Origin of the sequence: Staphylococcus piscifermentans (assembly GCF_900186985.1) — a bacterium.
GTDB classification, from domain to species: Bacteria; Bacillota; Bacilli; order Staphylococcales; family Staphylococcaceae; genus Staphylococcus; species Staphylococcus piscifermentans.
The window spans coordinates 461,371-519,041 of sequence record NZ_LT906447.1 but is presented as its reverse complement, the minus strand read 5'-3'; the positions used below and the strand labels follow the sequence as shown (position 1 = coordinate 519,041).

The 57,671-nt window shown below is 37.9% G+C and carries 50 protein-coding genes and 1 pseudogene (2 of these 51 only partly in view); 10 read left to right on the top strand and 41 right to left on the bottom strand.

The window, feature by feature from the left end; all coding sequences use genetic code 11:
* From galU to dhaK, 4 genes are all read right to left on the bottom strand, one after another.
* Positions 1-799: the 5' portion of a UTP--glucose-1-phosphate uridylyltransferase GalU gene (gene galU / locus CKV71_RS02075; protein ID WP_095103305.1), read on the bottom strand. The gene continues 65 nt to the left of window position 1, outside the view; 799 of the gene's 864 nt are visible here — the first part of the coding sequence; it begins with the start codon at positions 797-799; its stop codon lies off the left edge, out of view.
* Between the two features lie 328 nt (positions 800-1,127).
* Positions 1,128-1,490 (bottom strand): dihydroxyacetone kinase phosphoryl donor subunit DhaM, encoded by a 363-nt coding sequence (gene dhaM / locus CKV71_RS02070; RefSeq protein ID WP_095103303.1) that lies wholly within the window; start codon positions 1,488-1,490, stop codon positions 1,128-1,130.
* Between the two features lie 2 nt (positions 1,491-1,492).
* On the bottom strand, positions 1,493-2,071 hold the full coding sequence (gene dhaL / locus CKV71_RS02065; RefSeq protein ID WP_095103301.1) for a dihydroxyacetone kinase subunit DhaL: 579 nt from the start codon (positions 2,069-2,071) through the stop codon (positions 1,493-1,495).
* 21 nt (positions 2,072-2,092) lie between these two features.
* Positions 2,093-3,058 carry a dihydroxyacetone kinase subunit DhaK gene (dhaK, locus tag CKV71_RS02060; RefSeq protein WP_095103299.1) on the bottom strand — a complete coding sequence of 322 codons (966 nt, stop codon included), beginning with the start codon at positions 3,056-3,058 and terminating at the stop codon, positions 2,093-2,095.
* A 221-nt stretch (positions 3,059-3,279) separates the two neighbouring features.
* On the opposite strand from dhaK, the gene CKV71_RS02055 reads away from it, so the two are divergent.
* Entirely contained in the window at positions 3,280-3,534 is a 255-nt protein-coding gene (locus tag CKV71_RS02055) for a hypothetical protein (RefSeq protein WP_095103297.1), read from the top strand.
* 48 nt (positions 3,535-3,582) lie between these two features.
* On the opposite strand, the gene CKV71_RS02050 is transcribed toward CKV71_RS02055, so the two are convergent.
* Positions 3,583-3,933 carry a zinc ribbon domain-containing protein YjdM gene (locus tag CKV71_RS02050; protein WP_095103295.1) on the bottom strand — a complete coding sequence of 117 codons (351 nt, stop codon included), beginning with the start codon at positions 3,931-3,933 and terminating at the stop codon, positions 3,583-3,585.
* Between the two features lie 126 nt (positions 3,934-4,059).
* Complete coding sequence (locus CKV71_RS02045) at positions 4,060-4,698, bottom strand: NDxxF motif lipoprotein (RefSeq protein WP_095103293.1); 639 nt, start codon at positions 4,696-4,698, stop codon at positions 4,060-4,062.
* A 307-nt stretch (positions 4,699-5,005) separates the two neighbouring features.
* On the opposite strand from CKV71_RS02045, the gene CKV71_RS02040 reads away from it, so the two are divergent.
* Entirely contained in the window at positions 5,006-6,370 is a 1,365-nt protein-coding gene (locus tag CKV71_RS02040; RefSeq protein ID WP_095103291.1) for an amino acid permease, read from the top strand.
* A gap of 99 nt (positions 6,371-6,469) precedes the next feature.
* On the opposite strand, the gene CKV71_RS02035 is transcribed toward CKV71_RS02040, so the two are convergent.
* The 10 genes from CKV71_RS02035 to CKV71_RS01990 form a co-directional block, all read right to left on the bottom strand.
* Positions 6,470-7,462, bottom strand: a complete 993-nt coding sequence (locus CKV71_RS02035) for a D-lactate dehydrogenase (protein ID WP_095103289.1) — start codon at positions 7,460-7,462, stop codon at positions 6,470-6,472.
* A 274-nt stretch (positions 7,463-7,736) separates the two neighbouring features.
* Positions 7,737-8,030, bottom strand: a complete 294-nt coding sequence (locus CKV71_RS02030; RefSeq protein WP_095103287.1) for a DUF2316 family protein — start codon at positions 8,028-8,030, stop codon at positions 7,737-7,739.
* Between the two features lie 34 nt (positions 8,031-8,064).
* The gene (locus CKV71_RS02025) at positions 8,065-8,541 is read right to left on the bottom strand and encodes a Na+/H+ antiporter subunit G (RefSeq protein WP_095103285.1); all 477 of its coding nucleotides are present in this window, start codon (positions 8,539-8,541) and stop codon (positions 8,065-8,067) included.
* Positions 8,519-8,815, bottom strand: a complete 297-nt coding sequence (locus tag CKV71_RS02020) for a monovalent cation/H+ antiporter complex subunit F (protein ID WP_095103284.1) — start codon at positions 8,813-8,815, stop codon at positions 8,519-8,521. The genes CKV71_RS02025 and CKV71_RS02020 overlap by 23 nt, the downstream gene beginning before the upstream one ends.
* Positions 8,812-9,300, bottom strand: coding sequence for a Na+/H+ antiporter subunit E (locus tag CKV71_RS02015; RefSeq protein ID WP_095103282.1), 489 nt, complete (start codon positions 9,298-9,300; stop codon positions 8,812-8,814). The genes CKV71_RS02020 and CKV71_RS02015 overlap by 4 nt, the downstream gene beginning before the upstream one ends.
* Complete coding sequence (locus CKV71_RS02010) at positions 9,300-10,796, bottom strand: Na+/H+ antiporter subunit D (RefSeq protein ID WP_095103280.1); 1,497 nt, start codon at positions 10,794-10,796, stop codon at positions 9,300-9,302. The genes CKV71_RS02015 and CKV71_RS02010 overlap by 1 nt, the downstream gene beginning before the upstream one ends.
* On the bottom strand, positions 10,789-11,136 hold the full coding sequence (locus tag CKV71_RS02005; RefSeq protein ID WP_095103278.1) for a Na(+)/H(+) antiporter subunit C: 348 nt from the start codon (positions 11,134-11,136) through the stop codon (positions 10,789-10,791). Before CKV71_RS02005 ends, CKV71_RS02010 begins: the two co-directional genes overlap by 8 nt.
* Positions 11,133-11,558 (bottom strand): monovalent cation/H+ antiporter subunit B, encoded by a 426-nt coding sequence (locus CKV71_RS02000; RefSeq protein WP_095103276.1) that lies wholly within the window; start codon positions 11,556-11,558, stop codon positions 11,133-11,135. The genes CKV71_RS02005 and CKV71_RS02000 overlap by 4 nt, the downstream gene beginning before the upstream one ends.
* On the bottom strand, positions 11,545-14,031 hold the full coding sequence (locus CKV71_RS01995) for a DUF4040 family protein (RefSeq protein ID WP_095103274.1): 2,487 nt from the start codon (positions 14,029-14,031) through the stop codon (positions 11,545-11,547). Before CKV71_RS01995 ends, CKV71_RS02000 begins: the two co-directional genes overlap by 14 nt.
* 62 nt (positions 14,032-14,093) lie before the next feature.
* Entirely contained in the window at positions 14,094-14,687 is a 594-nt protein-coding gene (locus CKV71_RS01990; protein ID WP_095103272.1) for a tyrosine-type recombinase/integrase, read from the bottom strand.
* A 331-nt stretch (positions 14,688-15,018) separates the two neighbouring features.
* On the opposite strand from CKV71_RS01990, the gene CKV71_RS01985 reads away from it, so the two are divergent.
* Positions 15,019-16,227, top strand: a complete 1,209-nt coding sequence (locus CKV71_RS01985) for a hypothetical protein (RefSeq protein ID WP_095103271.1) — start codon at positions 15,019-15,021, stop codon at positions 16,225-16,227.
* Positions 16,228-16,230: 3 nt separating this feature from the next.
* Entirely contained in the window at positions 16,231-17,364 is a 1,134-nt protein-coding gene (locus CKV71_RS01980; RefSeq protein WP_095103269.1) for a 5,10-methylene-tetrahydrofolate dehydrogenase, read from the top strand.
* Between the two features lie 41 nt (positions 17,365-17,405).
* Here CKV71_RS01980 and CKV71_RS01975 read toward each other — a convergent pair whose 3' ends face one another.
* Positions 17,406-17,591: a hypothetical protein gene (locus CKV71_RS01975; protein WP_095103267.1), complete on the bottom strand. Its 186-nt coding sequence runs from the start codon at positions 17,589-17,591 to the stop codon at positions 17,406-17,408.
* 767 nt (positions 17,592-18,358) lie between these two features.
* Between CKV71_RS01975 and CKV71_RS01970 the strand changes: the two genes are divergently transcribed.
* Complete coding sequence (locus CKV71_RS01970) at positions 18,359-19,390, top strand: NAD-dependent formate dehydrogenase (protein ID WP_095103265.1); 1,032 nt, start codon at positions 18,359-18,361, stop codon at positions 19,388-19,390.
* A 532-nt stretch (positions 19,391-19,922) separates the two neighbouring features.
* Here the strand turns inward: CKV71_RS01970 and CKV71_RS01965 are convergent.
* The 7 genes from CKV71_RS01965 to CKV71_RS01935 all read right to left on the bottom strand — a co-directional run bounded on the left by CKV71_RS01965 (position 19,923) and on the right by CKV71_RS01935 (position 29,124).
* Positions 19,923-20,777 (bottom strand): alpha/beta hydrolase, encoded by an 855-nt coding sequence (locus CKV71_RS01965; protein WP_170168041.1) that lies wholly within the window; start codon positions 20,775-20,777, stop codon positions 19,923-19,925.
* Positions 20,778-20,808: 31 nt separating this feature from the next.
* Positions 20,809-21,672 (bottom strand): MurR/RpiR family transcriptional regulator, encoded by an 864-nt coding sequence (locus CKV71_RS01960; RefSeq protein ID WP_095103263.1) that lies wholly within the window; start codon positions 21,670-21,672, stop codon positions 20,809-20,811.
* A gap of 12 nt (positions 21,673-21,684) precedes the next feature.
* Positions 21,685-23,151, bottom strand: coding sequence for a PTS transporter subunit EIIC (locus CKV71_RS01955; RefSeq protein ID WP_095103261.1), 1,467 nt, complete (start codon positions 23,149-23,151; stop codon positions 21,685-21,687).
* A gap of 15 nt (positions 23,152-23,166) precedes the next feature.
* Positions 23,167-24,051, bottom strand: coding sequence for an N-acetylmuramic acid 6-phosphate etherase (gene murQ / locus CKV71_RS01950; protein WP_095103259.1), 885 nt, complete (start codon positions 24,049-24,051; stop codon positions 23,167-23,169).
* Between the two features lies 1 nt (position 24,052).
* Complete coding sequence (locus CKV71_RS01945) at positions 24,053-25,105, bottom strand: MupG family TIM beta-alpha barrel fold protein (RefSeq protein WP_095103255.1); 1,053 nt, start codon at positions 25,103-25,105, stop codon at positions 24,053-24,055.
* A 628-nt stretch (positions 25,106-25,733) separates the two neighbouring features.
* Positions 25,734-28,391: a bifunctional acetaldehyde-CoA/alcohol dehydrogenase gene (gene adhE, locus CKV71_RS01940; RefSeq protein WP_095103250.1), complete on the bottom strand. Its 2,658-nt coding sequence runs from the start codon at positions 28,389-28,391 to the stop codon at positions 25,734-25,736.
* Between the two features lie 379 nt (positions 28,392-28,770).
* Positions 28,771-29,124: a DoxX family protein gene (locus tag CKV71_RS01935; protein ID WP_331712166.1), complete on the bottom strand. Its 354-nt coding sequence runs from the start codon at positions 29,122-29,124 to the stop codon at positions 28,771-28,773.
* Positions 29,125-29,317: 193 nt separating this feature from the next.
* Here CKV71_RS01935 and fmdA point away from each other — a divergent pair, with 193 nt between their 5' ends.
* Positions 29,318-30,511: a formamidase gene (fmdA, locus tag CKV71_RS01930; RefSeq protein WP_095103246.1), complete on the top strand. Its 1,194-nt coding sequence runs from the start codon at positions 29,318-29,320 to the stop codon at positions 30,509-30,511.
* Complete coding sequence (locus CKV71_RS01925) at positions 30,511-30,768, top strand: zinc ribbon domain-containing protein (protein ID WP_095103242.1); 258 nt, start codon at positions 30,511-30,513, stop codon at positions 30,766-30,768. The genes fmdA and CKV71_RS01925 overlap by 1 nt, the downstream gene beginning before the upstream one ends.
* 508 nt (positions 30,769-31,276) lie before the next feature.
* Here the strand turns inward: CKV71_RS01925 and CKV71_RS01920 are convergent.
* The gene (locus CKV71_RS01920; protein ID WP_095103240.1) at positions 31,277-31,984 is read right to left on the bottom strand and encodes an MOSC domain-containing protein; all 708 of its coding nucleotides are present in this window, start codon (positions 31,982-31,984) and stop codon (positions 31,277-31,279) included.
* Positions 31,985-32,152: 168 nt separating this feature from the next.
* Here CKV71_RS01920 and CKV71_RS01915 point away from each other — a divergent pair, with 168 nt between their 5' ends.
* Positions 32,153-33,043 (top strand): fructose bisphosphate aldolase, encoded by an 891-nt coding sequence (locus CKV71_RS01915; protein ID WP_095103238.1) that lies wholly within the window; start codon positions 32,153-32,155, stop codon positions 33,041-33,043.
* Positions 33,044-33,303: 260 nt separating this feature from the next.
* Here CKV71_RS01915 and CKV71_RS12390 read toward each other — a convergent pair whose 3' ends face one another.
* The 12 genes and pseudogenes from CKV71_RS12390 to CKV71_RS01860 form a co-directional block, all read right to left on the bottom strand.
* The gene (locus tag CKV71_RS12390) at positions 33,304-33,399 is read right to left on the bottom strand and encodes a type I toxin-antitoxin system Fst family toxin (protein ID WP_126557852.1); all 96 of its coding nucleotides are present in this window, start codon (positions 33,397-33,399) and stop codon (positions 33,304-33,306) included.
* 172 nt (positions 33,400-33,571) lie between these two features.
* Entirely contained in the window at positions 33,572-35,299 is a 1,728-nt protein-coding gene (locus tag CKV71_RS01910; RefSeq protein WP_095103236.1) for an ABC transporter ATP-binding protein, read from the bottom strand.
* The gene (locus CKV71_RS01905; protein WP_167376358.1) at positions 35,299-37,041 is read right to left on the bottom strand and encodes an ABC transporter ATP-binding protein; all 1,743 of its coding nucleotides are present in this window, start codon (positions 37,039-37,041) and stop codon (positions 35,299-35,301) included. The genes CKV71_RS01910 and CKV71_RS01905 overlap by 1 nt, the downstream gene beginning before the upstream one ends.
* Positions 37,034-38,509, bottom strand: coding sequence for an ABC transporter ATP-binding protein (locus CKV71_RS01900; protein WP_095103232.1), 1,476 nt, complete (start codon positions 38,507-38,509; stop codon positions 37,034-37,036). The genes CKV71_RS01905 and CKV71_RS01900 overlap by 8 nt, the downstream gene beginning before the upstream one ends.
* 9 nt (positions 38,510-38,518) lie before the next feature.
* Positions 38,519-39,223 carry an energy-coupling factor transporter transmembrane component T gene (locus CKV71_RS01895; protein ID WP_095103230.1) on the bottom strand — a complete coding sequence of 235 codons (705 nt, stop codon included), beginning with the start codon at positions 39,221-39,223 and terminating at the stop codon, positions 38,519-38,521.
* A 1-nt stretch (position 39,224) separates the two neighbouring features.
* On the bottom strand, positions 39,225-39,806 hold the full coding sequence (locus CKV71_RS01890; protein ID WP_095103228.1) for an MptD family putative ECF transporter S component: 582 nt from the start codon (positions 39,804-39,806) through the stop codon (positions 39,225-39,227).
* A gap of 122 nt (positions 39,807-39,928) precedes the next feature.
* Positions 39,929-40,558, bottom strand: coding sequence for a TetR/AcrR family transcriptional regulator (locus CKV71_RS01885; protein WP_095103227.1), 630 nt, complete (start codon positions 40,556-40,558; stop codon positions 39,929-39,931).
* A gap of 95 nt (positions 40,559-40,653) precedes the next feature.
* Positions 40,654-43,524, bottom strand: a pseudogene (locus tag CKV71_RS01880) (DUF3427 domain-containing protein).
* A gap of 6 nt (positions 43,525-43,530) precedes the next feature.
* Positions 43,531-43,923 (bottom strand): (deoxy)nucleoside triphosphate pyrophosphohydrolase, encoded by a 393-nt coding sequence (locus tag CKV71_RS01875; protein WP_095103225.1) that lies wholly within the window; start codon positions 43,921-43,923, stop codon positions 43,531-43,533.
* Positions 43,924-44,060: 137 nt separating this feature from the next.
* Positions 44,061-44,627, bottom strand: coding sequence for a DUF488 domain-containing protein (locus tag CKV71_RS01870; RefSeq protein WP_095103223.1), 567 nt, complete (start codon positions 44,625-44,627; stop codon positions 44,061-44,063).
* A gap of 94 nt (positions 44,628-44,721) precedes the next feature.
* Entirely contained in the window at positions 44,722-46,890 is a 2,169-nt protein-coding gene (locus tag CKV71_RS01865) for a bifunctional glycosyltransferase/CDP-glycerol:glycerophosphate glycerophosphotransferase (protein ID WP_095103221.1), read from the bottom strand.
* Positions 46,891-47,165: 275 nt separating this feature from the next.
* A complete protein-coding gene (locus tag CKV71_RS01860) occupies positions 47,166-49,796 on the bottom strand; it encodes an MMPL family transporter (RefSeq protein ID WP_095103219.1) in 2,631 nt (876 codons plus the stop codon).
* A gap of 150 nt (positions 49,797-49,946) precedes the next feature.
* On the opposite strand from CKV71_RS01860, the gene CKV71_RS01855 reads away from it, so the two are divergent.
* Together CKV71_RS01855 and CKV71_RS01850 are read left to right on the top strand one after the other, a co-directional pair.
* Entirely contained in the window at positions 49,947-50,525 is a 579-nt protein-coding gene (locus tag CKV71_RS01855; protein WP_095103217.1) for a TetR/AcrR family transcriptional regulator, read from the top strand.
* A gap of 308 nt (positions 50,526-50,833) precedes the next feature.
* Positions 50,834-52,657 (top strand): sulfatase-like hydrolase/transferase, encoded by a 1,824-nt coding sequence (locus CKV71_RS01850; RefSeq protein WP_095103215.1) that lies wholly within the window; start codon positions 50,834-50,836, stop codon positions 52,655-52,657.
* Positions 52,658-52,734: 77 nt separating this feature from the next.
* Here CKV71_RS01850 and CKV71_RS01845 read toward each other — a convergent pair whose 3' ends face one another.
* From CKV71_RS01845 to CKV71_RS01830, 4 genes are all read right to left on the bottom strand, one after another.
* Entirely contained in the window at positions 52,735-54,282 is a 1,548-nt protein-coding gene (locus CKV71_RS01845; RefSeq protein WP_095103213.1) for an oligosaccharide flippase family protein, read from the bottom strand.
* A 15-nt stretch (positions 54,283-54,297) separates the two neighbouring features.
* The gene (locus CKV71_RS01840; RefSeq protein WP_231917556.1) at positions 54,298-55,707 is read right to left on the bottom strand and encodes an O-antigen polysaccharide polymerase Wzy family protein; all 1,410 of its coding nucleotides are present in this window, start codon (positions 55,705-55,707) and stop codon (positions 54,298-54,300) included.
* Between the two features lie 306 nt (positions 55,708-56,013).
* Positions 56,014-57,285 carry a glycosyltransferase gene (locus CKV71_RS01835; protein WP_095103211.1) on the bottom strand — a complete coding sequence of 424 codons (1,272 nt, stop codon included), beginning with the start codon at positions 57,283-57,285 and terminating at the stop codon, positions 56,014-56,016.
* 17 nt (positions 57,286-57,302) lie between these two features.
* Positions 57,303-57,671: the 3' portion of a sugar transferase gene (locus CKV71_RS01830; protein ID WP_095103209.1), read on the bottom strand. 222 nt of this gene lie beyond the right edge of the window; only the last 369 of its 591 coding nucleotides appear in the window; the start codon falls outside the window, past its right edge; the stop codon is at positions 57,303-57,305.

The window sequence follows — 57,671 nt, the reverse complement described above, 5'->3', positions numbered from 1 at the left end:
CAAAATCAATTGTCGTTTTTATAAAACCAATTTTTTCTCCTACATCATATCTTTGACCATCAAAGTCGTACGCATAGACAGATTCTTCAGTATTCATACGTTCAATGGCATCAGTTAATTGAATTTCTCCGCCTGCACCACGTTCTTGACTTTCCAAGTATTCAAAAATAGATGGAGATAAAACATAACGTCCCATTATAGCTAAATTCAACGGTGCTTTACCGAGTTCGGGTTTTTCCACAAATTGTTTTACTTTATATAAATTGTTTTCTTGAGAAACAGGATTTACAATACCGTATCTATACGTTTGACTTTCTGGAACTGTCTGCACGCCTACAATCGACTTTCCTGTTTTTTCATATTGCTCCATTAATTGTTTTATAGCAGGTTTCTCTGCTTGAACAATATCATCACCTAACAAGACAGCAAACGGCTCGTTGCCAATAAATTGTTTGGCACATAATATTGCATCTCCCAATCCTTTTTGTTCTTTTTGACGAACATAAAATAAATTGACTAACTTTGTGGGGTATTGCGTCTTCTTTAATTTCTCGATTTTCCCTTTGATTTCTAAATTTATTTCTAATTCTTTTTGGTTATCAAAATGATCTTCTATCGCTCTTTTATGTTTACCAGTAATAATAATTACATCTTCTATACCTGCTGCAGATGCCTCTTCCACAATGTATTGAATAGTCGGTTTATCTAATATCGGCAACATTTCTTTTGGCATTGCTTTTGTAGCGGGTAAAAAACGCGTACCTAAACCTGCTGCAGGAATAATTGCTTTTTTTATCATGTTGTTCCCTCCAAGTTATAGTAATTGTGTCGTTGATTTAAACGGTATTATTTATAGTATTTCTAGTTGTTATGACTACCATCTAATTTGGCAGGATAACAAGAATTTTCTAGAACACTAAAACCTTATAATTAATATACTACATTAACTTTTTAAATAAAAGATTAACTTTCTTACCATCGATAAATCATTTTCATTTAATAAAATATAAATATTTTTTATAAATAAACGCATTCCTTTTATTTGCAGATAGCAAATAAACGTAAAAATATCCAATAAAAAAACGCACTCGCTCTCGCAAGTACGTCTCCTCTATATTCATCTTTTTTTATCTGAATTCGCTCTCGACCGCTTCCACTACTTCTCCAAAGTCTTTCCCAGTCGAAATATTGACGCTTGCCAAGAAACTGCCTTCTACTATCGGTGCTTCAACTTTTTCAACACGGTAGTCGCCTTCATACATTTCAATTGCCATATCCAAGTTCATTTCTGCTGAGCCTAAATCATAGAAGCACAAGGCATCATCTTTCAATCCTTCAATAGCTTGTTGTATCGGCTCAAATGAAGTTCCAATTGTACCGTCACTGCCACCGACTGGAATCACTTCAACACCTTCTGTCATTTGCGCAATCAGCTTCTGTATACCTTCCGCAATTTCTTCACTATGACTTACGACAATAATAGAGGTCATGGCTATTCATCTCCAATCAGAGCATTTAAAATATAGACACTGCTTTGTGCACCTGGATCGGTATGTTCACGAGATGCTTCTTTATAGTAAGCAGCACGGCCTTTCGTTGCTACCATATGATACGTTTCATCTGCTAGTTGTTGTAGATACGATATGTCAACGGTTTCTCCTGAGGCCACCGCTTCTCTTGCAGGTTCAATCACATCATACATCGTTTTTTCATTCAGCTTTACTTTTCCACGCTGAGCTACAGCATCTGAAAATGCTTGCAGCAGCTGAGGTAAGTTTTCTTCTGTAATTTCATCTTCAGCCACTTGTGCCATTTTGACAAATCCAAAGCCGTATAATGGGCCAGAAGCGCCTCCAACTTTAGACATCAATGTCATGCCTGTCGTTTTCAATACATCTGGCACGCTCTCTACATTTTCAAGTGCATCGGCCAAAGCATTGAAGCCTCTTACCATATTGACCCCATGATCACCGTCTCCTATTTCACGGTCTAACTCTGTTAAAGTATCTTCTCTTTCTTCAAAAGTTTCTTGTAAATTCAATAATCGTTTTTTCAGTGTTAAGCCATCCATCACGATTTCCCCCTTGTGTCATTATCCAAAATACTTACTCGCTGTCGGTGCTTCAAGTGCTTTAAATATTTCTGCATCATTCGGTACGAGCGTTAATGAAAATCCTTGCATATCTAAGGAAGTCATATAATCTCCAACAAACCAATCTACCACTGCAATATCATGATCGGCTAAGGTTTTGTTGATGTATTTCGCCGCAATATTCAACTCAGAAAGCGGTGTGCCTCCCATGCCGTTGACCATTGCAATCACTTCAGAAGCTGAAACTTCTTTTTGTAAAGTCTGTACTAATTCTTCTGCGATTTTAGCAACTGGTTTAATAATTTCGCGCTTCAATCCGCGCTCCCCATGAATTCCGATGCCGACTTCAATTTCATCTCCTGCCAAATCAAAGCCTAATTGTCCTGTAGAAGGTACAAGCGGCGGTGTCAAAGCCATTCCGATAGTGCGCATACCATCAAGCAGATGTTCCACCTTTTCTACAATCTGTTCTAAATCTATCCCTTGTTCTGATAAATAACCGGCATATTTATGGACAAAGACGGTACCTGCTACGCCACGACGTAATTCTTCATCTTCAACTGCAATATCATCGCGTACAATAACTTTGCCGACTTTAATGTCTTCCATTTCCGCCATCTCTTGTGCCATCTCAAAATTCATGACATCTCCGGAATAATTCTTAATAATCAACAATACGCCGTCACCTGTATCGACTGCTTTAATGGCTTCTAGAATCTTATCAGGTGTAGGCGAAGTGAAAATTTCACCACAGACGGCCGCATCTAACATACCTTGGGCCACATAACCTGCATGTGCAGGCTCATGACCGCTTCCACCTCCGGAAACCAGCGCTACCCCTTTCTCTTTCTTATTCTTTCTTACCACCACTGACTCCGCAATGATGTCAGTTTCTGGATTAGCTAATACAAAACCATCTAACATATCCGATAAAATTGTCGTCTTTTCTTGTATCAATTTCTTCATTTCTCTCACCCTTTGTATGAAGTTATCTCGAATACTGCTGATTTACTGCTTATTTATTCTTTACACTTCTATTATATCTTTTGTATTCGTTGAATTCATGTCATAGCTGAGATTTCAAATCAATTTGGTCGTTCAATCAAAGAGAACCGCTGTCAAAAACTTCATATTTTATATGATATAATGAGAGTAAGATATAAATTTATTAAATACGGAGGTGCGCAATGATTAATACTCAATTGAAACATCCACGTATTAAGTTAGCTTGCGATTTAATTGCGATTGCTTGTATCATCGGTGTCCTTGCCATTTTAGCATTTGGATTCTATGCGAATTTCCAAAGTACTGGCGAATTTAAACTAGGTATCACTATCGAAAGCACACCGCAAATTTTGACCCTTTCAGCTTTAATTATTATTTGTATTGCTTGTGATATTCTGAGTTACTTTTTGAAAAAGCAAAAGAAATCTATGATATAAAAAATAGGAGCTTGGACATTATTGTCTCGGCTCCTATTTCTGTTCTGCTCACTTTATCTTCTTTACATACATAGACTTCAAGCCGATTTGGCCAAAGCCCGGAATCTTGCAATCAATATCATGTCCATCTTCAGGATCTACTAAACGAATCCCTTTGACTTTCGTGCCTTGCTTAATCACAGATGAGGCACCTTTAACTTTCAAATCTTTAATCACCGTAACCGTGTCGCCATCAGCCAATTCCTGACCGTTGGCATCGCGTACCTTTAATGCTTCTTCCGCTTCCTCAACTGAATCTTGTGTCCATTCATGCGCACACATCGGGCACACAAATAATGCGCCGTCCAAATACGTATACTCCGAACCGCAGCTCGGGCAATTAGGTAAAGTTTGTTCCATTGTCTCCTCCTGATGCTTAATAACCTACTCAATTTACCATGCTTTGATGGAAAAAGAAAGCTTGGGAAAGCTGCTAGATTTGAAAGATTCCTAGAACTGAAAGTAGATATTGAAATAGATGTCTTGTTATTTGGTAAATGCACGTGTCTGAATTCCTTTTTCATCTAACCAATCTTCAATTTGCTTTTGTTGTTTGCCGTTTACCACGTCACTATCTGACCCTATATCACCGATTTCTTTGATAGAAACTTTTCCGTCTTTAGAATTTTCCATAACTGTATCAATCTTCTCTTCCATATCTCTTAAATACTGATTAGAAGTGGTAATATAACGACTGATTTTGTGAGTATTTCTATCATAGCCCTTTGGCAATTTGTTTTGATTAATGTAATCTGCAAAATTATTGTCATTTTTATCTGTCAGTTTTCCAGCTTGTTTGATATGGTTTGCTTCTTCTTTGCTTAACCCTTTTTCTGAATACATGGCATCTTGATAATGCTCAGAAATCTTAGTTAAGTCATGATCTGCATTGAGATATTGTTGAATATCTCGCTTCATTTCTGCTTCACTGATAGTTTTATTCTTAGCTTTTTTAGCAAAGATTTCGGGATGTAAATTAATTTTAGACGCGTCTTTTTCAGTCGGCTGCTTTTGTGTTACTTTTTTCTCTGGCTTATCTTTATGCTCCGCTTCTTTATCTCCAGACATAGAGCATGCTGATAATATACACCCGCAAGCCAATAACATAATCATGATGCGTTTCATCTCTGTTTCTCCCTCTCCCAATTAATGTATTCTTTCTTCCCATACCCTGTTTAATTCTTTTGAAAATCAATTTCACATATTCATCAAAATTTAGCTTAATCGTTGTGAAGTAATATTTAAAACGCTTTCATTTTCAATATATTAAGAAAATTTAAAAATCAGACTACTCAATGAATAAATTTAGTGTATAATACTTCATTATATACATTCTATTCCGTGCAATATAAATGGGGATTTGATGAAATATAGCATATATTAATAAGATTGTATGCCATCTTTTTCCATCAACATCGAGAGGAGACATATTATGGAAAACAACGATTTAAAACGCAGTATGAGTAACCGACACATTCAATTGATTGCCATTGGGGGCGCAATCGGTACTGGATTATTCTTGGGGGCAGGGAAAAGTATTGCGTTAGCCGGGCCTTCCATTTTACTTGCCTATATCATCATCGGTTTCTTTTTATTCATCATGATGCGCGCATTAGGCGAATTATTACTGTCTAACAGCAACTACAATTCATTTATCGATATCGCTGATGATTATCTTGGACATATGGCCGGCTTCTTTACAGGATGGACATATTGGTTCTGTTGGGTGGCTACAGGGATTGCTGATATCACGGCTGTAACGAAGTATATCAACTTCTGGTGGCCGAGCGTACCGCCTTATCTGACAGCGATTATCACAGTTATCTTACTTTTAGGTCTGAACTTAATGACAGTCAAAGCATATGGTGAAATTGAATTCTGGTTTGCGATTATTAAAGTTATTGCGATTTTATTCTTAATTGTGATTGGTTTATGGATGATTTTCACCGGCTTTACTTCTGCTAACCATATTAAGAGCGGTTTCAGCAATCTTTATTCACATGGAGGATTTTTCCCGAACGGTATGATGGGCTTCTTACTCGCCTTTCAAATGGCCGTCTTCAGCTTTGTAGGAATTGAACTCGTCGGTGTAACCGCACGTGAAACAAAGGATCCTGAAAAGAACTTGCCGAAAGCAATTAATAGCGTCGGAATTCGTATCATCATTTTCTATGTTATTAGTTTGATGGTGATTATGAGTATTACACCTTGGAATAAACTGGATCCGAATGAAAGTCCATTTGTTAATTTATTCGTACTTGCAGGTATTCCAGCAGCTGCCGGTATTGTTAACTTTGTTGTACTGACTTCAGCATCCAGTGCAGCGAACAGCGGCTTGTTCAGTAACAGCCGTATGGTTTATGGCCTTGCTGTTTCTAAGAGTGCACCAAGTTCACTCGGTAAAGCCAATCGTCACGGCGTACCGTACAATGCCTTAATATTCTCAGGGGTCGTTTTATTCTTGGCAGCACTTCTGAACTATATTATTCCAGATACAGTATTTACGGTGGTTACTACTGTAGCAACAATATTCTTCATCTTTATTTGGACTATTATCTTAGTCTGCTACATTAAATATCGTAAGCAACATCCAGAGTTGCATGCACAATCTAAGTTTAAAAACTTCTTCGGAGTTATCGGTTCTTATAGCACGCTTGTATTCTTCGCAATCGTGATTGTGATTCTGTTCTTAGCTGAAGATACGCGTGTAGCGTTGTACTTTTCACCATTCTGGTTGCTCTTACTTTATGTTGCATATCGATTTGGCGGCTTTAAAAACCGTGCTTTGAAAAAGTAAAGAATTAGAGATAAAAGCTTTCTTTTTTCCATTAGAAAAGCCGGAGCAGTTCAATACTGTTCCGGCTTCTTTATGATTTAAAACTTCGACTCAACAAGTTTAGTTCAAGCGAGTTGGTGTGTCGCCTGTGTTAATTACGTTCAATGCAGCGTTTAAGCCGCCTTCAACCAAGTTACGTACCGCTTCATCTGAGAAGAATGCGATATGTGGTGTCAATTGAATTCTTTCATTTTCGATTAAGCGTTTGAATGTGTCGTCTTCTAATTCTTTACCAGACCAATCGAAAGTGAAGTATGGCATTTCAAATTCATACGTATCCACTGCAGCACCTAGTAATTTACCGCTGTCTACAGCATCAATCATTGCTTCAGTATCAACCATTGCACCACGTGCAGCATTAACTAATACAGCACCGTCTTTGAATTTATCAAACAATTCTTTATTGAATGCATGATGGTTTTCTTTAGTAGCTGGCATATGCAATGATACGATATCTGCGTCTTTAACCGCTTCTTCAATTGAATCTTTATATTCTAAGAAATCTAATGAATCATTAGGATATAAGTCATAACCTACAACTTTCGCACCGAAACCTGCAAATAATTCACCAGTCAAAGCACCGATACGGCCTGTTCCGATGATAGCAACTGTCATATTTTTCACTGGTTTAGACATAATTGGTGCTTCCCATGTGAAGTTGTAATCTTGAACACGTTTTTCAATTTGTGGGAAGTGACGTACAAGGTTCAATGCAGCCGCTACTGCGTATTCAGCAATTGTTTCTGGAGAGTAGCTAGGAACATTTGATACGATGATGCCGTGTTTCTTAGCTAAATCTAAGTCGTACATATCAAATCCTGCAGTACGTTGCGCGATTTGTTTGATTCCCATTTCTTCTAACTTAGGATAAGCTTCAGGTTCAAGTTTGCCGAATTGCATTGTTGTAACCCCGTCAAATCCTTCAAGTTGATCTAAAGTGTCATAGCTTAAAAAGTCGTCTGAAAATGAAACTTCCACATCATTTTCCTTAGCCCAATTTAAAGCCATGTCTTTTTCATAATCGCGTGTACCAAAAAACTTAATTCTTGTCATAATTACTCCCTCGATTCTAAAAAATTAATGTAATTGAATAAATCTTATCTCACTTGTTATTTTATGTGAATATATTCACATAGTCAAGAGGATAAGCTTAATTCTGAATTCTCTGTTATTTCATTATAGCGCTTTCTAAAGCGTTTTACTATAATATTATCTTGTATTTTAATATCCTCTTCATATCCTACTATAAGTATAGTATTGTCGAATAGATAAAGACGGCTTTAAAACAAGTGTTTCCCCACCTGTTTCAAAGCCGTCTGAGCTTTACTTATTGCAAGAACCAGTAATCTTCTTTCTCACCTTTTAAATAGGTATAGGGCGCTGGTTCTTTACCATGTTTGCGAATGTCATGATTAATTTCGTCGCGTACATCCCACACGAGATGGATAAATCTTTGTAACTTTGCACCGAATTTAGGTGCTTTCATTGCTAGAATGTGATCAATGTCTTCAACTGAAACATTTAAAGTATCTGCTAAATCTGCTTTGCTTAATGTTGATTTTTCAAAGTGTGCTTTGAGTTCCTCACTGGTTATTGCGCGTTGTTCTTTATTTAATGACACCTGGCATCACTCCTTCAATTCTCTATTATAGTTGTTATTTTTTCTTTTTATAGGGTTTATAACTGATAGTCGGTTCTCTTTCCCCTTTTCTAAAGGCTTCTGTAATTTCTTTTCTTCTGGCTGCCCGCAACTTACGGTTCTTAAGTGCCACTTTACGATTATAGGCGATGTTCAAGGAAGTACCTTTTCTCTGAGAGTCTTTCATATACATATAAGAACCTATGTTATAGGCTGCTCGTACAATCATCTGTCCTGCTACTGGAGAGGTCAGATATAAGAAAAGTATCGTAAGTAACGTGCGGACGCTGAAGTAATCGCGCAACATCAAAAAGTAGATAAAGACGCCGGTCAAGGAGAGCAGTACGGATAGTGTTGAGCTCTTAGTCGCTGCGTGTGCGCGTAGGAAGACGTCTTTGAATTTGACGATACCGATAGCACTAATCAAGGCAACGATGGAACCTAGGAGAATCAGAACTGCTGCGAATAAACTAACGATCTCGTTTAGATTCAAAGATACGTCCTCCTTCCACAAATCTTGAAATTCCGATCGTACTCAAGAAGGCTAAGATAGCGATAATTAGGCTGGCATCTAAAAAGCTCAATGTGTCTAGCACAATGCTTAAGAGTCCTACGATTGAAATGACCATGGCACCGATTGAATCGAAAGCAACGACTCTATTAGGTGTGGTCGGTCCTTTGACGACGCGGTACAGTGCAACGATGACAGCGATTCCGTAAATCACGAGTGCTGCGTGTATCATCCACATAATAATAGTTTCGATCATTTGAGCACCTCCCAGATTAAGCGTTCATACTTTTTAATTTGTTTCGTTAAAATGGCTTTGTCTCTTTCTGATACATCGATTGCGTGTATAAAGAAACGGCTGCCGTCTGGTGATATCCGCAATACTAATGACCCAGGCGTCAACATAATCAGTAAGGTCAATAAGGTAATTGCCCAATCTCTCTTTAAAGAAGTTTCATAAATTAATAAACCTGGATTCATATCATGGGATTTAAAGAGAATATAATTAATAGTTGAGAAACTAGAAATAATCAATTGAACATTATAGACGATAATAAATTTAAATATAACCCAAACTTTCTTTAAATAGAATACACGTTTAAAGAAGAAACGATGTATTAAATAAACAATGACAATACCAATCAAATAACCGGCAATGAAAGTGGACAAATGAAATTTATCTTCATCTTGAAATAAAGTCCACAAGAATGCGATTAAAATATTCAACGTTAATTGTGCTAACATCAGTCCACCTCCACTTTCACATTTGGAATAATTGCCTTAATGTACTCGCTTGGATGCAGATTCAATTCTGCTGCTTGGCGTGCGAAATCTAAGAACCATTCGCCGCAGATTCCCATTAATACAGTCGCTGCAGTCAGTAGAAACATGGCGATAATCTTGTGCAGCGGCAAAGGCACAGGCTGCACTCTCGGAACATCTTCTCTACCGAAATACATCACGAAGAAGATACGCAATAAGCTGTACATGGCAATAATACTTGTGAGTACTAAGACTACGACTCCTGTGATATAACCTTTTTCCAAAGCGCCTTGAATAATCAAGACTTTGCCAGGGAAGCCGCTGAAGGGCGGTACACCGCCAATCGATAGTGTCAGTATAAAGAAGACAATGCCAAGGCTCGGATGTACATGAATCAAGCCGCCCATGTTCTTGTAACTGCGTGAGTTGCATTGGACCACGAAAACGCCTAAGACTAAGAAAAGCAAGGTTTTAATGATGATATCGTGACCTGCGTAATAAATGGCCCCGGTAATCCCCGCTTCATTCAAGGCACTGATGCCCAGTACTGAAAAACCGATGGATAATATCACTTGGTAGGCTGCAATTTTCTTCACATCTTCATAACCTAAGACACCGACTGCACCGATAATCATGGTAATAATCGCCATATAATACATTAATTGATGCGTAATATCCGGCTGGTGATTAAAGAGCAGAGTCATAACGCGAATCAATGCGTAGACACCGACTTTCGTCATCAAACCTGCAAAGAGGGCTGCGAGTTCTGTATTCAATGCCGCATACGCTTTCGGCAGCCACATAAACATGACAAGTGCTGCCTTGCCGCCGAAGACAAAGATCATCATAATCGCTACCATCGTCATGGCAGGTGGTTGACCGCTTTCAGCTAAACGCATCGCTAAATGTCCGAAGTTCAATGTACCGAGTGTCCCATATAAATACGCAATGCCGATCAAGAAGAACCATGAACTGACCACGTTCATAACGACATAAATCACACTAGCCCGCAGTTGTTCCAAGGTTTGGCCTAAGGTTAAAAGTACAAACGAGGAAATCAGCATAATTTCGAACATGACATATAAATTAAAGATATCAGCGGTTAAGAAACTGCCATTCACTCCGGTTAACATAAACAATATGAAAGACGGTAAGAAATAGCGGTTGGCCAAGTGTTCCTTTTTTCCGAAACCGAAATAAATAATGACTGTGACGACAAAGTTAGCGATAGTGACGAAAAAGAGTGCCAAGGTATCGCCGACAAATTGAATTCCGAATGGCGGCTGCCAATCTCCGAAGTTAATAACGAGTGGTTTCGTATTAAAGACATGGATTAACAAGTAGATTGACACAGCTGTCGTCACCATCAACATCGTAATCGCAATACGACGTGTGACCATCAAACGTTCCTTGAAGAAGAATAAGACGAGTCCGGTAATCAGCGGAACTAATAAGGGAACGAGCAATAAGTTATTCATCGACGTCATCATCCTCTCCGCTCAAGGCTTCAATACGATTCACACGTGTGACTTTATAAGTTCTATAAACTAATACCAATAAGAATGCTGTGACCGCAAAACCGATGACAATCGCTGTTAAAATCAAGGCTTGAGGCAACGGGTCTACAAAGTTGCGTCCTTCACCATTGATAATCGGTACATTTTTACCGTTAAAGCCGCTCATAGCTAAGATCACTAAATTGGCGACATGTGTGTAGATGGCTGTCCCTAAGACAATACGGATTAAATTTTTAGATAGAATCATATACGTTCCTGCAAAGGTTAAAATTCCTATAATAATAATGAGTATGACATTCAACTTTTATCACCACTTATCGCTAACATAATGGTTGTGACGGCACCTACTACAGTCAGCAAAATACCGAATTCAAATATCGTGACACTTGAAAGGTGTATCTTTTCCAGCAAGGGTAACGTGACGTACACATCTTCGTGAGAAAGCAGCGGGTGCCCAAAGAAAATCGGGGTGACGGCTGTAGCTATAGACAGCAGACAACCTGAAATAGTTACGGCACGAAAGTCTATCGGAAGCGATCTCACTACTTTCTGTACATCAAAGGCTAAGAACATCAGAATAAAGGCTGAGCTGAAAACCAAGCCGCCGATAAAACCGCCACCTGGGTTATCGTGTCCTGCAAGAAATATATACGCACCGAAAGTCAAAATAATAAAGACCGCTACTTTCGAGATAGTTTCCAGAACAATATCATTTTCTTTCATTCGACTCACCCTTTCTGATCTTGAATTTGACTAACGCGAAGATTCCGAGTCCGACAATCATAATTACGATACCTTCCAGCATCGTATCGAGTGCACGGAAATCTCCGAGAATTGCATTGACAATATTTTTCGAGCCAGCTAAATCATAGCTGTTCTCATAGAACTGCGAAATTTTTTGGAATGGCGGATCTTGCAATGCAATGACGACAAAGGTCATGACGAAAACTGCCATCATAAATGCAATGATTAACTTCACCGCTTCTCTCCCCCACTGCACCTTATCACGCTGCACGTTCGGCAAGTGATAGAATACCAGCAAGAAGAGAATCGTCGTAATGGTTTCAATAACTAATTGAGTCATCGCTAAATCCGGTGCTTTCATTAAAATAAACACAATGGCAATCGAATAACCGATCACTCCATTCAAAATGACCATGGCCATCCGTTCACGAATGTATAGTAAAGCGGCTGAAAGAATAGCGATATTTACTAAGACTAAGATTTCGAACCAAGTGAACGGGGTTATCTCAAATCCTTTAATCGGAATCCATCCTACTTTAATAAACCCATAGACCAGCATGCCGAAGAACATCAGATAAATCACATGCAAGTATTGATTTAATTTGTTATTCATCATGGTCTGCATATTACGGCGACTGAAAGCTTCGCTCCATTTCAACATCGCATTATACAGCGTATTGATACTCAAGATAGAAGGCAGCTTGTTGTACACTTCCATCCAGCGCGAACGCCATAACAGCAAGATACCGATTGTATAAATGACTAAAGTAATGAGTAATTCCGTAGTAAACCCATGCCACGCTTCCACATGCGGAATATATTTCACTACGGCTGCAGTATGGTTAATATCGCGTAATGCCGGAGTGATCAGATATTTTCCTAAGATATTCGGAATGATGAAAAATAACGGGAGACCGCACACAATAATGACAGGTGCAAGATACATCGATGCCGGTTCATGACCAGGTATCTGCGGCAACTTATCTTTTTTCAAAGGTCCGAAAAACGTATCTTTCACCATTCTCAAACTATAAACAAAGGTTAAAACACTTGCACCGACTGCAATGACCAACATTACACTCATAAAGATTTGATCATCAATCGGCAACTTTCCAGCATTGACTAAAGTGGTAAAGAACATTTCTTTTGATAAGAAGCCATTGAAGAACGGCAAACCTGCCATGGCCATCGCACTGATAGTCATGATTGTTGCTGTTACCGGCAATACTTTTCTCAAACCACCTAAGTTGGCAAGATTTCTCGTGCCCGTTTCATGGTCGATAATACCGACGCCCATGAACAACACACTCTTAAACAGTGCATGATTGATAAGATGGAAGAGACCCGCAAAGAGACTGATGACGAAAAATTCTACAAAAGATTGGTGCAGACTGTATGTCAACATGCCGAAGCCGACCATGGACATGATCATGCCGAGTTGACTGATAGTGGAATAGGCTAATAACCCTTTCAAATCCCGTTGTCCAACTGCGACAAACGAACCGACTGCTAAAGTGACGATGCCGACTGTGATAACAATATAACCGACCCATGGGGCATAACTTAAAATCGGCGTGAAGCGGAATAAGAGATACAATCCAGCTTTAACCATCGTGGCAGAATGCAGATAGGCACTGACCGGTGTCGGTGCTTCCATTGCATCCGGCAGCCAAATATGAAAAGGAAACTGAGCAGATTTAGTAAAGGCACCGATTAAAATACAGATAACCGCAAAGGGATACCACGGCGATTGGCTCAACGTTTCAGTTTGTGTTACCAATTCAGAAATCGTATTGGTTCCGGAAATACTATAAATAATAATGAAACCGATCAACATGAACATACCGCCGAACACGGTAATCAAGAAGGACTTCAACGCCCCGTCCTGACTCGCTTGGCGATTATACCAATAAGAAATTAATAAAAATGAGGCAATACTCGTTAATTCCCAAAATACATACAGCAATATAGTATTATCTGCTAACACTACACCGAGCATGGCGAACATAAATAAAATTAAATAAAAATAGAATCTTGGCAAGTCGTCATGTTCTTTCGATAAATACGCATTGGCATATAATACTACACCTGTTCCTATCAAGGTGATTAACAAAGCAAATATCATCGATAACCCGTCCAGTCGAAACGCTAAATCTAAATCAATGGCGGGCATCCAAGGCAGTGAAATTGTAGTTAAACGGCCGTCAGCTGTCCGTGAAATCGCAAATATAAAATATACGGCACTGACGACAGGGGCAATGAGGGCAATCCAACCTGAGAAACGTGCAAACGGCCGCTTACTAGACAGCTGTGTCTGTTGAACAGTTGCGTCTGCACCAGTCTCAGTGGGAATATCAGGTTCTAATGTTCGAGAAGGATACACTTTCATATTCGTCAACAAAATGACCAACATGATGACCATCACAAAAACAAACAACCATAAGAGGCTCATATTAGGGAAAACTCCTTTCTATCTATTGAGTTCTACAAATGAAAATACGCAGCAACATAAAATTAAATATCCAAATGAATCTCAATCACCTTCGATACATCCGGCACATCCATAAACTTAATCGTTTCAGCCAGCGACTGATGCCCCAGATACTTCTGAATCACCGTAACCGGAGTACCCGCCTGATAAGCATGATACGCAAACGTCTTGCGCAACGACTGCAAACCAATATGCGCCAGCTCAACCTCCTCAGCAGCCTGATGAATAATACGGTACGCCTGCTGACGCGACAACTGCTTCTTCGTTCTGCTCGACTGGAAAAGAAAACTCTGAAGAGTGCAGTCTCCTTGTGAGATGTACGCAGCCAAAGCTTGACGCAATGAAGATGGAAGCGGTACTACAATTTCAGGGAATTGCGGATTTGACCATGATTGGATAATGTCTTGGGTATGGAGCGTGTGTAGCGTTTGATCATCCGCTTCATTTCGGTGATGTTCTACGACATCTGCAACACGCAGACTAAGCAGTGTACTCAATTTCACTCCCGTATGTATCGCAAAGCTTAACAATAAATAGTCACGTTGGCTGTGCTGCTGTAGCACTTGATACATCGCTTCGATGTGCGTTTTATCTTTAATCGGCACCACACATTCCATTATTATCATTCCCTTCCAGATTATATTGAGATGTTATTTTATGTTACATAATAATGATAATACATATTTGAGTAACATTAAAGAATGATGCTCGAATTTTTCAAAAAATTTATTTCAACTTAATTGCTGAAACAATCTTAAGGCGAAATCAATAATTAAGTCATACAATATTTTACTTTTATTAAAAAACCTTATTGACGATTCAAGCGTTTTTTCACCCTGCATTCAGGGAAATTAATACATGTGCAATTTGACTTATTCGTAAATTAAATTTAAATTATAAATTACGAATTTTTTGCTGAAAAGAAAGCTTTAGAAAGGAGGTTGCAGAATGACAACGTTTAACGTGGGTATTATCGCTGCTCCCGGATTTCCAGAACGCTTATCCAACAAAGTAATTGAAGAATTACCTACTATTTTAAATCGAGAACTGAACACCGATGCTGAATGGGATTTTCATGTGGCCGTCGATCCACTTATCGGTTCAGCCGAAGATGTAAATAAAAGTTTGGATGCAGCCCAGAATGTTAAACAAGAACATAACTGGGATTACGGCATTGTGGTTACTGACCTTCCTATCGTCTCAAATCGTCGTGTTATCATCGGTAATCTGGATGAAACACATGCCACTGCACTGATTTCCTTGCCTGCTTTAGGTTGGATCGGTTTGCGGAAAAAATTAAAACAATCCTTGCTGTATTTTGCTGAAAGTATTTATCGTTCTCAACATGATGATGAAGCGAATCAACAACATAAATTGAATTTATCTTGGATTACACGCATCAAGCCTGAAACCGCATCTTTAGACCAAAAGCAAGATAACGATATGGAGACAGCGACAGAACAAGAAGATGGAGATGAAACTTCCAAATCTCATACTACGACGCGCTTTATACTTAAACCATTAATTATCAGTTGGATTTTCTTATTATTCGGTATGACTCGAGCTAATGAACCTTGGAAAGAGATACCGAATTTCAAGAAGATTATTTCACTATCATTTGCCACAGCTACGTATTTAACCATTTTCTCTACACCTTGGCAGATGAGTATCGAATTCTCTAATTTACGCTTTATACTGATGACCATTCTTGCAGTCGGCGGTATGGCGTTATGGATTATGTACGCACATCGATTATGGGAGCCCCCGTCCTCTTTGACGACGCGAACCTATCGGACGGTCTACAATATTACCACTGTCATGACCTTGCTGATTATTATTGCACTCAGCTATGTCATCTTATTTGTACTGCTCATGGTCAGTGTCGCTTTATTCGTACCGAATGACTTATATAATATGATGACTTCCAATCAAGGCATAAGAACTTGGGGACAATTCTTATACCTTACGTGGTTTATCACGTCTCTCGGTTTCTTGGCAGGTGCTTTAGGCGCTTCTGTTGAAAATGAAGAAAAAATTAGAGATATGACTTATTCTTATCGTCAACGCGCGCGCTATAGAGAAGCTAAAGAATGGGAATCCAGCAAATATTATTCCTCTGATTCCGAGAAAAATATAAAAGAACAGAAAGGAGGCTAAAATGTGGAACAGTTAGTAGTAGGTATCGTGGCTGCGCCTGGTATTGCCAATAAACTCTCGCATAAAATGGTAGATGCATTGCCTGACTTGCTTTCAAAATATATTTCGTCTCAATATAAATGGAAAATCGAAGTCATAGTCAACGCATTAACCGGCTCAGCTGAAGAAGCTGATAAAGCCTATCAAAAAACAGAAGACTACTTAGACCGCTACAATTGGAATTATATTATCAGTTTAACCGATTTACCTTTGTTTCATGATAATGAGGCAGTTATCGCAGTAGATATCAACGAAGAAAACGGAGCCAGTATGATTTCGATTCCGGCATATGGCTGGCGTCCTCTCACCAAACGTTTAGAAAAAACTATTATCACTGTTATCCATGAGATCAACCTTCAATTCAGTGATCATGCCAAAGATGACAATGAAAAAGACGATGAAGAACGCCAGAAAGAATATCGCAATATCTTTCCTTTTTCTAACTTAAGAAAAATACGGACCTATGCAGACGAAACACATACCATGCATATCCGGTATATTGTAGCTTCGAAAATCAGCGGCAATTTACGTTTGTTAAGCGGAATGACTTTCGCCAATAACCCGCTGCGTCTGATGCAAAGTATGAACAGTGTCATCGCTATTGCATTTACAACCGGTGCGTCAGGTATGATTTTCTCAACGATGTGGCAACTCGGCAATACTTTTACAGCAGAAAGATTAACTGTACTTTCCCTCTTTGCCATTATCGGCATGATTGCTTGGATTATCTTGGCACATAACTTATGGGAATCCACTCGTTATAGTCAAAACCGTAAGATTACGCGTTTATATAACATGACGACGTTGATGACGTTGGGAACATCCGTGTTGATTTATTACATTGTCTTAATGCTACTCTACATTATTGCAGCATTAATCTTACTGCCATCCGGCTTCTTAGGACGACAACTCGAATTAAAACACGCGGCACCGTTCTCACTGTATATCTTCATTGCCTGGTTTGCAGCCTCTATTTCAACTATAGCAGGTGCTATCGGAGCAGGTATGCGTAATGAGAAACTCGTGCGTGAAAGTACGTATGGCTCACGTCAGCAAATGCGTAAAGCTTTGAGTAAAGAAAAAAGTAAAGATCAATAATTAAAAAAATCTTCGCTCGTTATATGTCGAGTGAAGATTTTTTAGCGTTGCTTATATTTCCATATGCGGTATCCAGCTGGAATAATAATTATCATCGCAAATATAAAACCAAGCCATAAATAATCTTTGTTAAACATTAGGTAAATGGCGAATAAAATTATTCCTAAGATAATCGCTACAAGATTAAACCATAATTTTTGTCCAATTTCCTGAAAATAGCGTTTCATAGCGGCGACTTCCTTTCTCTATAGTTCGAAGTCAAAAGTGCGGTTATTATAATTCAATCTATATGCTATCACACGCTATTTCGGATACCAATTTATTCTAAGTGCGGTAAGTCTCCGGGTTGTCTGAAGGAAGACACCCTGCCCTCTATTAAGTTGCTTAGCTGCTCGCAATTATGAGAATTGCTACTGTATGAGAGAATATATTAAGATATAAATCAAAAACTTCCGATTGCCCTAAATATTACTGCTGAAAATCAGCCCTCTCAAACTTATTTTTCTTTCTATGATAAAAATTTTTCGCAACTCATCTCATCCCAACAAATCGCATCATATCAGCATTTAATTATAATTTCATTTGTCACAATTACGACAAATATGTCTAAAAAATAAATAGTTTGTTACAAAAGTTTGACAAACAAAACGATGCGTATTAGAATTGAGACATCAAGTAGTTGAGAAACATTCTCAACACTTTCTCGATAGTTTTTCAAAATTGGTACGCTGTACTAATGTGCAGTTGGCTAATCTCTAACTATTGAGCTATCCATCGTAACTAAGGCAAAAGCGAACTGACTGTTGCCTTCATATATATATTCTTTTCTGCGGATTGGTATTAAGTACAGACCGTGCCGATTACTACTCCCATCTCCACTGCACATTTATGTGCAAAGTGGCGCGATGGGAGTTTTTTGTTTGCCCGCACTTTTTTCCAAAAACAGAGAAGAAGACAGCAGCCAATAATCATTTAAAAAGGAGAATGATTTTTAATGAAAATTGTAGCATTATTCCCAGAAGCAACAAAATCTACTCAATTATTATCTAAACAAGAAGCTTTAGGTTTACCTGAATTCTTGAAAGGTACTGACAACGAACTTATCTTGGTATCAAGCAATGAGGAAGTTGAACAATATGTTGAGGATATGGACGTTGTAATTTCTTCTCCATTCTTACCTGCTTATATTACTAAAGAAAGAATTGAAAAAGCTAAAAATCTTAAATATGCTATTACAGCTGGTATCGGTTCTGACCATGTAGATATTGAAGCAGCTGCAGAACATGGTATTGTTGTTGCAGAAGTAACAGGTAGTAACAATGAAAGTGTTGCTGAACAAAATGTTCTAGAAACATTATTATTGCTTAGAAACTATGAAGAAGGCCATAGACAAGCAATTGAAGGCGAATGGGACTTACCATTAGTAGGTTCTGGCGCATTTGAATTACAAGAGAAAAAAATTGGTATCTTCGGCTTTGGACGTATCGGCCAATTAACTGCTCAACGCTTAAAAGCTTTCGGTGTGGACTTACGTTATAATGATCCATTCCGCAAAGAAGATGTAGAAAAAGAAATGGGTATCCAATATCTACCATTTGATGAATTAGTGGAAACTTCTGATGTTATCATTATTCAATCTCCACTTACTCCTGATACAAAAGGTAAATTTGATAAATCTGTTATCGATAAAATGCAAAAAGGTACAGTATTAGTAAACTGTGCACGTGGTTCAATTGTGGATAAAGATGCTGTAACTGAAGCAGTTAATGATGGCCACATCAGATATGGTGGCGACGTTTGGTTCCCACAACCAGCACCAAAAGATCATCCTTGGCGTTCACTTAAAAATTCAGGCATGACTGTGCACTATTCAGGTATGACTGTAGAAGCACAAAAACGTATTCAAAAAGGTGTCGAAGAAATGTTGACTAATGCAATGGAAGGCACTTCTATACGTTCTGACTATGTAATTGTGGACAATAATAAAGTAGCTAGTCAAAGTTACCAAACTAAAAAAGATAAATAAGTTCTTTAAAGAGACTTTGTCATAAAAAGAAATCCCCTTTGATTTCAGAAACTTAATGTAATGGAATAAACTATCTCAAGACCGCTATCTGGTGTTAAAACTGGATGGCGGTTTTTTTATGTGGGGTGCGGGGGAAGTGTATAGGCGCGACTCCTCTGCTTATACAGTTCAAGGCCAAAGTGTATAGGCACGACCCCTCTGCTTATACAGTTCAGGGCTAAAGTGTATAGGCGCGACTCCTCTGCTTATACAGTTTAGGGCCAAAGTGTATAGGCACGACCCCTCTGCTTATACAGTTTAGGGCCAAAGTGTATAGGCACGACCCCTCTGCTTATACAGTTCAGGGCTAAAGTGTATAGGCGCGACTCTCCAGCTTATACACTTTGCCCCCTTCCCCCTCGCTCACCCACAAATTTTCATACTAATTTGCCCGCTTTTTACAAAACAATGTCCAAATATGTTAAACACACCGAATATCTACCAAAAAAGAGTCGAGACCCCACCAGAAGTCCCAACTCTATACAATATCTGTCTACTTTTTCAATATTTTAATTAAGTTTTGTGCAAATGCTTCTGGTTCTTGTACATAACCGAAATGACCGCCTGCCGCTTCTATCGCTTGTCGATCCATCTCTCTCGCAAATAAATGTGAGGCTTGATAAGCTAAGGAGCCTTTAGACTTTGTGCCTTGCAGCCAAAAAATTTTATCGGCTGATTGGCGTAAAGTTTCTAAATTCACTAGGTAATCCATGTATTGACGCAATTCATATTGCATCCAGATTTTCGTAGATTCAGCACTGTTCGATTCCATGGTATCTGGTGAACATACCGCGCATGGTGCGATGGTATTTTCTACTAAGACTTCCATATCTAACTGCGAAGGCTGCATGACATGTTCGAAGATGCGCATGGCTGCAGGAATGCCCTCAATTTCGGCTGCTTCAGAGATTTTTGTGGTTTCTTTTTCTAAATCTGAGCGATTCGAGAAAACAGTAGCATTCAAAGGTTCATGCAGCGCTGCACCGGCGATTAATTCCGGAGATTGCTCTAAAAGATGCATGCCGACGACAGCACCTGTATCTGTACCCATAATATAAACAGGATTATTACTTAAATGTTGTGCGAGTGCGATGACATCTTGTGTATCTTTCTCCAGTTTAAAGGTGCTGTGCGTTTGATTAATTGAAGCGGGCATAGGTTCAGTCAATTCGCTGTAACCATAACCTCGGCGATCAGGCAAGATGACCGTAAAATCAGCTTTCAACGTTTCTGCAGCATCTTTATAACTGTCGTGTACTCCGCTGGCTCCTGGAATCATAATCAATAAGGGACCTTCTCCTAATTGTTCGTAACGGACAATAGCGCCATTAGTCTCAAGTGAATGCATGTGATTTCCCCTTTCTCTTTTTTTATAATTATTATTGCAAATCTTTATATAAATCAACGGCTGCTTTCGTTTGACTCAAATGCGCCACATGATTTTGGTAATCTTTAGATAAATAGGTATAGAATAATATATCTACAGTCATCAATTGTGCGATGAGAGAACTCGTTGCTGCAAGGCGCAAGCTTTGTTCAGAACTCGCATCGTGCAAGAGCACTATATCCGCTTCATCTGCTAACTGCGATTCGCTGTTGCTGGTAATCGCTGCTACTTCTGCACCATAATGATGGGCGACTTGTGCTAAACGCACCGTTTCTTGATTATTACCCGAATTAGAGATTCCTAGCATTAATACAGGACTATCAGGTGAATGGCCCGCTAAGGCAGTTGCTGCGACATGCGCATCTGCACTGTGTATGACCTCTACGCCTGCACGAGTAAATTTCTGATAGATATCCTCTGCAACGATATGACTAGCTCCGACGCCGAAGACCACTAGCTTTCGAATTGCATATAATTTGCCGGCCAACTCTTCCAGTTCTTTTTCTCCTAGAAGGGTTTCAGTGGTTTCTAAAGTATAGGCGGCGCGTGATAATAATTTGTGTTTAATTTCGCTCGGCGGTTCGTCTTGGGTGATTTCTTTGTAGGTGTTGGGCTCGTGATGCGGCATGTTTCTGGAAAGTGACAGTTTCAGGTCGACGAGTCCTTTGAAGCCGAGTTTATGGGCGCACCGAATGATGGTGGCTGAGCTGGTGTTTGTAGCTTGGCCGAGTGCTTTGGCGTTCATCTTAATGACGTTGTCTGGATGTTCGAGCAAGTAGTGTGCGACTTGTTGTTCGTTCTTGGTGAGGTGTTTCAGTTGTTCGCGTATATAGATTTGAAGGTGTTCGGTTTCCATAGTTCTCCCTTCTTACTCTTCTATTTCTTGGGGTGCAGTCATGTCTTTGGTTGTTCCGAAAAAGTAGGTCGCTATAAATCCGCCGGCATAAGCTGCGAGCAATCCTGCGATGTAGCCCAGGTACATGTTGTCGTAAATCAGCGGAATGAGTGAGACACCGCTTGGTCCGATAGCTACTGCACCGATGTGACCGATGCCTCCGATGACAGCGCCTCCGATACCTCCGCCGATACATGCAGTAATGAATGGACGGCCGAGTGGTAAGGTTACCCCGTAGATCAAGGGTTCGCCGATGCCTAGAATACCGGCTGGCAATGCACCTTTTAAGAGACAGATGATTTTCTGGTTCTTACGACATTTTACCCATAGTGCTAGTGCTGCGCCGACTTGTCCAGCACCTGCCATCGCTAATACTGGTAATAGGAATGTGGCATGATCTTGGTTGATCATCTCGATATGAATCGGTGTAAGTACTTGATGCAAACCGAACATTACGAGCGGCAAGAATGTCGCACCTAAAACAAATCCACTGAATGGACCGCCGATGTCTAATACCCATTTAATTACCGCTAAGATGCCTTCTGATACGACACCTGCGACGGGCATGATGAGAAAGATGGTCGCTAGTCCCATGATTAAGAGCGTAATGGTTGGTGTCACAATAATATCAATGGAGTTCGGTACTATTTTGTGCAAGCGTTTTTCAATCATAGCTAGAATCCAAACTGCAAAAATAACACCGATGACACCGCCTTGTCCTGCTGCGAGGGCATCGCCATTGAAGATGTTGTGAAGCGGTTTATCAGGTGTGATACCTGTTAGCAATGTGGCACCCCCAATAACCCCGCCGAGTCCAGGTGTAGCGCCGAATTCTTTAGCAGAGTTAATCCCTACATAAATAGCCAGATAGGCAAAGATTCCGTTTTTAATGACATCAAAGACCATGACGAGTTCTTTCCAAAATGAACCGTCAATTGTTCCGGCGACGAGCAAGTTGGATAGTACGGCACTAATACCCCCGATTAATCCGGCTCCAACGAATGCCGGAATTAAGGGTACAAAGATATTGGCAATCGTACGCAATACTTTACGCCACTTAGAGTTTTTCTTTTTCTGGTTCATCTGAGTTTTGAACAGTTGAGCTTCTTGTTCCACACGTTCTTTGTCAGATTGAGGTCCGTCAGAAGTGTGCGCATCCGATGAGTGATGTGTAATACGCTCGCCTAGAGGTACGCCGATTATATCACTCATAGCATTCGCTACTTTATTGACGGTACCTGGTCCTACGATAACTTGTAGGGACTCATCTTCTACAACACCCATGACACCATCGATTGCTTTCAACCCTGCAATATTCACTTTGGAATAATCGATGATATCCATACGTACTCTGGTCATACAATGAATGACACGTTCTAAATTTGCTTTTCCGCCCACGTTGTCTAATATTTCCTGGGCAATTTTCTCTTCTTTTGACATGATGTCTCACGCTCCTTATGTATTTCTAATAAAACCATCTGCCTTTTCTAATCTTTGAGTCGCTTCTGAAAATGAAATATTGTGTAATCCCATCACGATAGCAGCTTTCACATTGCCGCGTGCGTGACGGAAAAGTTGTTCGCTTTCCGCTTCAGATACTTCTACAATTTCTGCAATCATATTTAATGCACGTTGTCTTAATTTGTTGTTGGTCGGCTTAACATCGACCATCAGATTTTCATAAACCTTTCCGATACCGACCATGGCACCGGTAGAAATCATGTTGAGGATTAATTTTTGCGCAGTGCCTGATTTCAGCCTTGTGGAGCCTGTTAAGATTTCAGGTCCGACCTCGACTTCAATGGCATAATCAGCTAACTTGCCGATTTGCGAACCTTTCACACAGGCGATTGCAGCGGTAGTGGCGCCGACGGATTGTGCGTACTTTAAACCACCGATGACATAAGGTGTACGCCCGCTGGCAGCCAGGCCGACTACGACATCATCAGCTGTGAGAATATGCTCTTTAAGGTCTTCCTCAGCAATTTTAGAGTTATCTTCTGCGCCTTCAATCGCTTCAGTCATCGCTTTCGAACCACCGGCAATCAATCCGATAACTTCATCACGCGATACTCCGAAAGTCGGCACACATTCTGCAGCATCTAAGACGCCTAATCGACCACTGGTACCTGCGCCGATATAGAAGAGTCGGCCGCCCTTTTTAAAGGCTGCAATGACTTTATCAATCACTTGTGCAATCACTTGCTTTTCTTTTTCAATAGCCTGTGGGACGCGCCGATCTTCTTCATTCATTACAGACACAAATTCTTCTGTACTTAGTTCATCCAAGTGCATCGTCTTCTCATTGCGTTGCTCGGTCGTCAATTTCCTAATATCCATGTTACTCATCCCCTTTCTGGTTAAAAAGTTTGAAAGCAGTACCTGATTGAATTAATTGAATACAATCTAAATCATCTTCTATCACATGCCCTAATACATTGACTGCTGCATCCGCGGACAAGTCACGTCGCGTAATTTCTAATTCATTCATGTAGCGGCCATATAAATTGTTGTCCAACGTTACTGAACCGCGCGGACGTTCTACTGCATTTGCCGGTTCCACTTGATCTTTAAAAGTTGTGCGTGATTCTTGAGCCCGCACGACATCACGCGCGACATCTGGTCGGTTAGTATAAGTTTGTAAAAATGAGCTGTCCTCGCTCAAATCTGTGCGCAACCATACTGTATCTTCAGTAGCATAATGGAAAAATTGATCAATCATGAAATCATTAATTTTAATATCACCAATACATACCACGTCCGTAAGCATCATTTCTAATTCATAGGCTGAAGCAAGCGGATGTGCATAACGATGTGCCTCTAATGTCGGCAATCCGCGATGAATCGGACCACGGAACGTTGTACCAGGTACAAATGCCATAATTTGTAATTCTGGATAAGCGCCCTTTAATCTTTCATTGATGTGTTTAAAAAATGCTGTATCCAATCCAGTGTTAGGACGCGGGTAATAATTATGCGCTACGTAAATATTCTCTTGAGAAATACCGCGGTCATTTAATTCGCGTAATATTGGAAATGCATCTGTACTCGCGTTCAACATGATAGGATGCTCATCCTCTACGTAATCTGCCAATTGATCGATGTCTACCGCTTCATCCAATCGAATAATATCGATGCCGGCATCTTTGATACTTGATGGGTCTTCAAGCGATAATCCCAATTGCTCAAATGTGGCACGATTCATATCCGCAATGACTTCTGCACGTGCTTGATTCAATACTGAAAGCTGCTCCAAACGTTTTAAATATTGGGTCTGATCCTCTTCTGGTATCTGCAAAGATGTGAAAATATAGCGGAATCCTTTGTTTAACATTGTTTCGATATACGTTTCGTCGAACTCTTCACCTAAATACACTGAAAAACCTAATTGCATATTATCCACCTCATCTAAAAAGAATAATTTCTATTCTTCACTTTACCCAAAAAAGATAGAGTTGCTTTTGTGTAATCGCTTTCATTATTGCATAAGTGAAATAACATTACAATATGCGTTCATAATATTGTTAAATATTGAAATTTTGTTTCAGTAAAGGTACTGATGTCAGGTACGCTAAAAAAGCTGGTTTGGGATATATTTGCAGTAAATCCCCCAAAAATTGAATTTTTGGGTTCAACTTTTGGGGGTCAGTTCACCGCCTATACAGTTTGGGACGTATATGTATAGGCGCCAACCATCCGCCTATACAGTTTGAGGCATTAGTGTATAGGCACCAATCCTCCGCCTATACAGTTTGGGACGTATGTGTATAGGCACCAATCCTCCGCCTATACAGTTTGAGGCGTATGTGTATAGGCGCCAATCCTCCGCCTATACAGTTTGAGGCATTAGTGTATAGGCGCCAATCCTCCGCCTATACAGTTTGGGACGTATATGTATAGGCACCAATCCTCCGCCTATACACTTTTGGCAATCCTTTTCTTTTTCAACTTTATTAAATAGAAAAAAGCAGGGTTTGGGACAAAATAATGTCCCGCTCCCTGCTAAAATTTCTATAATTTATTTAAGATTGCAATTTTTCATAATCGTAAGCTGTGATAATAATATCTTTCAATTCACTGATTAATGGTTCTTTAGGATTGGCTGTTGTACATTGATCTTCATAAGCTAATTCCGCCATACGGTCTACTGTACTATCGAGCACTTCTTGTGTAACGCCTTGTGCTTTCAAGTTCATTTGTATACCTAAGCTGCGTCCAAGTTCATAGACAGCGTCTGCTAAAGATTCTACAAGCTCTTCTGTTGTATTGCCCGGTAACCCGAGGAATCTAGCAATATCCGCATAGTCTGTATCTGCTCTGAAATAATCGTATTTAGGGAATATAGCATGTTTAGACGGATCCTTAGCATTATAACGAATGACGTGCGGTAATAGAATTGCATTAGTACGTCCGTGCGGGATATTATATTCTCCTCCGATTTTATGTGCAATTGAATGGCTCACCCCTAAGAACGCATTTGCAAAGGCCATTCCGGCAAGTGTAGAGGCATTATGCACTTTTTCGCGTGCAACTGGGTCAGCTGTATCCGCAGATGCTTGCAAGTAATCAAATATTAAACGAATAGCTTGCAGGCTCAAACCGCGAGTATAATCAGATGCCATTACAGAAACATAAGATTCAATAGCATGTGTCAACACATCCATTCCTGTATCAGCAGTCACACTGCGTGGAACAGTTAATACAAATTGCGGATCAATAATGGCAACATCTGGTGTTAATGCATAATCAGCTAATGGATATTTCACGTGTGTTTCGCTATCTGTAATAACCGCAAATGGTGTCACTTCTGAACCTGTTCCTGAAGTTGTCGGGATGCAGACTAATTTAGCTTTTTTAGCTGGTGCAATACGATAAGCACGTTTGCGAATATCTAAGAATTTTTGTTTAGCACCGAAGAATGAGAGATCTGGATGCTCATAGAAGACCCACATACCTTTGGCAGCGTCCATTGCAGAACCTCCACCTAACGCGATAATTGTATCAGGTTGGAATTCGTTCATCATGTCTAAGCCTTTGTAAACTGTATTCGTAGAAGGATTTGGTTCCACCTGGCTGAAGACTTTGACATCTACAGTATTTTGACGACGTGACAACACATCTTGGATGCGACGTACATAGCCTAAATCAACCATACCAGGGTCAGTTACAATCATGACACGTTCTACTTCTTTCATATGTTCTAAATATAGCAATGAATTTTTTTCGAAGAAGACTTTAGCCGGCAATTTAAACCATTGCATATTATCTCTCCTTTTAGCAATTGTTTTCACGTTAATCAAATCTACTGCAGTTACGTTATGTGATACAGAGTTATGACCGTAAGATCCGCAGCCAAGCGTTAACGAAGGAATCATTTCATTATAGAGATTTCCGATTCCCCCTTGTGCCGAAGGAGAGTTTACAAGCACACGACAAGCATTCATACGAAAAGCGTATTTTTCTTGTACCTCTTTATCTTGTGAATGAATCACAGCGGTATGGCCGAGACCACCCAACTCTAGCATACCTTCACAAAGTTCAAATCCATCTTTATGGTTATCTGCTTTGACCATTGCAAGTACGGGCGATAATTTTTCTCGAGAAAGCGGATAATCAGGGCCAACTCCTTCTAATTCTGCAATTAAAATTTTCGTTCCTTTTGGTACATTAAGACCAACAGAAGCTGCAATCGTTTCAGCTGACTTGCCGACGATATCTGCGTTTACTGCACAGCGATCTTCACGCATAACGATACCTTCTAATTTTGGTAATTCTTCTTTTGTCACAAAATAACATTGATGTGCTTGGAATTCTTTTTTTACGTCATCATAAATTTCTTTATCCACGATGACCCCTTGTTCAGAAGCACATATCATGCCATTATCAAAGGTTTTCGATACAATCACGTCGTTGACAGCACGTTTGATTTTCGCAGTTTTTTCAATATAAGCAGGCACATTCCCGGGACCTACGCCCAATGCTGGTTTACCTGTTGAATATGCAGACTTGACCATTCCTGCACCACCTGTAGCAAGCACTAAAGCTACTTTCTCATGATTCATTAATAACTTCGTTGCTTCTAAAGAAGGCTGATCAATCCATTGAATAATATTTTTTGGAGCGCCTGCTTTAACAGCTGCATCATATACTACTTGCGCTGCAGCGACTGAGGATTGTTGTGCACTTGGATGAAAAGCAAAGATAATCGGGTTTCCAGTTTTAATAGCAATGATAGATTTGAAAATAGTAGTAGAAGTCGGATTCGTTGTAGGCGTTACTCCGCAAATCACCCCGACTGGAGATCCGACGAATGTCAGACCACGTTGCTCATCTTCTCCGATAACTCCAATAGTTTTATCATATTTTGTAGCATTCCAAATATATTCAGAAGCATACAAGTTCTTAATCGCTTTATCTTCGTAAATACCTCGTCCTGTTTCTTCACATGCCATTTTAGCAAGTTCCATATGCTTATCGACAGCGGCCATCGCCATACAATGGACAATGTGATCTATCTTCTCTTGAGGTAAGGCTGCTAAATCATGAAGTGCTTGCAAGCCATTATCAGCTAAGCGGTTAATAGTTTCTTCAATATTATTAACTTCCGGCTTTGCTTTAGACGTTTTACTTTCTGCTGGTTGAACTGATACTTTCTTCGATTGTTCGGCTGATGTTGTCATCATCCATTCCTCCTCATGAAACAATTACACTAGTTTCGAAAATAACTTCTTTAAGCCTTTGCTGACACTGCTAAGTTTATACATTTAAGTTTGTGAATTAATTCACAAATAGAATATATCTTTTTCCAGATCTTGTAAACTCATTTCTAGAACAATCAGATCAAACTTTTACAACTTTATGAACAGCGACTTAACGAGTGGGAATTGACGAGAGGCTTAACTAAAGCAATGGAAATGTTTTCAATTCCTAGCAGAAATATTGAAGTATGAGCATAAATTTTTTGAGGCTTACATAGAAAGCTATTCTTATTTTGATGGAATTATTTAAAAAGAAAACCTGATTCTGTCTATCTAGAGAATCAGGTTTCACAATATAAATTTATAGTTTTTTCACAATCCACATAAGTACGAATTGTAATGGCAATCTGCCGTAAAGTCCCCATTTCGGAACTTCTTGATCGCCTAGTGGTAATTTTTTGCGTGCCATGTAGATATTGGCTGGAAAGACTGCTAGCAGGAATGCGTTGATGGCGCGTTTAGTCCATTTGCATGGTCGTTTCCAAAATAGCAGTATGCCGAAAATGATTTCGAACACGCCTGTAACGTAAACTGCTGTTTTGCGCAGCGGTAAATATTTAGGCACGATATTTGTAAAGCCGTCCGGTGCCACAAAGTGCATGACACCTGCTGTGCCGAATAGGCCGCCGATTAAAAATCTTAGAATTTTCTTCACTGGAAATCCCTCCTCTCTTCTATTAATACCACATCGATCTTAGTTTTATCTACATATCAATTTACGGTTTCTTAAAAATATTTACAAAAATTTCTGAATATTTGGTTTAATAAGTAACTTTTTGAGGAATAAAACTTCTAGTACGGCAGAATTCTTTTCAGTCACAAATTTATTTCGACAAGGGGGTAGGCGAATGCCTAAGAAATTATTTAGTGTAGATTTGAATAAAAAAATGGATCAACAGGCTCATCCTGGACATAATCGGTGGCATCCAGATATTCCAGCAGTCTTTTCAGTAGACCCAGGAGAGTCTTTCCGTATGGAATGTTTAGACTGGACAGATGGTCAAGTCGGCAACAATGACGATCCAAGTGATATTAAATATGTGAATTTGAACCGTGTTCATGTATTAAGCGGTCCAGTTCATGTCAATGGTGTTGAACCCGGCGACTTATTAGTGGTAGATATCTTAGATATTGGAGCTTTTCCTGAACATGAATGGGGATTCAACGGTATCTTTGATAAAACAAATGGCGGCAGTTTCTTAGTTGACCATTATCCTGATGCTCAGAAATCTATTTGGGATTTCAATGGTATCTACGCGACGAGCCGTCATGTACCTGGCGTCGAGTTCGTAGGATTAATTCATCCAGGTTTAATCGGAGTCGCTCCTTCGCAAGAAATGTTGGATGAATGGAATCGTCGCGAACAAGCTTTAGTCGATACTGACCCGAATCGTGAACCTGTATTAGCCAATTTACCGGAAGAAGATGCGGTAGTGCTTGGTTCTTTAAAAGGCAAAGACTTTGATCGTGTCGCTAAAGAAGGTGCGAGAACCGTTCCACCTAGAGAGAACGGCGGTAATTGCGATATTAAGAACTTGTCGAAAGGGTCCCGAATTTATTTCCCTGTATTTGTAGATGGTGCGAAATTATCTGTCGGTGACTTGCATTTTTCACAAGGCGATGGCGAGATTACTTTCTGTGGCGGTATTGAAATGCCCGGATGGATTGATTTACGTGTCAACGTGATTAAAAATGGCATGGAAAAATATCAAATTAAACAAAACCCTGCTTTCAAACCTGGTCCAGTAATGCCGAATTATACAGATTATATTGTATTTGAAGGTATTTCAGTTGATGAATTCAGCGGTAAACAGCAATATTTAGATGCGAATACTGCCTATCGCAATGCTTGTTTGAACGCAATTGAATTCTTAAAGACACGTGGTTTTACTGGGGAACAAGCGTACATGTTATTAGGCACAGCTCCTGTACAAGGTACTGTTGCCGGAATTGTAGACGTTCCTAACGCTTGTTGTACAATTGCAATCCCACGTGAAATATTTAACGATGATATCGTGCCAAGTTTGGAGCCAGATGAGTAATGCCAAACTACACATACGCATGTCCAAACCACGGGGAATTTACGTTGAATCAATCCATGAACGCAGACCACGACTCGGCAGTTTGCCCGAACTGCAGTACAACTTCTAATCGAGTGTTTGTCCCTTTTCACACCTATCAACTCGATTCTAAGTTGAAAAAGAAAATAGAGTCTGGAGCTGAGCCGAAAGTAGTGAAGCGAGAAAATCTTCCGCTTCAACAAAAGCAAAAAACAAATCAGAGACCATGGATGGTATAAATGCTGAAAGCCCGTCTGTCAAAGTTGCGCATTTCATCCATGTTCTCACCTCTAAAACCCATGTGTAACTGAAAAAATACCAACGAATATTCTTGCCCTAGTTATTCGTTGGATGTCCTTGAAGGGATGGGTCAGAAATAATATTATCGTCCCACCCCTACTCTGTGAACTGAATTCTCTGTTTACTTCGTTCTTATCAGCCCTATAGAACAAGTAAATTAATAAAAAGACTAGATTGAGATTACCCTCCTCAATCTGGCAATGCGATATTCAACCTATTTTCATAAATATTAAACTAAATTGCACTTAATTAAAACCCACACTATTGAAGATGTAAAGAGTGCAAAAACACTAAATGATTAGGCAATCCTATTCCTTTGGCGAACATTAGTAATATCGCTCATGTGAAGATGTGCCACAGATTTCCTACCCCTTCTTTGTGGTAAGATCTCATGAGTGTGTGATTTAGAAGACTTACGCTTGCCCGGCGTAAGTCTTTCCTTTTGTCTTAAAACTCAATATTCGGAACATATAATCGTCTCGTATGATCTACCGTTTCCCCATTTAAAATTTGTGTAATTTCCTCTTTCCAGGAAGACGGCGTATAATCGCTTGCAAGCAACTCACGCAGTTTTTTTGCATTATCGGTGTGATGATAAAGGACATCATTCATTTCTGCTATGGTCCACTCTGCACACGGTCGCTCTATTAATTGGAAAACATCATGCTGTTGAATATTCCCTTCCTTTAATACTCGGAAATACCACCCTGTACGTCCTGTTGCTTGAATTCGATTGCCCCATTCAATCCAGCGTACGCGTCTCCCTGGCTTCCAACATGGTCTGCGAGGTTGAGAAACTTGGACAATTACTTCTCTGACTTGATAAATGTCACCTATACAAACGGTAGTTTCATCCATATCAATGACCGAAACATTTTCCCCGTTTAATCCAGCTTCAAACTGGATAGCAGGATATTCAGCTGCCCACTTTTCATAATGACTTTTACTATACGCATACAAGGCTTTTTCGGGGCCTCCATGGTGCTTCTTATCACCTACATCGTCGCCTTCTAAACCAGTTTCTGTTAAAAAAACAGCTTTTGTGGTCGGCTTTTTAAAAGCTGCTGTTGTCCATTCTTGATCTAGACGATTTTCAGCGTGCGGCTCACCTATTTTTTGAATGCCCCCTATGAATAATTGATCAATTTTACTCACACATTTCACCCTCTCTCAACGTTATTATAGCGACTTTTTGAAGAATTTTTAAAGGTAAGCGTTTTCTTGAGTTTTTTTGATGTAAAGTATTTGCGAAATCAATAATTTTTTTCCATACTAGAGGTGTGAAATAGATAAAGCAAAATGCGGAAAGAGGAGTGTCAATAAATGAACCAAGAACAATTTGACAAAATTAAAAATGGTAAAGGATTTATCGCAGCATTAGACCAAAGCGGTGGTAGTACTCCAAAAGCGCTAAAAGATTACGGCGTTGAAGAAAATGAATACTCTAACGATGAAGAAATGTTCAACTTAGTACACGAAATGCGTACTCGTATCATTACTTCACCTGCATTTAACGGAGATAAAATCTTAGGTGCGATTCTTTTCGAACAAACTATGGACCGTGAAGTTGAGGGCAAATACACTGGTGCATATTTAGCAGATAAAGGTATCGTTCCATTCTTGAAAGTCGACAAAGGGTTAGCTGAAGAAACTGACGGCGTTCAATTAATGAAACCTATCCCAGATTTAGACAAATTATTAGATCGTGCGAACGAACGTGGTATCTTCGGTACTAAAATGCGTTCTAATATCTTAGAAAATAATAAAGAAGCAATTGAAAAAGTTGTTAAACAACAATTTGAAGTTGCTAAAGAAATTATCGCAGCTGGTTTAGTACCAATTATCGAACCTGAAGTTAACATCCATGCTAAAGATAAAGAAGCTATCGAAGCTAACTTAGCTGAAGCAATCAAAGCTGAATTAGATAACTTGAAAAAAGATCAATATGTAATGTTGAAATTAACTATTCCAACTAAAGTGAATGCTTATAGTGAATTAATTGAACATCCACAAGTTATCCGTGTGGTTGCATTATCAGGTGGTTACAGCCGTGACGAAGCAAACAAAATCTTGAAACAAAATGACGGATTAATCGCAAGCTTCTCTCGTGCATTAGTATCTGACTTGAACGTTAAACAATCAGATGAAGAATTTAATAAAGGTTTACAAGAAGCAATCGATTCAATCTTCGATGCTTCAGTAAACAAAGCATAATTTAAGGTTATGTTATTAAGCGAGCTCCTATGCGGGGCTCGTTTTTTGATGCGGGTATTTTTCATGCTTCATTACTTGCAATATCAGATAATTCTTATGTCATCAAAATATATTTAAATAATCTTCGAGTTGTGAAGCCTTGTATTTCTTCGCTAACTAGTGTTATAATCTACGTAACAACAATTATTTGCATATATGCACCAATCCCCTCACTACCGGTAATAGTGAGGGGATTTTTTGATGCGGCTTATTGTCGCTTTCTATTTATTACGTTTACTACTAAGCCAATAAGTAAAGTATGCAACTACACAGCCACTGATGACTGGCGCAATGATGTGTACAACTATTATTTGCATATTCAGCACCTCCTTCCGTCGAAATTATCGCCGGAAGTAAAAGCGACTTCAATATTATATCATCAATGAATGTACAAATACATCTATTACTGACAAGATGAATTATTTCTATTTTATTTTCAAACACGCTACATAAACAAACTTGACTCCACTACGAGCCAGGCTACATAATCTAAATTGTATTTTCAAAATTATACATTTTAGCGAATACACCCTCATTTATTTTTAATAATTCATTTTTGGTACCCTCTTCAATAATTTCCCCTTTATCTAATACTATAATTTTATCAGCATTTTCAATAGTCTTAAGTCTATGAGCAACTACTATAACTGTTTTATCTTTCACTAACTTTGTAAGAGCTTTCTGGACCTCATACTCATTTAATGAATCTAAAGAGGCACTTATTTCATCTAAAATTAAGATTGGTGCATTTTTCAGAAAAGCACGTGCAATCGATAATCTTTGACGTTCTCCTCCTGATAATCTTGAACCATTTTCTCCTATTTTCGTTTGGTAGCCTTCTGGTAGTTGTTGAATAAACTCATTACATCTTGCCATTTCAGCTGCTTGAATCACTTCTTCGTCAGAAGCACCTTGATTACCTATTCTAATATTTTCCATAATTGTTGTATTAAAGAGTGTTACATCTTGAAAAACGACTGATATCTTCTCATAGAACGCAGACGGTGATAAATTTTCAAGTTTATATTTTCCAAAATAAATTGTTCCACTATTATATTCATAAAGCTTTGCTAATACGCGGAGCAAAGTTGTTTTACCTGAACCTGAAGCTCCCACAATAGCAGTAATTTTATTCTCTTCGACTACAAAGTTGAGATTTTTTAAAATTGTATTCTCGTTATATGCAAAGGTTAAGTTTTGTATAGTGAAAGTTGTATCTTTATTATCAGGCTTCTCAGTTCCTTTTATTTCAGGTTCATTTAATAATTCATTAATTCTATTGATTCTTACTTTAACATAACGAGATATAGCTGATAATTCGTAGATTTGTATTATCAACGAATACAACCTGCTAAAGGAAATTAAGAAAATAACCAATAATACAAAAGAAATTTTATGCATTGCATAGTAATAAGAAGTTGTAATAATTACAATACCTATTCCTGAAGTTAATAAAATATTAACTAATCCTTGTGATATAACGCCGGGAATCTCAGTCTTCATATGCATTTTTTCTTGTGATTTTAATAACTTTTTAATTTTATCTAAAGCTTTTTCTTTTTGATTTAATAGACGTGTTTCCTTTATCATTTCAATCTGTTCTTGATATTGCTCACTTTGATAAGTCAACGTATTTAAATAACTTTGATAAGCATGAATCTCGTGTTTTTTAGAAACTAGAAATACAATATATGAGAGTGGAATAACTAAGGAACACAGAAGAGTTATAGTAAGATTTAATGTTGATAAACCAATTAAAAAAAGTACAATAATCGGTAGTAACCCTGTTATTTTAGGTAAAGCATGAGATAAAAACATTTCTAAATCGCCAATATCATTTAATAAAATATTGCTCGTTTCAGCAGCAGATTTTCTAGAAAAATAAGAAACTGGCAACTTGTAGAGTTTTTCAGCAATATTCATTCGTGTATTTTCACTTTCTTTATAGGTATTAATAAAGTTGCTAGAATAACTCAAATAATTAAAAATGTACATCAAAATAATGATGATTGCAGCTGAAATTAAGTAAGTCTGCCATCGAATAGCATTATAATTCGAGTCGTTTATAAACATATCTAACTCGTATAAAAAATAGATAAACAAAACCATTGGAAGCATATTACAAATATTATTCAACAGTTCAAAAATAACTGATATAATATAATTCTTTGCGCCTTGATCTGACAGGGCAAATTTATTTTTAATATAATTAATCATTAAGACTCACCTAACTTCCATGTCTTAGTTTGTCTATATCTTTCAAACATTGTTTTATACATACCGTCCTCTAACAAGAGTTCTTGATGAGAACCTTTTTGTGTAATATTTCCTTGATTCATGACAAGGACTTGTTGCGCCATTTTAACTAGATTTAGCTTATGAGAAATAATGACCACAGTTTTTTCTTTCACTAGTTCTTCTAGGATACATTGAATTTTATATTCATTAACCGGATCAATCGAAGCGGTCACTTCATCTACAATTAAAAATTCAGTATCCCTTAATAGTGCTCTACATAACACTAGACGCTGTATTTCTCCTCCTGATAATTTCACATGTTGTCCACCAATTACAGTATTCAATCCTTCAGGCAACTTTTCTACGATATCTTGGCATTGTGCTTTTTGCATAGCCTTCTCAATATCCTTGTCAGTAATATTTTCGTTTGCGAGTTTTAAATTATCGTAAATAGATAAATTATATAATTTCATCCCTTGAAAAACATAGGTCATATAATTCATATAATCAACTTCGTTAATATCTTTTAACTCTCGGTCGCCTATTTTGATACTTCCTTCATAATTACCGTACATCTTACTAAGCACTTTAGCTATAGTAGACTTTCCAGAACCCGATGAACCAACAATTGCTACGATACTTTTAGCAGGTATAGAAAAATTAATATCTTTTAAAGCATATTTATCGCTATCATAAGTAAAACTTAAATCTTTTACCTCTATATTTCCTTCTATTTTTTTATTTAATCTTTCATTAAATTGATTAAAGTTATAATTACTGAATATATTTTCCACTTCGCCCACTATCTGAATAGCCAAGGAAACATTTTCACCCGTGTTCATAATTTTAGACAGAAATAACACAATTTGCCCACTTATAAGTATTGTAAAGATAATCGAAACGTAAAATTGGTTGAAGTCAGGAGAATGTTCAATAAAGGGCAATGTTACCAATAATATTAAGATACTGATTCCATGTAGTAGAATCTGATTAAATACATAAGGAACTCTTGCTGAGAATGCATAATTTGTAGCCCACCTACTATAATCTCCTACACTTTTTTTGAAATTTAAAAATCTCTTAAATGAAGCATTGAAGATTTTTATTACTTGTATCCCACGAATATATTCAGTACCATCTGAAATCATCTGATTTAATGAATTTAAGAATTTTTTCATATTATTGACTTTTCCTACCATCAAATAAATTAAGAATAGAGCTACCAATATCATAACCAACATAATCAGCCCCATCACCCAATTAATGGTAAATAAAAAGGTTAAAATAATAATTGGAGAAATTAAAATTCCTACTAAATCAGGTAAATTATGTGCTATAAAAACATGTGTTTTAGCGGCATTGTCATCAATAGTTTTACGGATTGTTCCAGACTGATTATCATCAAAAAAAGCTAATTCAATATTCATTAACTTATCAATTCCATAGTTCCGTATATTTCTCTCTACGCCGAATGCACTAATATGACTTAAATATAAAGAAATAAAATATATAATTACACCGATTATAATTGCACTACTCGCTAAAAGCCCATACTTTACTGCTTCGATTTCTTCATTATTCACAATATTCATCAGCATTTTATAAATACTGTAATAAGGTATGAGCATCGCCACTACGCTTAAAGCTGAAAATATCAATGATAATAAAATGTACTTTTTGTATCCACCCATATATCTATACAAAGTTTTAATATTATTCAATTTTAAATTCACTTCCTTTAAAATAAAGGGTTGCTTTCGATACAGCATTATAATTTAGTTCAAATTGATCGCTGACTCGGCCATTTTCAATTACCACTACTTCATTTGCTAATCTTAGAAGAAAATCATAATCGTGAGTAATAAGCAGTACAGTGAATTTCTTGTTTTTCATAAGTTTCTTAATTACTTCTACGATACGAATCATATTAAAATAATCTAATCCGCTAGTAGGTTCATCTAATATCAGTATTTCACTTTGTGCGATTACCCCTTCTCCAATAGCAACTCTTTGTTTTTCTCCGCCTGACAAATTTTGGGGATTCATTTCCTGATTAATTTCTAAATTTAATTCTTTCAATAGTTGCGTTGATTCACGTTCAAAATCTTCACATTTTTTACTGCAAATTTCCCATTCACTTAATACAGTGTTAGCTGATAATTGATTATTTACATCTTGAAAAACCATGAATACTTCTTTTGCTATCAAACTTCTTGTATTTAAGAAAAAGAACTTACGTAAATAATTCTTCTCTAGTCCTGCTAAATATTTAGCTAAGGTGCTCTTTCCGCATCCATTATTACCGATTAAAGCAGTTACTTTACCTTTTGGAATTTTGAGGAAAGGTATATCTAATATGTTATCTTCAGTATATTTATATTTAAATTTGATATTTTCAAATTCAATATAATCATTTGAATGATTTTCCTCATTATTATCGATAGTAAGTACAGGTGCCCAAGGGCTTCTTAGGCCTGCTTCATTAAATTGCTTATTAGTCATCGTTGCAACTTCATTATGGGTCAATATATTCGTAATCTCTCCGTTTTCTAATATAATTAATTGATCCAACAAATTTATTAAATATGACAGTCTATGTTCTGCCACAATAATAGTTTTTCCTTCTCTTTTCCATACAGTAATGAGTTCTTTTATTTTTTGAATAGCTTGAAAATCTAAATTAGCAGTCGGTTCATCAAGAAGAATAATGTCATGAGATAATATAGAAATCGAAGCACATGCTATAATTTGTTTTTGTCCTCCCGATAATTTTGAAAGATTTTTATTTAAAAGGTGACTAATATTCATTTTTTCTGAACACTTCTCAATTTGCTCTCTTATTAATACAGGGTCCATCCCGTTATTTTCTGATTCAAAAGCTAATTCATTAGTTGAATTCATACAGAAAAATTGAGCTTTAGGATTTTGAAAGACAGTGCCAGTAATCATGGAGATATCACTAAATGTTAGTTCACGAATATCTTTTTCATTAATTGTGACGTTCCCTTCTATAGTTCCCGGAATAAAATGAGGGATTAATCCATTTAATATTTTTAATAAGGTCGTCTTACCGCAACCTGATTTTCCTGCTAGAACAATTAGTTTTCCACTTTCTATTTGTAAATTAATATTTTTAAGTATCTTTTGGCCTTCTTGATATGAAAAATTCACATTATTTAACTTAATCATAATTTAACCTCACATAATTAAATTAAAATACATCAATACAATAGCAATCCCTAAAACTGCATAATCAATAAATTTCAGCTTTAGTTGGATAATGGAAGTTCTCGTATTGTTAATGTCTAAACCTCTTGTTAACACTGACATCGTTAAATCATTGGAAATTCGTAAAGCACTATGAATAATAGGTACAAGTTGGGATATAACCGGCCAAGTTATAATATAAGAATTTGTGAAATTAGATTTCATTTTATTTGCACTTTTAATATAATGACGTTCTTCAATTAGAGTCGGTATAAATCTGAACATAATTGCTATTGAAATAATTAAACCTCTCGGCAACTTTAATAAATCTAATCCTCTTATAAATTTATCTACGGTTAAAGTGTTAATGATAAAATAACCCATCAATATAGAAGGTAAAAATCTGGTAACAATATTCGAAACAACATACCCGATTAATGTATACATATTAGAAGTTATCAGACCTATTTTAATCTCATAGAGCCAACTTAAAAGTAAAATAATAAAAGCTAAACTACTCATTATCCACTTTTTAATCCAAAACAAAAGAAACACAGGTATTAAAATTACGACTAATCTATAATAAATCCCTGGTTCTTCAATTTTCCCAATCATTGAAGCAATAGAGATAATAAGACTTAATATTAAACATGTTCGAGGATCTAAAAAAATTTTATTTTCATTAGCAGTCCACATTTCAATTCACCAAATTGGTAAAATGTTTTTTCAACAGACCTCTCGATATCCAAGCTCCAATAGCTGCACCGATTACACAGACTAAGATTAAAACCGGAATCATTTCATAAGAAAATAACGAACTGATAGCAGTAACGTAATCTTTACCATAACCTTTTTCTAATTGTTTAAAATAATTTTCTCTAACAAAGAAGAAAGGTGCAAACCCTCCTAAAACCCACAATGAGAAAACACAATAGCCGCTTAATAAATTTATCCACTTTTTATAACTGCCTAGTTTCATAATCCAATCGCCAATGATTCCTGCTGGCAACGATATTAATATGCCAAACCAAGGATGACCAGTCACAAGCATGAAAAGAGTTAGTATCACGGCTGTAATCGAAAGTACTCCAAATTTTCTGGTTTTAGAAATTAATATAAATATAGGTAAAGCGCATGCTAATCCTATAGCACCTGGATAAATAAAGAGTAATATCGGGATGAAACCCATCATACCTACTATCATAAAGATAACAATATAGATAGCAGTAAATACTCCGATATTAATGTAATCTTTAACGTTAATTTTTTCATTTTGCATGAAAGTTACCTCCTTTAGATAACAGTGTAATCTTAAAGGTTAAAAAAATAAGATAACATTGTTATCTATTAGTCAAAAATAAATGAGAATCAATCTCATTTATGATTATAGACTTAACTTTTTTAATTAGCAAGACTTTTTATATTCATAAAATTAAACCAACCTGGCAACACAAAATCATGTAAATCAGTAGATAATTCCTTTGTTTTTTCCCTACTAAACTGATGTCGCAAAACATCTAACATTGCCGCAAAATAAGCATAAGTATAAAAATGAACTTTCTCTTTGTTGAGTGGTTCTGAATTAGGGAAAAGGACCTTATAAAATTTATGAGTATTTTCTTCGCTGTACTGCGTTACTTTTTCAAGCATATTCTCATATTTTGTACCTTGAGCATTAAAAAATAATAAAGTAAACACATCATAGTTATCATAAAATAAATCAATAAAGACATACATTTCATCATTATTATCCGCCCATTTTTTTACCACATCTTGTTTAGTATTAAATTCAAAAAAGTCAGTATATCTATTTTGGTAGGCTTCTTTCAGTTTAATGATGAGGGGCATAACAATTTCTTCAAAAATTTCCTCTTTATTTTTAAAATGTTTATAAAAAGCTCCTGTAGTCACTTCTGCATCGCGACAAATCTGTCTTAACTTTGTTTGTTCAAATCCACTTTCTAAAAAGTTTTTCAAACTCACATCCAACAATTTTTTATGGGTTTCTTCATAATTACGTGTAATAGCCAATTAATTTAATTCCTTTCGATTAAAGCTTATCTTAAATATACCCTATTTCCTCACTAGAGAAAAACCTGACTCAACTTTGAGCCAGGTTTCTACCTTCATTTCTCTACTAAATAGCGATATACATCATCACGTACGGGTGTATCCATAGCGAGATGCATGGTTACTACATTTTTACCGTCTGGCATTTGTGCATCTTCAGCGGTACCTTCCATATAGCAGGCGGTTCCTAAATAATAGAAATTTTTGCCATCTGCATCTTCTTTTTTCACAAACATATACATCGGTGTTTCTAATTCTTGATGATGAATTACATTCTGAACTTCAGGTGATTTCAACGAACGATTAGAACGTGTGAACCATTTTAGCTCGTCTTGATTTAGGAATTCATCTTCATAAGCCGTAGTTTCACTAATATCTTCTTTTTTATGATACGTAATGAAGACAGGCAATGTTTGATATTTCTGTTTATAACCATAAACAGTTGCAGATTCATCATTTTGCCAATTCATGATGCGCACAAAATCTTTTCGTGAGTATTTCTGATAGAGTTGTAAGCTATTACTATTATGATAATGATTGATGTGTTTATAATGTGCAAGTTGCATCAAATCATCCAAATGCGCCCGAAATGCTTTATTTTGCATATTCTTTTTAAAGTGTTCGCTCAATTGAATTTGTTTGCCTTGATGTTTGATATTGATGATAGGTGGACCGTAATGTTTATCCGTTCCTTTTTTAAAGAAAGATTGATCGAGTATTCTCAAACTTGTTTGCACGTCCGCTTCACTAATCTCACTATCTCTTGCTTGCAGCTTTGTCACTAAACTTTCGAAGCTCTCATCTTGTTCTGCTAACACTTCAATCGTCATATAATCCTAACTCTTCAAGCCTTGCGCCAGCTCTTTGGACATGAAGGTCAAATTCTTAGAGGCACTCTCAGAGATGCGCGGTGTCACTTGAGCTTTCTTTTCTAAAAAGATTTCGTAATTCGCGAATTTCGACAACAGCACGTCTGGATCTAGGGAGTTCTGTTCGATAAAGTCCATCAGGGTCGGTGTTCTGCCGATACGGTTCTTCACGTTCTGATAAGCTTCTACAATCATTTTCATTTCGTTCAGGGTGGCGCTTTGTATGGATTCGAAGACTTTCTTCTTGGCGACCTCTTCGAAATTGATAGTCGAAACGCCTCTTAGTGGTGCGTTATCTGTCAAGAATTTGCGGTAATTGTCTTTGTTGTGTGAATGGTCGCCTGACAACGCAATCGGAATCAAATAATTGTTCTTGTAGTTGCCGATGAAATCAATGACGGTCACGTAATCTTTGTTAGGACTTTTACGCAGGCCGCGTCCGAGTTGCTGGACAAAAATAATGCTGGATTGTGTACCTCTTAACATGACGACTTGGTTGATTTCTGGGATGTCGATACCTTCATTGAAGAGGTCAACGGTGATGATGTAATTAATTTCTCCGTCTTTAAGCTGTTGAATCACGGTATTTCGGCGTTGCTGTGAATCTGAACCGGTCAATGCAGTCGTTGCTATCCCTTGCTGCGTGAGTTTTTCGGCAAGTTCTACCGCTTCATGTTTGCGGCTGACAAAGATTAAGCCTTTCAGCACGTCCCCGGAATAACCGTAATAGCGCGTTCGGTCTAGGATATATTTCACCCGTTCATCTGAAGTCAAATACCGCAACTGACTATTATCATCCACTACCATTCCGTCTTGTACATAGTCGGAAACGCCAAAATAATGAAATGGACAGAGGATTTCACTTTCCAATGCTTTTTGCAGGCGAATTTCATAAGCGACATTATAATTGAATTGTTCGAAGATATTCAAATCATCGGTACGTTCTGGCGTCGCTGTCATACCCAGCATAAATTGCGGTTTGAAATAATGGAAGATGCGTTGATAGGTATCGGCGGCTGAACGATGTGCTTCGTCAAAGACAATATAGTCGAAACTTGCCGGATCAAATTGCGAATAAATATGTGCTTTAGATAATGTCTGCACGGTCGCAAATAAATATTTCGCATCCATATCTTTGTGCTGTCCGGATAATTTGCCGAAAGCTGAAGCGGGTTCTGTGGCCAAGACTTTCTGATAAGCCCGCATTGCGTCATTCAAGATAGTTTCGCTATGCACGACGAAAAGAAAACGTTCAGGTTCTGCTTGTCGCACGTCGAGAGCAGACATAATCGTCTTCCCTGTTCCGGTTGCTGAGATAATCAGTGCGCGGTCCTCTCCTCGTGCACGTACATTACTCAAAGATTGCAATGCCTCGACTTGCATTAAGTTAGGTTCAATCTGTGTCGCATCATCCACGCGATTAATCAAATCAGTTTGCAATCGGCTGTCTTCAAATACACGTTGCACGGCTTGCGGCTGATACACTTCGCGATAATGCGCAATCCAATCTGGTGTTAAGGGCGTGCTTTGTTCCCATAAGTCCGTGAATTGATGTTTTACACGATGCACTAAATCTCCATTTTGATGAGTAGAAAAAAGAATATTATGTTCGTAATTCACTTTAAGTGCGTTGGAAGTTAAATTTGAACTGCCAACGATTAACGATGAAAATTGATCATGTTCGAAAATATATCCTTTTGCATGAAATCCTGGCACTTCTGTTAAACGGACCTCAACATTTTTCAGTTTCAATAATTCTTCATACATTTTTGGTGTATTGAATCCGAGGTAGTTCGAAGTCAGTATTTTACCTTTGACTCCTTTTTGAGCGAGGTCATAAAGATGTGCTTTTAAGCTCGCTAAACCGCTTTCCGTAATAAAAGCGACTGAAATCATAAATGATTGGCATTTTTGCAATTCATCAATGACCGTCGATAATACATTTTCTTCTGCGTTATTAATTAACAGTTTCGGGACATGGTGACCTTGATGCACAATGGAACGGTCGATAAATCCTTTATGCAAGGAATATTTCAAATCATCGATAGCATTTTCCATAGGCCATTAACCCTTTTCGACCAATAAATCAACTGTTGGAATATCCGCCGGTGCCCACTCAAGTTGGTGCAAGTCTTCCGCGCTCAACCATTGGATTTGGCTATGTTCAGTGAGCGTCGGCATCTGTGCTTGCAATCGACATTGATATGTAGTGAGTTGAATAATCGCAAAGTCATATTCATGCGTCGTAGTCGTAATTTTCTCTCCGACCTCTAAATCGCATTTCATTTCTTCTCGGATTTCGCGTTTCAAGGCTTCGACATCTGATTCGCCTGGTTCAATTTTACCGCCCGGAAATTCCCATAATAAAGGCAAACTCATCTGTTCACTGCGCTGTGCGCATAATATTTTGTCATGATTATAAATAACTGCGCCTACCACTTCGATTAATTTCTTCATTCTTAATCCCTCGCTTGCTAGAATATTCACTTCTTATAAGCAGGATCTCATTTTTAAGGACAGAATGCCACATAATTGCAGCGAATTTGTGAACTTTTTCTGAAAAATACTGGGAGAGTTGGGCGGAAATATATACGTCAATCTGTATTTTGCGGATACACTACTTCGCCATCATCTTCAATAATCGGCATAGCGCCCCATTGCCCTAATCGATGTTCTTGCGTAATAATGTCACCTTTATTATTTTGCATAATATGCAACACTTTCCATCCTTTAGCGACCAAATAATTACTCACGATCAAACGGTGGCAACGTGCCGGATGATGTTCGGCGCACATATAAGCAGTCCGCTTCTCTCCCGCAATTTTTTCCAAAGTATGAATTCCATCCTTAAACGCATCTGTCAAAGTATAGTCGGCATAATTATGGAAGGATTCGTTCTGCCAACCTGAATTGAGCGAACGACCGACTGTATTGCTCGGACGGCGTCTGCCCCCTAACTCATGGTCTTGACGATATTCAATGCCAGCCTCTTCTAACCATTCCTTCATATGTTCATCATTGAATTGCGGATATTTACGACTCTTGGTAAAGGCTCTGATATCTTCCAAGACTTCGATATCGAAAGTCTGCAGCATCTTTAAGAATGTCGCTTGGTCATGATTTGAATGGCCGATAGTATAAATCACTTTTTCTGTACGCATCGTGTTCACCTCTCTTTTACTATAGCCCTTTTCTGAAAAAGAAAGCATAAGAAAAGCAGAACCGCCTGTATAAGGGGCTCTGCTCAAAGTAAAACTATTTATTTTGTTCTATATTGCGATGAATCATGTCTCCGATATATTGAGACGCTTTACCGTTTTCAACGCTGCAGAAGCGGTCGTAAAAGGCATCAATCTTCTCTTGATAGTCTCTTTTCACTTTCGAAATATCTTTCAAGCTTTCTGACAATGCATGCGGATCAGTGAAAATAGGACCTGGTAAATCATTTTTATAGTCCATATAGAAGCCGCGCAGTCCTTTATCATACTTTTCAATATCGTACGCAAAGAAGAACTGCGGACGTTTCAAGATACCGTAATCAAACATGACGGATGAATAATCTGTAATTAAGGCATCCGAAATCAAGAAGATTTCTGATGTGTCTTCATAATTAGAAACATCGATAGCAAAATCTTCATAGCCGCTTAAGTCTAAAGCGTTCGCAATTAAATAATGCATGCGCAATAATATCACGTATTCATCGCCGATTTGTTGCTGCAAGTGGTCTAAATCGATTTGTAATTTAAATAAATACTGACCTCTTTTGATAAATTCATCATCACGCCAAGTCGGTGCGTAGGTAATCACTTTCTTATCTTGAGGAATGTTCAAGTTTTCTCTGATTTCATTTATATAAGCTTGATCATCTTGACGATTTACCAACACGTCATTACGCGGATAACCGATTTCTAAGATGCGTTCTGGGTTCATCCAAAAGGCAGACTCGAAAATTTCTGTGGAATAACGGTTAGGTGAAATTAAATAATCCCAGCGCTCTGTTTCTTCTTTGAAATGACGTTTATAGGCTGACGTTGTGGTTCCAGGCATACGCACCACTTTCATATCATTAGCCAAGCGTTTCAAAGGTGTGCCGTGCCAAGTTTGAATGTAAGTCTGGTTTTCTTTTTTATTCAAATATAACGGCGTGCGGGCGTTGGCTACCCAGTAATGGGCGTCCGAATAGGCTTTATAATAAGCTTTCGAACCTCGCTTCACCTTTTGCGCATTTCCAGGCACTGCATGTGCAGAAGGTTTTTTGAAGGACCAGACATAATTATAGTAAGGATATTTCTTCTGCATATATTCATAAATATATTTAGGACTATCGCTATAATTTTTACCACCGAATGTTTCAAAGACGATAGTAGTGTTCTGCACATTTTCCGGTGCATCTGTCAGTTCGTAAATAGAACGATTCTTGCCTTTTTGGTTCAAGACAATATTTTTCATGAGACGAATCCATTCGCGTGTACGGTTGACAGTATAGGCTGCTTTCGGTTGGCGCAGCATGAGGAAGAGCATTTCAGCTTTGAATAAGGCGCCGCCTTGTACGAGAAGCGGACGTTTAATTTTACGTGCTAAATCGACCAACGTGTTCTCGTGTTGTGCATAATGGAATCCGATATCCTTTTGCGCCGGATCAAATACATGGCGGATTTTCTTCGCCATTTTATCTGTCAAGAAGCGCTTCACTTTCTTATTCTTTGTCTTTTGCACCGTATGCAAGTAACTATCCGCATAATCTTCGAATAATTCGTCGGCATCTTGTGCAGTCAATTTCTCAGTTTCAAACGGGTCATAAACTTCCCCTCTATAATAAAATGGGAAACCGAAGATACGCACGAACCGATTTACATAAGGGAGATAATCCACTACAAACGAATTATCGACATAGGTTTTCAAATGCTCGTCGAACTGTAAATTATGCGCTTGCACAATCGCTGTTTTAAACAGGATATTACAAGCTGTATTCTTACGTAAAAAGGAATTCGGGTTGTGCTTGGCCTTCATGTATTCCAATCTGACTTTGTTCGGATCGATGTACTGCGGTCGATTAACACTGAAATTATTAATCGGCGCAATTAATGCATCGAGCCCATTGATATTTTTCAAATAAAAATTTATCGCATAAGTTGCCAGCTGGTCATCTGCATCTAAGAACATAAAATAAGGTGTCGTAACGTCTTGCATTGCCAAGTTTCTAGCATGTGCATGTCCTTGATTTTCTGGCAAGTTGATATAATGGATAGATTTATCATAATCTTTGAGTGTTTCTTTTAAAATAGTTTCTGAATTATCAGTAGAACCATCATTCACAATGATTACATCGAAATTTTGATTACGTTGTTGTTTCAAACTTTCAATACAATCACGAATATATTCTTCTGAGTTATAGTAAGTAATGATAACCGTTAAGTCATTCATTGTATGTTGCTCCTTGTCTGTATATAGAAATAACATTGATTGGCTGCTTCAAATGTGAAGCATAATACAATCTAGAATTATATTTTATTTCTCATAAAATTGAAAACGAAACACATCATCTAATATATGTTAATCGCACCTTATTCAATTGCAAAACTTGCTGTATCAACTGTTCGGCGCTTCTTATGCTCGCTTTGTTAAATCTTTATAAATGTTTGGACACAAAGTAAGGAAGCTGGAACATTAAAAATGTCCGGCTCCCCCTACTTTAACTGCTATTGATTATTTTTATTAATTAAATGTCTGATTATATCGTTCATTTCGCTGATATTCTTGCTTTGTTGGCTTAAGAGACGATATAAATCTTCTCGTTGTTGCGCACTTGGTGTGCTGTATCTTGTTGTTTCATTGCCTTGAATAATACTTGGTGCTTCTGTAGTGTGCGGATGATTTTCATCATGACCGACCTCATTATAACCGCTTCCACTATGTGGATGCAGGCTGCGTTGGGAGGTATCTTCGGTTTCTCTCGCCTCTTCAGAGCTTTCTTTTCCAGTATGTTCTCGGTAAATTTCTGGGGCATGGTCTTTCGCATACAGCAGCAACGCATCATAGATAAGATGGTTCGGTTGGTCTGTTGTGTTGCGCAATTGTTTGTAAAGGTTTCGTGTATCTGCGGTTTCTTCGTTGACTACACTGTATTTGCGACGTTGTGCTGCGCGTTCTTCTTGTTCTGTAATGTAATCTTCACGCGGCATCATGTCTTCTAAGGCGTGTCCTTCGATATCGATTTTCGGCAAGATGCGGTTCAACCATGCTGGCAGGTACCATGATGCTTTGCCGAATAAAGCGGTAAGTGCTGGAATCATCAGCAATCTGACGATAAAGGCATCGAAGAAAACACCGAATGCGAGTGCGATACCCATTGTTTTAATCATTACGTCGTCTTGGATGGCAAAGGCCATGAAAACGCTGATCATGATAAGGGCTGCCGCAATAATTACAGGGCCGCTTTCTCGGATACCTACTTTAATTGAGTGTTTGTTATCGTGAGTTCGGCTGTACTCTTCGTGGATACGGGACATTAAGAATACTTCATAGTCCATTGCTAATCCGAAGAGGATACCGATGACGATGACTGGCAGGAAGGCTAGGACGGGTGCGGTCTCGTGGACGCCGAAAAGTTGCTTCATAAAGCCTTCTTGCATGACGAGTGTTGTAAATCCAAGTGTGGCAGTTAAGGAGAGCAAGAAGCCGCCTACTGCTTTCAATGGAATGATAATTGAACGGAAGACGAGCATTAATAATAAGAATGCTAATGCAACGATTATACCTGCAAAGACAGGAATCGCATCGTTCAATTTCTTAGACATGTCTAGGTTGATAACGCTCTGACCTGAGATTTCAGTTAAGAAGCTATATTTATCTTTGGCGTCGTCATGATAATCTCGCAAGTCTTTAACGAGATCATCTGTGCCTTTTGCTTGTGGTCCTTTATCTGGAATGACTGTAATTAAGGCATAGTCGTTATTTTTACTCATTTGCGGTGGTGCCACCATATCGACATTGTCCATATCTTTGATGTCTTTGCTTAATTTTTTCAAGTCTTTTTGCATTTCTTCTGGGTTATCTTTTTTATCTTTAACATTCACAAGCATCGGTATTTTACCGTTGAAGCCTTCTCCAAACTTGTCGCTCATTATGTCATAAGCTTTCTTTTGCGTTGTGTGATCAGGTTTAACACCGTCATCTGGTATACCTAAACGCATTTGGGAGATCGGCATAGCGGCTAGGCCTAAAATAATCACACCGACTAATACGGCTGCAAGCGGACTGCCAACAACAAAGCGGGACCAGCGTGTATCTGCTGTTTTACGTGATTTGCGTTCTACTTTCGGTCGGATTGCTTTATGGAAAATACTGATGAGTGCCGGCACTAATGTCAGGGCACTAATAACTGCGAAGAGGACACTGATAGCTGACATGTAACCCATGATTCCTAAGAATTTGATGCCGATAAGTCCAAGTCCGCAGACAGCGATGATTACGGTAATTCCGGCAAAAATAACGGCACCGCCTGCTGTACCGATTGCGAGGCCGACTGCTTTAGGAACGTCGCGTTCCTCTTTAATGATTTGGCGATACCGGAATAAGATAAAGAGTGCGTAGTCGATACCGACTGCGAGTCCAATCATGACTGCAAGTGTAAGCGTAACATTCGGTACATCCACGATTTTAGTCATTAAACCGATAATGCTGACGCTGGTTACTAAACCGACGACTGCTGAAATAATCGGCAATCCTGCTGCGACAAATGAACCGAATGTGATTAACAAGACGATAAAGGCTACTGCGATACCGATAATTTCTGAAGCACCGCCTGTATCTACGCTGCCGCTCATACCGTTACCTGTTAATTCAGTTTCTAGATTATGTTTATCTTTCAAGTCATCTAAGTTGTCTTTGACTTTATCTTTACTTTTATTACTTAAGGATGTAGCTGAAACGTCATATTGAATATCTGCAAAGGCTGTAGTTTTATCTTTGCTGATTTGTTTATTTTTATAGGGATCAGTGATTTTATCTACATGTTTGTCGTCATCTTTAATGTCATCTAATGTTTTTTGAACGTCTTTCATGACGTCTTTTTTCACTATCCCATCTTTAGAATGAGATTTCATCACCACTGTAATGGTGGCTTTCTCACTATCTACGTTAAAATGTTTTTCAATTTTCTTATTCGTGTCTATAGATTTTAAACCGGTCATCTTGATATCGTTATCAAATTTAGGTTTATCTATTGCAATCGGTGTCAGTACTGCTGCAAGTAAGACGGCCCATGCAACAAGGGCCCACCATTTGTGTTTCGCAATAAATGAACCGATTTTATAAAGAAATTTTGCCAAAGTATTGCCTCCTCTTTAAATATACAGTATAGTTTATTCTACACAGTAGATTAATTACGTATCACATATGCTACATGGTTAATTATTGCCTGTACAGATATAATTCAATCTATTTATAAGTTTAAACTACACTAAGGAGGAGATGTAGAATTGAACCCGAAAGATTTACGCGTAGTTAAAACGAAACGCGCTTTATCAGAATCGTTGCTGAATTTGCTTGAAAATAAACCTTTTTCTTCTATTACTGTGAATATGATTTGTGAAGAAGCGTTGGTACATCGAACTACTTTTTACAAGCACTTTTTTGATAAATATGATTTATTGTCTTATTTATTGCATAACCTGACTCAAGACTATTTTGATAAAGATGTTCGTGAACGGATCAAGCAACCGTTTCAATCTATTGCCATATTTATTGATTTTCCTATTAATAAGATTAGTGAAAAACAAAAACATGATGCCAAATTCTTTGAAACAGCAACTTCTATTTTTATTGATAAATTACGAGAAGATATTGAAAATAATAGAGATAAAATTGAAATCGACAGCGACATTCCTATCAGTCTGGTTGCACGTGTCTTTGAAGCCTCTATTCAAGCGATGGGTGAATGGAATCATGTAGATAATTGTTATAATATAAATAACGAAAGTGGTGGCAAATTATCTTTAGAGAAGCTGGATGAAATTTTCAATAAACTGGTAAATATTAAAATTAAAGAAGATATTTAAAAAGGTGTGGGGCCACAGGAGAGGCTCGATCTGTTTTATGGAGCAAAAAGTTAAGGTGCTGGCTCATTGTGAGAGCCAAAGTGTTGCGGCTCGAACTTCCCGCCTAGACACTTTGCTCATTCTGCCTTCTTTATCCACCTCAACCTACCTATCCTTCATCACCCCCACAAAAAGCTCATCTTTTTTCAATGTTCACCAAATTTTCTAATGACTTTTTTCTACTCCGATAGTAAAATTATATATTATTAACCCGCTATTATGAGAAATGCATTCAATAATTAACATCTATTTAAGGAGAAACAACCATCATGATTCAATTTGTTATTTATTTAGCTATCGGTATACTATTTACAGTGCTCGATTGCTTATTGATTCGCCGCAAGGTTTCCATTTTCAAATGGATTGCCTCATTCTTTTTCTACACTATCTTTATTAACGCCAGCGTTATCGGTATATTGATTCTTTATCTACATAAACCAAATACCTTATTACCGAAAATGTATCAAACATCCTTTGCTTTGAAATATATTATTTTAGCTTGTATTTTAGGAATTATTTTGATGTTAGTGCAAGCCGTGTTGAATCGACGTTTGCAATTTGAACATCAAGCACCAAAACGTGCTTGGACAGATGCACTGATTAATATAGTAATTATTTTATTCACTGTCATTGGGCTGCTTGCAGTTTTCTTTGCTGATTGGTTTATAGATTTCTTCGGTAATATTACGCCGGAACAATTTTTATTCAATCTCAACTCTCCGATTAAGGGTACCAGCGATGATATGACAAACGCGATGTTGAAAGGTCCGATTTTAAAGGCCATCTTCTATTCATTGCCGCTGCTATTCTTAGTTGCTTTCAACCGCTTCAACATCCAATGGCTTACAGCACAAGGCGCAAAAACGTTTCTTAAACGTATTATCATTCGTTTCGGTTTATTGATTATCGCAACAGCGGTTTTAATCTCTGGCCTCTATTATGGTTCTAATAAATTGAAACTGCCAGAAGTCTACCGCGCCTATAACCAAGACTCGAAATATATCCAAGATAATTATGTCACAAGCGATGCAGCGCATTTGAAATTTCCGAAACAAAAACGTAATTTAATCCATATTTACTTAGAATCAATGGAAAATTCTTATGCCTCTAAATCACAAGGCGGCTATATGGATGAAAATTTAATTCCGAATCTGACAAAGCTTTCAAATGAGGGTGTTCATTTTTCTAATACGGACAAACCATTTGGAGGGCCTCAGCAAATATACGGGTCAGGTTGGTCCGTTGCTGGTATGGTCAATATGGGAATGGGAATTCCTTTAAAAATACCGATGAACGGCAACAGCTATGGTAAATCAGGATATTTCTTGCCAGGTGCAGTCGGTATCGGGGATATCTTGCATAAAGAAGGTTATAACCAAACAATTATGTTCGGCGCAGATGCTGACTTCGGCGGGCTGACAACTTACTTCACTACGCACGGTCATTATAAAATCTTCGACGTGAAATATGCACGTCAGCAAAAATTAATTCCTAAAGACTACAACGTGTGGTGGGGATTTGAAGATGACAAACTTTACGGCTTTGCGAAAGATGAAATTACACGCCTTTCTAAAGCAGGCAAACCGTTTAATTTCACAATGGAAACAGCAGATACGCATTTCCCAGACGGCTACCTTTCAAAAAATGCACCAACACCGCATAAAAGCCATTACGCTAATGCAATCTCTTATTCTGATGAAGAAGCTGTAAAATTTATTAAATGGATTCAAGCACAACCATTCTACGATAATACGACTATTGTAATTACTGGAGATCATCGCAGTATGGATAAAAAATTCTTTAAACACTTCGATCCGAAATACAATCGTACTGTGTTCAATTTGATTTTAAATCCGGCTGTGAAACCGCATCAAACTAAACAGCGTCAATATGCGCCACTTGATTTCTACCCGACTACTCTTTCTGCAATGGGTGTAGAAATTAAAGGCCATCGTCTTGGACTTGGAACTGATTTGTTCTCAAAAGAAAAAACTTTAATTGAACGCGACGGTTTCAAAAAGTTTGATAGTGAACTGAGTATCCGCAGTAACTACTATGATAAAGAATTCGTTTCTGAAAAACAGTCTCATTAAAAATTGTTTGCAAAACTGCCGACCTCATTTCATGCAGTTTATAAAAAAAGAATCTCGCTCTCGGGCAAGATTCTTTTTTAATGTGCTTTACTTCCTTTTTTAGGATTAAAGCGGTTAAGAATATGATATGCGATTTTCTTTTCACTGTTGCTCATAATTACAGTCCATAATACGACAGAATAGAGCAGTGAATACACAATAATATTGAGGCCTAAAATAATTAAACCTTTGCCGAAATGTGCAGCTATCCATTGATAAACAAAATAGTAAATTGCAGTCATCACAATCATCGGCAACCAGATTTTACCCATTTCCAGCCAAAACTTCTGCATATCCAACCCAATTTTTCGGTGGTAGTACACATTCATAATCAAAGTATAACCTAAGAAACTAAAGACACCGATTGATAATGAGACACCATAACCACTATATTGCGGTGCCGTAATCACTGCTCCTGCGATAGCAATCAACAAGGTTGCTGCTAAGACAATAAAACGAAATGTCTGGCGGTTATGTGCTTGAATAATACTGACAGCCGGCAACTGCGAAAGCTGGAAGGTAATCGTAAACATTAATACTACTGTCATAATGTATGCAGGTCTAAAATCAGGGCCTGCCCAAATCACAATAAAATTTTCACCAAAAATGACAAAGCCCGATAAAATAAATGTTAATACAATTAATTGAATCCGGCTGACACGCGTCATTTCATTTAATAACATATGGTTATCGGCTCCCTCGACTACTAACATGGAAAATCTCGGGAAGGTCACATTGTTAATAGAAGTCGCAAACTGTTGGAAAATCTTAACGAACTGAACAGCAATGACAAATATCGCAACTGCAACTGTACCGTTAATGGCACCTAATATCATTTGGCCGAAGTTTAAAGTCAATTGCTCAATCGCAATCGAGACCAACACGAGACCTAGATAAACATTTAATTCCTTTTGCTGAATTAAGCTCGTAAGGTTTACAGAACCGCGCCAATCAAATTTGATCTGCACACGTGAACGACACATTATCATTCCAAGCACTAAGACTAAAAAGTTAACACTTAAAGTGATAACGATAATTGTCACTGCCCCATAACCCATTAATAAAAATGGCGTCGCAATAATAGAAGGTGCTATGACGCGAATGAGCAGCATTGTTTTTGCAATCGCAAAATATTCATAAGCTTGCAAGATACCATTAAAGATACCTGGGTAAAATGAAATCATGATATTGATAATGATAAAAATCAACATCAATTTCAGTTCTGATAATTGCTTCGGTCCAAGAGACTGACCGAAGATAGCATCTGCATTAAAATACAAAATCACGCCCAACAAACCAATCATGAGCGAGCATAAGAAATAAATATTCAAGATATTGCCGAGGATACGCGACTCTTGTTTTTTAGAGCCGTTGACTCGGTTTTGTGATAAATATTTAGCAATCGTATTCCCGAATGAAAGGTCCATAATATTCAAGTAAACTAAGAATGAAAGGACTAAATTATATAATCCATATTCGGAAGTTCCGAGCGTACGGATGAAGAAAGGTGTATATAACACCGCTACTAAAATATTACCGAATATGGATATGTAGGATATAATTGCTCCAGCTCTTCTTTGATTCATACTATTAGCTCCCGTTTATGATTTTTTCCTTCTGCGATTGAGATAAGGTCGTAACACACGTTCGCCGGCAAAAATCACGATAGCTGTGAAGATATTCGCTGGTGAGAATGTATCGATGATAAATGCAATTGTGCTGGCACGTGGAATAAATAAAGTCATTCTAGCCATAATTAAAGCAATTGCAATCACGATAATATGCTTAGATGTCAGCATTTTAGTAAACCATCCGATTAATAACCCAATAATCATGCTGCCGAGAATAATACCGGCGTACCCGAAATCATGATACAGTTCAGCTACGAAACTTGAGCCGTAACCTACACCTTTTAAATACAAATCTTTCATTATGACATAAGAAATCGTATGAGAATATTGGTACCCTTCCAATGCACGGTCTACAGATTGACCTGACCACCCTCCTTGGCCGCCAGTCAAATTCCCCCAGATATTGAATTTTATATATTCTGTTAAAGGTCCAATTGAATAAATTTTATCTGGAATTTCTTTTGCTTTTTCAATCGTATAACCGATTACGTTTACACTAATCCCCTGGGAAAAGAAGAAAGACATTAAAGAGTCCAGCACTGAATTGCTGCTAGTCGACGTACTGCCACGGTTATTTCCTACAAAGTTCATTAAAGCTAAGAGCACAGGTGCTGCAATAATACCTGTAATCAAAGTCTTCTTTCCAAACCATTTATACGTATGCGTTTCCTCTGCAATTTGATTTCGGTAGCAGAAATAGATAAACAGAATCAACACGTCCAACATAAAATCAGAACGCGAACCTGTTAAAACGGATAAACCATCTACAAATAGGTAAGCAAGAATCGGAATCCAAGCACGTTTAATAGCAGGTAATGTTGCCAAATAGACGAAAAAAGCAATTGGGAACATTCTGCTGATTAAAACTAACGGCCCTGGCAAACTCGATTTAAAGGTTGAAAAATAGGCATAATAACCTTGTGTTTGTGATGCTTGAATGGCATCAGCTAAATAAATCAATTTAAAGACAATTGCAACCGTAAAGACAATTAAGCTGATAGTACGAATATTTTTAATATAATCCGTTTCTTCAGGAATAAAACGATTGAAACTGCGGTGAATATTGCGATCTAATAATGCATAACCTAAGTATAAACAGAACAAACTTAAACTCAACATAATCAAAATATTGATAATTGTAGATTGATCCGTAAAGTATGTTCCTAATATTTTAAATTCCTTTTCTTTGTAGTGGAAGACTTGGCTGACAAACATTCTTCCTATTAAAAAAACAAAGAAAGTTACATTAAACATAAAGAAAATGACTCGACTTTTAAACGATTCAAATCCATATATAATATTGTTCAGAAAAAATAACAAGAGCGCACTAAACAGCAGATTAATATTTGAGAATATTATTCCCAATGCGAGGACTATCACTGCTGCACCAAGTAAGCTCCATCTAAATATTCTAGCCAAACTCCCACCTACTCACTGATTCATTACTTTTTATTTTTAATTAGCATTCAAAGGCTGCTTTACATCATTATTAAGGAAAATTTATTGGTTTTATCATAGGTGAAGCTATATTATAAATAGCTGATTCTGCCTCTAACTAGGGTCTTCTGTTTCTCGCATAAACAAAAATTTTAATTCATACATTGCGTTTTGCATTCGATACAATTTTCCACTAATTCCCAACCTGCCTCGCCCATGCCGTCATGCCGCACTTCGCATCTCACTAAGTTATCTGCAATCTTGTCCTCTCTCGACTAATGCTTGCGCAAAAGAGGTATAGAGTGTTTCTGAGTCGCTCAAATCTTTCCAGCTTTGATAAGCACCTTTAGCATATTGCAGATACTGTTCATCTGACATTTGAATAAAATCTTCAATCGCAGAGGCTGTTGCATCCACGTTCAAATCAGCACCGATTAACAAGCCATTATATTCAGGTTTCACAATTTCTGCAGTGCCTCCTACGTCTGACGCAACAACTGGAATCGCATTGGCCATAGCTTCCATGACTGAAACCGGCACCCCTTCTGATTCCGAAGTATTCACAAACAGTGAAGGATTATGATCATGATACCATTGGCGCACCTCTTGATTCGGTAGACGACCGATAAATTCATATTCATCTGCATTCAATTTTTCTGCAGCGCGCGCTTTAATTTTTTCCGTATCAGGACCATCACCGATATGTACCCATTTAAACACATAACCCGCTTCTTTCAATTTCGCCAAAGCATCGATAATGACATCTAACCGCTTCAACTGACGAATCGTCGAACAGCTCACAATCAGCATCGGATTGCGTTCAGAAACTTGGAAATCTCCCTTTCCGACCCCTAAACGTCTTGTTTCTATCTTATCAGCATATTTCGGGAATTTCTTCTGCAAATATTGACTGCTGGTATCCGATACAGGATAAAGCGTATCGACCCGCGACAACATTCCTTTACGCATAGGCAAGAAGCTGAAGGGTTTGATATAGTCGTTAACATCATAACCATGGCCCCGAGAAATCAACGGAATTGAAGTGTCGCCATAATACTCATATTTCAATTTGGTACCTAAGTTGGCGGTAATATAGAACCAGTAACTATAAAGGTACAATTGAGTATCTTTATCATTTTCCGGCAGCAAACCCGAATGAATCAAATCATAATAAATGGCATCTGTACGCGCTTCAAAGTACAGATTATACAACCATTTATAAGGATTGAGCGAACCTGCATTCTGACCAATCCCTTGCAAACGGCTGCGATTCAATATAATATGCGGCGCCGTCTTCAGAAAGTTCACTGCTTTATCCTTCAACCCTTGCGGAAAAGGCAGATCCAAAACAGTAGCAGAGCCCGGAACAGTACGTGTTAATTGCATGGATGGGCTTACCATCGTAGGAATCACCGTAATGTGATCAAACTCTTCTGCAAGATAATTAATTTCTTCTTCTAAATATTCCTCGCCTTTGTAATAAGGGAAATAATTCGTCAACAGAATCAATTCTTTATGCATATGGTTTCCTTCCCCTTCTATTTCTGATTGATATTTTTTTGCAACAAGACTGTAGCTATCGTTTTATAAATAATAAATGCATCCATTTTAAAGCCGACATTTTGTGCATAAAATGCATCTAAACGCATACGTTCTTCCATAGAAGCACTATTTCTGAGCAAAGCTTGTGTTAAGCCTGTAATGCCTGGTTTCACATGAAACTTCTCTTTATAATAGTCAGGATAACGTTCTTCATTGCCAAGCGGACTTGGACGCGGTCCTACGAAGCTCATATCTCCTTTTAAAACATTTAAAAGCTGAGGCAATTCATCTATACTGGATTTTCTTAAAAAGCTGCCAATACGTGTAACACGCGGGTCGTTGTCACTGTTAAATGTACTCCCGTC

Excerpts from the sequence above, each read along its gene's own strand:
- dhaM (WP_095103303.1), bottom strand. The coding sequence starts at position 1,490 with ATGACCTCTATTATTGTCGTAAGTCATAGTGAAGAAATTGCGGAAGGT.
- dhaL (WP_095103301.1), bottom strand. The coding sequence starts at position 2,071 with ATGGATGGCTTAACACTGAAAAAACGATTATTGAATTTACAAGAAACT.
- dhaK (WP_095103299.1), bottom strand. The coding sequence starts at position 3,058 with ATGAAGAAATTGATACAAGAAAAGACGACAATTTTATCGGATATGTTA.
- CKV71_RS02055 (WP_095103297.1), top strand. The coding sequence starts at position 3,280 with ATGATTAATACTCAATTGAAACATCCACGTATTAAGTTAGCTTGCGAT.
- CKV71_RS02050 (WP_095103295.1), bottom strand. The coding sequence starts at position 3,933 with ATGGAACAAACTTTACCTAATTGCCCGAGCTGCGGTTCGGAGTATACG.
- CKV71_RS02045 (WP_095103293.1), bottom strand. The coding sequence starts at position 4,698 with ATGAAACGCATCATGATTATGTTATTGGCTTGCGGGTGTATATTATCA.
- CKV71_RS02040 (WP_095103291.1), top strand. The coding sequence starts at position 5,006 with ATGGAAAACAACGATTTAAAACGCAGTATGAGTAACCGACACATTCAA.
- CKV71_RS02035 (WP_095103289.1), bottom strand. The coding sequence starts at position 7,462 with ATGACAAGAATTAAGTTTTTTGGTACACGCGATTATGAAAAAGACATG.
- CKV71_RS02020 (WP_095103284.1), bottom strand. The coding sequence starts at position 8,815 with ATGATCGAAACTATTATTATGTGGATGATACACGCAGCACTCGTGATT.
- CKV71_RS02015 (WP_095103282.1), bottom strand. The coding sequence starts at position 9,300 with ATGTTAGCACAATTAACGTTGAATATTTTAATCGCATTCTTGTGGACT.
- CKV71_RS02010 (WP_095103280.1), bottom strand. The coding sequence starts at position 10,796 with ATGAATAACTTATTGCTCGTTCCCTTATTAGTTCCGCTGATTACCGGA.
- CKV71_RS02000 (WP_095103276.1), bottom strand. The coding sequence starts at position 11,558 with ATGAAAGAAAATGATATTGTTCTGGAAACTATCTCGAAAGTAGCGGTC.
- CKV71_RS01995 (WP_095103274.1), bottom strand. The coding sequence starts at position 14,031 with ATGAGCCTCTTATGGTTGTTTGTTTTTGTGATGGTCATCATGTTGGTC.
- CKV71_RS01990 (WP_095103272.1), bottom strand. The coding sequence starts at position 14,687 with ATGGAATGTGTGGTGCCGATTAAAGATAAAACGCACATCGAAGCGATG.
- CKV71_RS01985 (WP_095103271.1), top strand. The coding sequence starts at position 15,019 with ATGACAACGTTTAACGTGGGTATTATCGCTGCTCCCGGATTTCCAGAA.
- CKV71_RS01975 (WP_095103267.1), bottom strand. The coding sequence starts at position 17,591 with ATGAAACGCTATTTTCAGGAAATTGGACAAAAATTATGGTTTAATCTT.
- CKV71_RS01970 (WP_095103265.1), top strand. The coding sequence starts at position 18,359 with ATGAAAATTGTAGCATTATTCCCAGAAGCAACAAAATCTACTCAATTA.
- CKV71_RS01965 (WP_170168041.1), bottom strand. The coding sequence starts at position 20,777 with ATGCATTCACTTGAGACTAATGGCGCTATTGTCCGTTACGAACAATTA.
- CKV71_RS01960 (WP_095103263.1), bottom strand. The coding sequence starts at position 21,672 with ATGGAAACCGAACACCTTCAAATCTATATACGCGAACAACTGAAACAC.
- CKV71_RS01955 (WP_095103261.1), bottom strand. The coding sequence starts at position 23,151 with ATGTCAAAAGAAGAGAAAATTGCCCAGGAAATATTAGACAACGTGGGC.
- murQ (WP_095103259.1), bottom strand. The coding sequence starts at position 24,051 with ATGGATATTAGGAAATTGACGACCGAGCAACGCAATGAGAAGACGATG.
- CKV71_RS01945 (WP_095103255.1), bottom strand. The coding sequence starts at position 25,105 with ATGCAATTAGGTTTTTCAGTGTATTTAGGTGAAGAGTTCGACGAAACG.
- adhE (WP_095103250.1), bottom strand. The coding sequence starts at position 28,391 with ATGACAACATCAGCCGAACAATCGAAGAAAGTATCAGTTCAACCAGCA.
- fmdA (WP_095103246.1), top strand. The coding sequence starts at position 29,318 with ATGCCTAAGAAATTATTTAGTGTAGATTTGAATAAAAAAATGGATCAA.
- CKV71_RS01925 (WP_095103242.1), top strand. The coding sequence starts at position 30,511 with ATGCCAAACTACACATACGCATGTCCAAACCACGGGGAATTTACGTTG.
- CKV71_RS01915 (WP_095103238.1), top strand. The coding sequence starts at position 32,153 with ATGAACCAAGAACAATTTGACAAAATTAAAAATGGTAAAGGATTTATC.
- CKV71_RS12390 (WP_126557852.1), bottom strand. The coding sequence starts at position 33,399 with ATGCAAATAATAGTTGTACACATCATTGCGCCAGTCATCAGTGGCTGT.
- CKV71_RS01910 (WP_095103236.1), bottom strand. The coding sequence starts at position 35,299 with ATGATTAATTATATTAAAAATAAATTTGCCCTGTCAGATCAAGGCGCA.
- CKV71_RS01900 (WP_095103232.1), bottom strand. The coding sequence starts at position 38,509 with ATGATTAAGTTAAATAATGTGAATTTTTCATATCAAGAAGGCCAAAAG.
- CKV71_RS01895 (WP_095103230.1), bottom strand. The coding sequence starts at position 39,223 with ATGTGGACTGCTAATGAAAATAAAATTTTTTTAGATCCTCGAACATGT.
- CKV71_RS01890 (WP_095103228.1), bottom strand. The coding sequence starts at position 39,806 with ATGCAAAATGAAAAAATTAACGTTAAAGATTACATTAATATCGGAGTA.
- CKV71_RS01875 (WP_095103225.1), bottom strand. The coding sequence starts at position 43,923 with ATGAAGAAATTAATCGAAGTGGTAGGCGCAGTTATTTATAATCATGAC.
- CKV71_RS01870 (WP_095103223.1), bottom strand. The coding sequence starts at position 44,627 with ATGCGTACAGAAAAAGTGATTTATACTATCGGCCATTCAAATCATGAC.
- CKV71_RS01865 (WP_095103221.1), bottom strand. The coding sequence starts at position 46,890 with ATGAATGACTTAACGGTTATCATTACTTACTATAACTCAGAAGAATAT.
- CKV71_RS01850 (WP_095103215.1), top strand. The coding sequence starts at position 50,834 with ATGATTCAATTTGTTATTTATTTAGCTATCGGTATACTATTTACAGTG.
- CKV71_RS01845 (WP_095103213.1), bottom strand. The coding sequence starts at position 54,282 with ATGAATCAAAGAAGAGCTGGAGCAATTATATCCTACATATCCATATTC.
- CKV71_RS01835 (WP_095103211.1), bottom strand. The coding sequence starts at position 57,285 with ATGCATAAAGAATTGATTCTGTTGACGAATTATTTCCCTTATTACAAA.